Annotated in this window: 45 protein-coding genes (2 of these 45 cut by a window edge); 15 read left to right on the forward strand and 30 right to left on the reverse strand. The window is 45.8% G+C overall.

The genetic code is table 11. The annotated features are described in order from the left end of the window. From DWX33_RS02085 to DWX33_RS02095, 3 genes are all read left to right on the forward strand, one after another. Positions 1 to 209 carry the final stretch of a TonB-dependent receptor gene (locus DWX33_RS02085; protein WP_122379753.1) on the forward strand. The gene continues 2,611 nt to the left of window position 1, outside the view, so 209 of the gene's 2,820 nt are visible here — the last part of the coding sequence; the start codon falls outside the window, past its left edge; it ends in the stop codon at positions 207 to 209. A gap of 264 nt (positions 210 to 473) precedes the next feature. Beyond that, positions 474 to 2,033, forward strand: coding sequence for a sensor histidine kinase KdpD (locus DWX33_RS02090; RefSeq protein ID WP_005861390.1), 1,560 nt, complete (start codon positions 474 to 476; stop codon positions 2,031 to 2,033). Positions 2,034 to 2,035: 2 nt separating this feature from the next. Beyond that, a complete protein-coding gene (locus DWX33_RS02095) occupies positions 2,036 to 2,767 on the forward strand; it encodes a response regulator transcription factor (RefSeq protein WP_005861388.1) in 732 nt (243 codons plus the stop codon). A gap of 53 nt (positions 2,768 to 2,820) precedes the next feature. On the opposite strand, the gene DWX33_RS02100 is transcribed toward DWX33_RS02095, so the two are convergent. From DWX33_RS02100 to rsmH, 14 genes are all read right to left on the reverse strand, one after another. After that, positions 2,821 to 4,230 (reverse strand): carbon starvation protein A, encoded by a 1,410-nt coding sequence (locus DWX33_RS02100; RefSeq protein ID WP_122379754.1) that lies wholly within the window; start codon positions 4,228 to 4,230, stop codon positions 2,821 to 2,823. 115 nt (positions 4,231 to 4,345) lie between these two features. Then, positions 4,346 to 4,795 (reverse strand): GatB/YqeY domain-containing protein, encoded by a 450-nt coding sequence (locus DWX33_RS02105; RefSeq protein ID WP_005866975.1) that lies wholly within the window; start codon positions 4,793 to 4,795, stop codon positions 4,346 to 4,348. Between the two features lie 19 nt (positions 4,796 to 4,814). Continuing rightward, positions 4,815 to 6,179: a cell division protein FtsZ gene (gene ftsZ, locus DWX33_RS02110; protein WP_005866974.1), complete on the reverse strand. Its 1,365-nt coding sequence runs from the start codon at positions 6,177 to 6,179 to the stop codon at positions 4,815 to 4,817. Between the two features lie 33 nt (positions 6,180 to 6,212). Continuing rightward, positions 6,213 to 7,571, reverse strand: coding sequence for a cell division protein FtsA (gene ftsA, locus DWX33_RS02115; protein WP_005866973.1), 1,359 nt, complete (start codon positions 7,569 to 7,571; stop codon positions 6,213 to 6,215). 5 nt (positions 7,572 to 7,576) lie between these two features. Further along, positions 7,577 to 8,305 (reverse strand): cell division protein FtsQ/DivIB, encoded by a 729-nt coding sequence (locus DWX33_RS02120; RefSeq protein WP_005866972.1) that lies wholly within the window; start codon positions 8,303 to 8,305, stop codon positions 7,577 to 7,579. Next, entirely contained in the window at positions 8,302 to 9,690 is a 1,389-nt protein-coding gene (gene murC, locus DWX33_RS02125; RefSeq protein WP_005861375.1) for a UDP-N-acetylmuramate--L-alanine ligase, read from the reverse strand. The genes DWX33_RS02120 and murC overlap by 4 nt, the downstream gene beginning before the upstream one ends. 5 nt (positions 9,691 to 9,695) lie before the next feature. Continuing rightward, positions 9,696 to 10,802 (reverse strand): undecaprenyldiphospho-muramoylpentapeptide beta-N-acetylglucosaminyltransferase, encoded by a 1,107-nt coding sequence (gene murG / locus DWX33_RS02130; RefSeq protein ID WP_005866971.1) that lies wholly within the window; start codon positions 10,800 to 10,802, stop codon positions 9,696 to 9,698. After that, positions 10,799 to 12,106, reverse strand: a complete 1,308-nt coding sequence (locus DWX33_RS02135) for an FtsW/RodA/SpoVE family cell cycle protein (RefSeq protein WP_005866970.1) — start codon at positions 12,104 to 12,106, stop codon at positions 10,799 to 10,801. Before DWX33_RS02135 ends, murG begins: the two co-directional genes overlap by 4 nt. An 11-nt stretch (positions 12,107 to 12,117) precedes the next feature. Beyond that, a complete protein-coding gene (gene murD / locus DWX33_RS02140; RefSeq protein ID WP_122379755.1) occupies positions 12,118 to 13,455 on the reverse strand; it encodes a UDP-N-acetylmuramoyl-L-alanine--D-glutamate ligase in 1,338 nt (445 codons plus the stop codon). 3 nt (positions 13,456 to 13,458) lie between these two features. Continuing rightward, positions 13,459 to 14,718 (reverse strand): phospho-N-acetylmuramoyl-pentapeptide-transferase, encoded by a 1,260-nt coding sequence (mraY, locus tag DWX33_RS02145; protein ID WP_005861367.1) that lies wholly within the window; start codon positions 14,716 to 14,718, stop codon positions 13,459 to 13,461. Positions 14,719 to 14,731: 13 nt separating this feature from the next. Further along, positions 14,732 to 16,192, reverse strand: a complete 1,461-nt coding sequence (locus DWX33_RS02150; RefSeq protein ID WP_122379756.1) for a UDP-N-acetylmuramoyl-L-alanyl-D-glutamate--2,6-diaminopimelate ligase — start codon at positions 16,190 to 16,192, stop codon at positions 14,732 to 14,734. Between the two features lie 2 nt (positions 16,193 to 16,194). Beyond that, positions 16,195 to 18,390 (reverse strand): penicillin-binding protein, encoded by a 2,196-nt coding sequence (locus DWX33_RS02155; protein WP_122379834.1) that lies wholly within the window; start codon positions 18,388 to 18,390, stop codon positions 16,195 to 16,197. A gap of 18 nt (positions 18,391 to 18,408) precedes the next feature. Further along, entirely contained in the window at positions 18,409 to 18,762 is a 354-nt protein-coding gene (locus DWX33_RS02160) for an FtsL-like putative cell division protein (protein WP_005861360.1), read from the reverse strand. 12 nt (positions 18,763 to 18,774) lie between these two features. Continuing rightward, positions 18,775 to 19,692 carry a 16S rRNA (cytosine(1402)-N(4))-methyltransferase RsmH gene (gene rsmH / locus DWX33_RS02165; protein WP_009276481.1) on the reverse strand — a complete coding sequence of 306 codons (918 nt, stop codon included), beginning with the start codon at positions 19,690 to 19,692 and terminating at the stop codon, positions 18,775 to 18,777. Between the two features lie 476 nt (positions 19,693 to 20,168). Here rsmH and DWX33_RS02170 point away from each other — a divergent pair, with 476 nt between their 5' ends. Beyond that, on the forward strand, positions 20,169 to 20,993 hold the full coding sequence (locus DWX33_RS02170; protein WP_122378443.1) for a 1-acyl-sn-glycerol-3-phosphate acyltransferase: 825 nt from the start codon (positions 20,169 to 20,171) through the stop codon (positions 20,991 to 20,993). A 12-nt stretch (positions 20,994 to 21,005) separates the two neighbouring features. Continuing rightward, positions 21,006 to 21,980 carry a GNAT family N-acetyltransferase gene (locus DWX33_RS02175; RefSeq protein WP_005866962.1) on the forward strand — a complete coding sequence of 325 codons (975 nt, stop codon included), beginning with the start codon at positions 21,006 to 21,008 and terminating at the stop codon, positions 21,978 to 21,980. Between the two features lie 104 nt (positions 21,981 to 22,084). Here the strand turns inward: DWX33_RS02175 and DWX33_RS02180 are convergent, their stop codons facing one another. The 3 genes from DWX33_RS02180 to DWX33_RS02190 form a co-directional block, all read right to left on the reverse strand. After that, positions 22,085 to 22,816, reverse strand: a complete 732-nt coding sequence (locus DWX33_RS02180; RefSeq protein ID WP_121773466.1) for a YjbH domain-containing protein — start codon at positions 22,814 to 22,816, stop codon at positions 22,085 to 22,087. Positions 22,817 to 22,882: 66 nt separating this feature from the next. After that, positions 22,883 to 25,138, reverse strand: a complete 2,256-nt coding sequence (locus DWX33_RS02185) for a carboxypeptidase-like regulatory domain-containing protein (protein ID WP_122379757.1) — start codon at positions 25,136 to 25,138, stop codon at positions 22,883 to 22,885. An 11-nt stretch (positions 25,139 to 25,149) separates the two neighbouring features. Beyond that, positions 25,150 to 26,400, reverse strand: a complete 1,251-nt coding sequence (locus DWX33_RS02190) for a hypothetical protein (protein ID WP_036613552.1) — start codon at positions 26,398 to 26,400, stop codon at positions 25,150 to 25,152. A gap of 597 nt (positions 26,401 to 26,997) precedes the next feature. On the opposite strand from DWX33_RS02190, the gene cls reads away from it, so the two are divergent. Beyond that, on the forward strand, positions 26,998 to 28,434 hold the full coding sequence (gene cls, locus DWX33_RS02195; protein ID WP_005866953.1) for a cardiolipin synthase: 1,437 nt from the start codon (positions 26,998 to 27,000) through the stop codon (positions 28,432 to 28,434). Here cls and DWX33_RS02200 read toward each other — a convergent pair. From DWX33_RS02200 to DWX33_RS02210, 3 genes are read right to left on the reverse strand one after another with little or no spacing between them, the layout of a single operon-like run. Next, positions 28,406 to 28,963, reverse strand: a complete 558-nt coding sequence (locus tag DWX33_RS02200) for an RsmD family RNA methyltransferase (RefSeq protein WP_005861342.1) — start codon at positions 28,961 to 28,963, stop codon at positions 28,406 to 28,408. The two genes, cls and DWX33_RS02200, sit on opposite strands and share 29 nt — an antisense overlap. Further along, positions 28,954 to 29,778: a DUF3822 family protein gene (locus DWX33_RS02205; protein WP_009018318.1), complete on the reverse strand. Its 825-nt coding sequence runs from the start codon at positions 29,776 to 29,778 to the stop codon at positions 28,954 to 28,956. The genes DWX33_RS02200 and DWX33_RS02205 overlap by 10 nt, the downstream gene beginning before the upstream one ends. A 12-nt stretch (positions 29,779 to 29,790) precedes the next feature. Then, positions 29,791 to 30,426, reverse strand: a complete 636-nt coding sequence (locus DWX33_RS02210) for a hypothetical protein (RefSeq protein WP_057325992.1) — start codon at positions 30,424 to 30,426, stop codon at positions 29,791 to 29,793. Between the two features lie 93 nt (positions 30,427 to 30,519). On the opposite strand from DWX33_RS02210, the gene DWX33_RS02215 reads away from it, so the two are divergent. The 5 genes from DWX33_RS02215 to DWX33_RS02235 all read left to right on the forward strand — a co-directional run bounded on the left by DWX33_RS02215 (position 30,520) and on the right by DWX33_RS02235 (position 35,038). Beyond that, positions 30,520 to 31,935: an ATP-dependent RecD-like DNA helicase gene (locus DWX33_RS02215; protein WP_005861336.1), complete on the forward strand. Its 1,416-nt coding sequence runs from the start codon at positions 30,520 to 30,522 to the stop codon at positions 31,933 to 31,935. A 109-nt stretch (positions 31,936 to 32,044) separates the two neighbouring features. Next, positions 32,045 to 32,740 (forward strand): hypothetical protein, encoded by a 696-nt coding sequence (locus DWX33_RS02220; protein ID WP_057325993.1) that lies wholly within the window; start codon positions 32,045 to 32,047, stop codon positions 32,738 to 32,740. 9 nt (positions 32,741 to 32,749) lie between these two features. Then, positions 32,750 to 33,454, forward strand: coding sequence for a 16S rRNA (cytidine(1402)-2'-O)-methyltransferase (rsmI, locus tag DWX33_RS02225; RefSeq protein ID WP_005861332.1), 705 nt, complete (start codon positions 32,750 to 32,752; stop codon positions 33,452 to 33,454). 19 nt (positions 33,455 to 33,473) lie between these two features. After that, complete coding sequence (locus DWX33_RS02230; protein ID WP_005861330.1) at positions 33,474 to 34,346, forward strand: hypothetical protein; 873 nt, start codon at positions 33,474 to 33,476, stop codon at positions 34,344 to 34,346. After that, positions 34,346 to 35,038, forward strand: a complete 693-nt coding sequence (locus DWX33_RS02235) for a YjjG family noncanonical pyrimidine nucleotidase (RefSeq protein WP_005866942.1) — start codon at positions 34,346 to 34,348, stop codon at positions 35,036 to 35,038. The genes DWX33_RS02230 and DWX33_RS02235 overlap by 1 nt, the downstream gene beginning before the upstream one ends. Positions 35,039 to 35,169: 131 nt before the next feature. Here the strand turns inward: DWX33_RS02235 and DWX33_RS02240 are convergent, their stop codons facing one another. The 10 genes from DWX33_RS02240 to DWX33_RS02285 form a co-directional block, all read right to left on the reverse strand. Beyond that, positions 35,170 to 36,177, reverse strand: a complete 1,008-nt coding sequence (locus tag DWX33_RS02240; protein WP_057325994.1) for an FAD:protein FMN transferase — start codon at positions 36,175 to 36,177, stop codon at positions 35,170 to 35,172. A 1-nt stretch (position 36,178) separates the two neighbouring features. Beyond that, positions 36,179 to 37,759, reverse strand: a complete 1,581-nt coding sequence (locus DWX33_RS02245) for a peptide chain release factor 3 (protein ID WP_005866938.1) — start codon at positions 37,757 to 37,759, stop codon at positions 36,179 to 36,181. Between the two features lie 29 nt (positions 37,760 to 37,788). Beyond that, entirely contained in the window at positions 37,789 to 38,652 is an 864-nt protein-coding gene (rfbD, locus tag DWX33_RS02250; protein ID WP_009018324.1) for a dTDP-4-dehydrorhamnose reductase, read from the reverse strand. 14 nt (positions 38,653 to 38,666) lie between these two features. Next, positions 38,667 to 39,215, reverse strand: coding sequence for a DUF4924 family protein (locus DWX33_RS02255; RefSeq protein ID WP_057325995.1), 549 nt, complete (start codon positions 39,213 to 39,215; stop codon positions 38,667 to 38,669). Next, positions 39,212 to 40,138, reverse strand: coding sequence for a Mur ligase family protein (locus tag DWX33_RS02260; RefSeq protein WP_005861318.1), 927 nt, complete (start codon positions 40,136 to 40,138; stop codon positions 39,212 to 39,214). The genes DWX33_RS02255 and DWX33_RS02260 overlap by 4 nt, the downstream gene beginning before the upstream one ends. 63 nt (positions 40,139 to 40,201) lie before the next feature. Beyond that, on the reverse strand, positions 40,202 to 41,671 hold the full coding sequence (locus DWX33_RS02265; RefSeq protein WP_122379758.1) for a PD40 domain-containing protein: 1,470 nt from the start codon (positions 41,669 to 41,671) through the stop codon (positions 40,202 to 40,204). After that, complete coding sequence (locus tag DWX33_RS02270) at positions 41,668 to 43,443, reverse strand: DUF6057 family protein (RefSeq protein ID WP_122379759.1); 1,776 nt, start codon at positions 43,441 to 43,443, stop codon at positions 41,668 to 41,670. The genes DWX33_RS02265 and DWX33_RS02270 overlap by 4 nt, the downstream gene beginning before the upstream one ends. Positions 43,444 to 43,458: 15 nt before the next feature. Beyond that, positions 43,459 to 45,027, reverse strand: coding sequence for an ATP-binding protein (locus DWX33_RS02275; RefSeq protein WP_008780705.1), 1,569 nt, complete (start codon positions 45,025 to 45,027; stop codon positions 43,459 to 43,461). A gap of 351 nt (positions 45,028 to 45,378) precedes the next feature. Then, positions 45,379 to 47,085 (reverse strand): RagB/SusD family nutrient uptake outer membrane protein, encoded by a 1,707-nt coding sequence (locus tag DWX33_RS02280; RefSeq protein ID WP_005866928.1) that lies wholly within the window; start codon positions 47,083 to 47,085, stop codon positions 45,379 to 45,381. Positions 47,086 to 47,101: 16 nt separating this feature from the next. Continuing rightward, on the reverse strand, positions 47,102 to 50,164 hold the full coding sequence (locus tag DWX33_RS02285) for a SusC/RagA family TonB-linked outer membrane protein (RefSeq protein WP_005866926.1): 3,063 nt from the start codon (positions 50,162 to 50,164) through the stop codon (positions 47,102 to 47,104). 373 nt (positions 50,165 to 50,537) lie between these two features. Between DWX33_RS02285 and DWX33_RS02290 the strand changes: the two genes are divergently transcribed. The 4 genes from DWX33_RS02290 to DWX33_RS02305 all read left to right on the forward strand — a co-directional run. Then, complete coding sequence (locus tag DWX33_RS02290; RefSeq protein ID WP_122379760.1) at positions 50,538 to 51,389, forward strand: MBL fold metallo-hydrolase; 852 nt, start codon at positions 50,538 to 50,540, stop codon at positions 51,387 to 51,389. A gap of 295 nt (positions 51,390 to 51,684) precedes the next feature. Then, positions 51,685 to 54,009: a glycoside hydrolase family 20 protein gene (locus DWX33_RS02295; protein WP_122379761.1), complete on the forward strand. Its 2,325-nt coding sequence runs from the start codon at positions 51,685 to 51,687 to the stop codon at positions 54,007 to 54,009. A 12-nt stretch (positions 54,010 to 54,021) separates the two neighbouring features. Beyond that, positions 54,022 to 56,505 carry a S9 family peptidase gene (locus DWX33_RS02300; protein ID WP_122379762.1) on the forward strand — a complete coding sequence of 828 codons (2,484 nt, stop codon included), beginning with the start codon at positions 54,022 to 54,024 and terminating at the stop codon, positions 56,503 to 56,505. A gap of 545 nt (positions 56,506 to 57,050) precedes the next feature. Next, positions 57,051 to 57,671, forward strand: partial view of a TonB-dependent receptor gene (locus DWX33_RS02305; protein ID WP_122379763.1) — the 5' portion only. The gene runs 2,496 nt beyond the window's last position; the window shows 621 of its 3,117 coding nt (coding positions 1–621); its start codon is at positions 57,051 to 57,053; the stop codon falls past the right edge of the window.

Raw genomic sequence — 57,671 nt, forward strand, 5'->3', positions numbered from 1 at the left:
TGCAACAACGAAGCAATATCTCCCGTTCCGTTACCGCTAGCTATATACAAGACTCAGAATATAACACGCTAGGCAGTTATTTCATGGTACACTTCATCTATCGGTTCAGCATCTTCAAAGGCGGAGCCAGTGCCAGCGACGTGAAAACGCCGGGTAGAAGCGGACGGGGAAGAGGTCCGATGGGTCCTCCTCCGGGACATCGATTTTAATCCCCTAAGTGGAGACTTTATAAAGTCCGGGCGAAACAAAGAACGCATCGGACTTGTTTTTACTTAGGATAATATATAAAAAACTTAGGATAAAATAACGCTAACTAGCGCATTAACAGCGGAGTTTCAATGCTTAGCTAGCATACATCCTCTATGTTCACAAAGCATTATTAACATTTTAAACGGATTATTTTTACCTTTTTTGTGTAAATATTAAACTAAAACATACGTTATTTGTTGCAATATTAAGAGAAAGATATTGATATGAGGAAGTCGACAATTTGGTTGCTTGCGGTAGTTATGGCTTTTGCCTTCGCCGGGTTATTATACCTACAGGTAAACTATGTGAGCATTATACTTAAGACACGCAGCGAACAGTTCAATGAGACTGTCAAAAGAAGCCTGCGCCAAGTATCTAAGAATCTGGAATTGGATGAGACCCGTAAATACCTCGAGGATGATATCAACCGGGATGAGACAAATTTCATGTATCAAAATGCCCCGGATGCCCAAAGCCTAGGACAAGTGATCAACCATGAGAAATACCAATTACAGATCAAGGATTCTAATGGAACCGTTCAACAAATAGAGATGCAAAGTTTTAGCGCCCATAAGTTCGAGCCGCTCTCTTCCTTGTCAAAACGGCAGTCTGCCAACAGCATCGTAAACACATCTAAAGATTTACAGAAGACACTAAAAAGACGTTACCAGTACCAAGGTGGACTGATAGAGGAGGTGATTTACAACATCTTATACACCGCGAATCTAAAGCCGATCGAGGAACGTATAGATTTTAAAAAGCTGAACAATTACTTAAAAACAGAATTTATTAACAACGGTTTGAACTTGCCGTTTGTGTTTTCTGTTATTAACAAAGATGGAAATGTAGTATACCAGAGCGGAGAATTCCAAAAGCAACCGATCGCCTCTGACGTGATCACCCAAGTGCTTTTCCCGAACGATCCCCCATCGAAACTAAACTACCTGAGAGTTTATTTTCCGACGAAAGGGGATTATATCTCAAGCTCTATTACTTTCATCGTTCCATCGGTTATATTCTCATTGATCCTGTTGATAACCTTCGTCTTCACGATTTACATCGTATTCCGTCAGAAGAAGTTATCCGAGATGAAAAACGACTTTATCAACAACATGACGCACGAGTTGAAGACACCGGTATCCACGATCTCGCTCGCCGCTCAGATGTTGAAGGATTCGGATATAACGAAGAGTCCGGACGTATTCAAGCATATATCCGGCGTAATCAACGACGAGACGAAGCGATTGAGCTTCTTGGTCGAGAAAGTGCTACAGATGTCTTTGTTCGAACGACAGAAAGCAGCGCTTAAATTGAAAGAAATTGACGCGAATGATTTGGTAGCGAACGTGGCTAACACCTTCGTTTTAAAGGTCGAGAAGTACGGCGGTACAATGGATATAGACCTGCAAGCTACAGAATCGGATATATATGTGGATGAAATGCATATCACCAATGTATTGTTCAACTTGATGGACAATGCGGTTAAATACCGCCGCCCGGAAGTTCCGCTTACATTGATGGCACGCACTTGGAACGAGAACGGAAAGCTGTTGATCTCCGTGGAAGATAATGGTATCGGTATCAAGAAAGAATATCTGAAAAAGGTATTCGACCGTTTCTTCCGCGTACCGACAGGCAACGTACATGACGTGAAAGGGTTCGGCCTCGGACTCGCTTACGTACGCAAAATTATTGAGGACCACAAAGGTACGATCCGTGCTGAAAGTGGTGCCGGAAACATTGGAACAAAATTTATTATTACTTTACCTCTTATAAAAAGTTAGTTATGGAAGAAAAACTAAAGATCTTCTTTTGTGAAGACGATGAGAATTTAGGAATGCTTTTAAGAGAATACTTACAAGCTAAAGGGTATGTAACGGACCTATTCTCTGACGGAGAAGCCGGATACAAAGGTTTTACCAAAGGTAAATACGATCTTTGTGTGTTGGATGTCATGATGCCAAAGAAAGATGGTTTCACCTTGGCACAAGAAATTCGCTCTATCAATCCTGATATCCCTATTATCTTCCTTACAGCCAAGACTATGAAGGAAGACATCTTGGAAGGATTCAAGATCGGTGCGGATGACTACTTGACAAAACCGTTTAGCATGGAAGAGCTATTGCTTCGTATCGAGGCTATCCTTCGCCGTGTGAAAGGTAAGAAGATGAAAGATATTCCTTTCTACAAGTTAGGAAACTTCTTGTTCGATACCCAAAAACAAACGTTGGCTATCGGCGACAAGGTTACGAAACTTACTACGAAGGAATGCGAATTATTAAGCTTGTTGTGCGCCCACGCAAATGAGATCCTTGAGCGTAACTACGCCTTGAAGACAATCTGGGTAGACGATAACTATTTCAACGCTCGTAGCATGGACGTTTATATCACGAAATTACGTAAATTGTTGAAAGACGATCCGGGTATCGAGATCATCAACATCCACGGCAAGGGTTATAAATTAATCACTCCTTCCGGGGAGGAACAAGCCCGTGAGGAAGGCATACAAGTGCTTTAATTCACTTGAACAATAACGACAGAAAAGGCTGGCTTACATTTAGCCAGCCTTTTTTATACTTTCTTTCTTTTCCAGACTAAGAAGATCCCGAAAACGATCAATGTAACTAGTAGCCCCAAAAGTTGAGAAAAACCGGAGGAAAGACCAAACCCTTCCGGAGCTACAAAAATATAGGTAGAACATACCGCCGTCATGAATAAGGCGGGAATCAAGGTTATCACATATAATTTCATTGCTTGTACCAAATATACGGTTAAGGCCCATAGGGTAAATACTGCCAACGTCTGGTTACTCCATGCGAAATAACGCCAGATCATATCGAAGCCATCCTTATCTTTTTGACTATATAATAAGATTCCTATCGCAACGATAAACATGGGAATACAGATCATCAGACGTTTGACCACCGTTTTTTGCTCCATATGCAGGAAGTCTGCGACAATCAGACGAGCCGAGCGGAAAGCCGTATCGCCAGAAGTAATCGGAGCTGCTATCACACCCAGTATCGCTAATACACCTCCGACAGCGCCCAGCCACTCTTTTGTGATACTGTCTACTACGACAGCGGCATTGTTCTCCTCCATTCCGTTATTATGGAAGAAATACGTAGCGGCGGCGGCCCAGATCAAGGCTACGATACCTTCGGTAATCATCGCTCCGTAAAATACGGGACGGGCGTATTTCTCACTTTTCATGCAACGGGCCATCAATGGACTTTGGGTAGCATGAAAGCCAGAGATAGCGCCACAAGCGATACTAACAAACATGATCGGAAAAATAGGCAAGCCTCCCGGATGCATATTACTAAGTCCATCCGTAATCTCAGGTAACGGCGGCTGGTTAATAAATAACATAACCAAGATACCTACGGCCATAAATAGCAAAGCGATGGCGAATAATGGATAGATCTTTCCGATAATCTTATCAACAGGTAATAGAGTAGCCAGTATATAATAAATGAATACGACGATAATCCAGAACGTAGCATCTAGATATTCCGGAGTCAGTTTAGCCAGCAACCCTGCAGGCCCAGCTACGAAAACAGCACCCACCAAGATCATCAAGATAACCGTAAAGCCCCGCATAAATTGCTTAAAGTTGTTCCCCAGATACCGTCCGATCAATTCAGGAAGACTTTCTCCATCATGCCGCAACGAAAGCATTCCCGATAGGAAATCATGGGTAGCGCCCGCAAATATACTTCCCAATACGATCCAAAGGAAAGAAGCTACCCCAAATTTAGCCCCCATGATAGCGCCGAAAATAGGTCCCAGACCCGCTATATTCAAAAATTGGATCATGAAAATCTTCCAAGTAGGCAAGGGTATATAATCGACACCATCTTGTTTCGTGAAAGCGGGAGTAACCCGGGAGGGATCTACGCCAAACACCCGCTCGACAAATTTACCATACGTAAAATATCCAACGATAAGGGCTATCAGACAACATGTAAAAGTAATCATGGTTTTCTAAAGAATTAAATTGTCAAAGGAAAAGGTATATACGAGAAAACCGTACCAAGGGCATTCTAACGAGTAATTGTCAGAATGCCCTTAGTGCGGTCTTCGTATGAATCAATTAATTAAGTAAACGCTTAACCGTCTCGGAAATCATCCGTCCTTCGGCTCTTCCTGCCAATGCTTTTGAGGCTACACCCATTACCTTACCCATATCTTTCGGGCCAGCGGCACCGACTTGAGCGATAATAGCTTTCAATTCTTTCTCCAATTCCTCGGCAGACATTTGTTGAGGTAAATATTTCTCAATCACTTTTACTTGCTCCAACTCAACATCCGCTAGGTCTTGACGGCCCTGTTGCACATAAATCGTAGCGGAATCTTTCCCTTGTTTCACCAACTTCTGCATGATCTTCAAGGCATCCGCATCCATCAGCGTATCATTGGCTCCCGGAGCGGTTTTCGCTTCCAAGAAAAATTTCTTTACATTTCTCAATGTCTCCAAGGCGACTTTATCTTTCGCCTTCATAGCGTTTTTAATGTCTTCACTGACTTGTTCAAATAAATCCATATCCTTATTATATTATTAACTATCGGAAACTGATCACTTGTTTACCCCCCCGCTGAGAATCTTGGCGAGGTTGGTTAGCCGGTTGCTTCGCCGTTGTCGGAGCCGATACTTGAATATCCTCTCCCGCTACTTTGGAACGGGCACGGGCTACGATCTTCGGATCCCGGTTATAAGTCGGATTATCCTCTATCAAAGCGATCAAGGCATCATCATCCAACTCTTCCTGAGTCAAAACTACCGCTTTCGCACGAGAGGTAAAACGACCCGCCTTTTGTGCGGAAGCACCATAATATTTACCAATCAAATCACGCTCCTTACGCTCTTTCTCGATTCGCTCTTCTTCTAAGCGCAATTCTTCTTCCGTCATCTGAGCGGCTTCATTCCTGCGTTTATCAGCGATCAATGGAATATCATCCATCGTAAATCCAGTAGCGAGGATCGTCATTTTCACTTTATTACCTAATGTATTATCCACGGCAGTACCCCAGATAACCTCTATATCACGGTTGAACTCGGACATAAAGTTATGCACGTCGTTCATCTCCTCCATGCGCAACTCGGCTTCCTCGCTGAAATATACGTTGAACAGGATTTTCTTGGCGTTCTTTACGTCGTTGTTGCTTAATAGCGGAGAATTCAGAGCGTCTTCCACCGCTTGGCGAACACGTCCTTCTCCTTCACCAAAACCATTACTCATCAAAGCGACACCACCATCTTTCATCGTGGTGTTAACATCGGCGAAGTCGAGGTTGATAATACCCGGAAGCGTAATGATCTCCGCGATACTCTTGGCGGCGATCGTCAAGGTATCATCGGCCTTGCCGAAAGCGTTCATCACGGAAAGGTCCGAATAAATCTCACGCAAACGCTCGTTATTGATCACCAATAAGGCATCCACGTTCTTCGCGATCTCCTCCACACCATTCAAGGCCTGTATAATCTTACGCTCACCCTCGAACAAGAAAGGAATGGTTACGATACCTACCGTCAATATTCCCATATCCTTCGCGATACGAGCGATAACCGGAGCGGCACCCGTACCGGTACCACCACCCATACCGGCGGTAATAAATACCATCTTCGTACCGTCGTTCAACATACCTCGAAGATCGTCCAGACTCTCCTCGGCCGCCATCATCGCACGTTCCGGCTTATTTCCCGCGCCCAATCCCTGCGTGATCTCACGTCCCAGCAACAACTTGATAGGAACATCCGAACGGTTCAAGGCTTGATTATCCGTATTACATAACACGAATGTAACATCGTGTATGCCCTCCTTATACATATGAGTAACAGCGTTTCCGCCACCGCCTCCAACACCAATCACCTTAATGATTTTGGGAGTATCCGTAGGATAATTAAAATTTAATATTGTATCGTCCATTGTCTTCCGGTTTTATTACATTCGTAGATCACGTTATTTACTCTCGTTATCATCGTCATCGAAGAGGGTTTTACCAAAGGTATCGATTCCTTTTGTCAACCGCCCGAACAAGCCGGGACCTTTTTTCTTCTCTTTCTTCGGCTTCTCCTTGACGGGTTCCGGTTCCGGAGTCGGTTCCACTGTCGGTTCAGGCTCAACCACCGGCTCAATCTTAGGCTCCGGTTTAGGAGGAATATATAACGCGCAATTCTTAGTTCCTTTCGCCAAGAGGCCGACGGCTACCGCATATTCGGGATTGCTGGCGACCACTAAATCACCACTAGCGACAACCCCCTTGCGAACCGCTGAATAGCGAACCTCCATCTTCAAGCGTTCGCTCATAACAGCCGGTAAATTCTTCAAAGCGGCGCCTCCACCCGTAATCACGATGCCGGCACCGAGAACGCTCATCAAGCCTGTAGCCTCCAGACGAGCATATACATTCTCTAAGATCTCATCCATACGGGCCTCGATCACGCCGTTCAACTCGGCCAGCTTAATCTCACGCAAGCCCATTCCATCCGCTAAACTCACTTGGATGGTCATATCATTATCCCGGTCCGCTTTCGCGCTACCATAAGTGATCTTCAAGCGTTCCGCCTCAGACTCTACGACCCTGAGATTGGTTATATCTTTTGTTATCAAATTACCTCCAAAAGGAACAACGGAAAGGCTGGCCAACTTACCACCCTTATAGACAGATATCGTCGTCACGCCGGCACCGAAACCGATCAAGGCGCAACCCAAGTCCTTCTCATTGTCGCTCAAAACAACATCTCCCAACGCAAGAGGTGACACCAGAATACCGGCGATCTCGATTTTCGCTTGTTCCGAGATGCTATTGACAATATTTAATTTCAAGGAAGGACGTCCAACAATCAACTTATAACGAGCCTCGATACGGCTACAAGGCACGCCCACCGGGTTGGACTCTGGTTTATCATCTAAAAAATAGGAAGGAGAAACCACGTCAAGAACGGTCAACATATCCGGACGATAATCCTTACACTCTTGATAAAGAGAGTCTATGATCTCCTCCGTGACCACTCCTTCCGTTCCCAATACCTTGCAAACCGTATGCTCGATAGAACGGAGTGACTGGCCACCCAGTCCCACATATACCTGCCCGATCTTGGTCCCCCCCAGTTTATTCTCCAACTTGAGGATCAAGCGTTTTATCTTACTCGCCGTCTCCTTCACGTTATATACACATCCTCTTCGTATGCAGGTGCCGGAGTTCTCAACTTCGTAGGCGATGATTGAAAGAGCGCCCGTCGCATTCTTAGTCCCCACCATTCCTACCATATGGGAGGTACCTAGGTCAATAGCTGCTATAAAGTCTGTGTATGCCATATCATCTATTTTTTAGTACAAACAATCTGATTCTTATATTTTAAATTAATCATACTGTACTTTTCCCAACCCACTTTAGGGATCGCTTGTTCATAGAAAAGCTTTAAATTCGCAAGCTTTTCTTCGAATTCATCCAAAGTACCCAACATGATCCGGTGGTTACCCACTCTTGGAATAAGTTCTATATCATTATCCGGATAGACATAGATTTGTTCTATCTGGTCATTCCAGAACTCATTCTCTTGCAAAAATAATGCAAATTTGTATAAGTCGGTCACCGCAAGCTCTTTTTCCACATATCCACTCACAATTGGCACATGTGCGGCATACCGACGACTGATCGGCATGGTGGTTCCCAGATTATCCACGTAATAACTACCTCTTACGCCCATAATCCGGAGGATAGGCATCTTTTGCATGACCTCTAGCTTGATAATACCCGAAGGAGTCTTATACGCCTCCACTTGGGCGATCATCTCATTTTTAAGCAATTCCGTCTCTATCCGATCCGTATTCACGTCGGCCATTGACCGCTTGATCGGATCTAGCCCAGCTTTCTTCAGTATAGACACAAGGTCACTCTCGCTCACGAAGTGTTTATCCAGACTGTCTTTCACCACGACTTGCAGATCTTGGCAAATAGAGTCCTGACGTATTTCCCGAAAGAAAAACGACACAAACACGATGTAACAGAACAACAACGTGGCTACTACTATGGAAATTATTCGGATCACGGTTTCCTTATTTGTTTACATAAAATCTCTTTTACAGGCTCCACCAAACGGTCGATATTACCGGCGCCTACCATTAATACTACCTCATATTTCCCGGCGGCAACCACGTCCAAAAGCTCTTCCTTCTTACACAGCGTCTTGGAAGGGATCGTCACCTTATCAAAAATGATCCGAGAGCTCACCCCCGGAATCGGTTCCTCACGAGCCGGATAGATATCCAGCAAGATCAACTCATCCAATAAAGAGAGACTCGCGGCGAAATCACCAGCGAAATCCCGGGTACGGGTATATAGATGCGGCTGGAAAATACCTGTCACCTTACGACCCGCATATAATTCCTTCACCGACAAGATACTCTGTCGCAATTCGGCCGGATGATGGGCATAATCATCGATCAATACCACTTGATCAGTCTTCAAATGGAAATCGAAACGGCGGCGAGGTCCGGCAAATGTAGCCATACCCTTTTTCAAATCCTCCGGTTTCACTCCGTTCAACCAAGCGATCGCCATAGCCGCTACCCCGTTCTCTATATTAACCTTTACGGGAACACCTAATTCCACATCAGGAATACGGATTTCCGGACCAACGAAGTCAAAGGTAATATTTCCGTCGCAAATACGAATATTTTCAGCGTAAAAGTCCGCTATTTCCGTAACGGAATAGGTATATTTCTTGACACCCTCCTGTAAACGGGGCGTTACGTTGATTCCTTTCTTGATCAGTAGACAACCATCGGGACGAATTAAGGAGGTAAATTTCTCGAAACTCTCCCGGTAAGCCTCCGCCGTACCGTAAATATCCAGATGATCTGGATCTGCGGAAGTAATCACTGCCATATAAGGAGTAAGCCAATGAAAAGAACGATCGAACTCATCCGCCTCGATCACGGTAAAGTCGCTCGTATCAGACAACATCAAATTACTCTCGTAGTTCTTTAGGATTCCTCCGAGGAAAGCATTGCAATCCACTGGCGATTGTTTCAGCAAATGAGCCAGCATAGAAGAGGTCGTTGTCTTGCCGTGCGTTCCCGCCACGCATAAACCCCGGCTGCTTTTCGTAATCTCTCCCAAGACACGTGCCCGCTTCATCACCTCAAAACCGTGCGCCCGGAAATAGGTCAATTCCGTATGCGACTCCGGGACCGCCGGCGTATAAACCACCAGCGTATCATCGGGCGACTTGAACGCCTCCCCGATCAAAGCTACATTATCCTCATAGTGAATATCGGCTCCCTCCTTTTTCAACTCCTCGGTTAAATCGGAAGGGGTCTTATCGTATCCGCCCACTCGTTTTCCCTTAGCGAGGAAATAACGGATCAAGGCACTCATTCCAATGCCCCCGGCACCTACGAAATACACCGCTGTCACTTTATTTATATCCATATTCCTTATTTCTTATCTATAATCTTAACAATCTCATCCACGATACGGTCCGCACTATGGCGTTGCGCCAAGGTCTCGATATTACGGCTCAACGTATGCAAACGTTCATCGTCATGAACTATCTTCAAGGCAGTAGGCACCAAATCCTTTTCCGCGTCTTTATCGGCGATCATAACGGCGGCATCCTTATGGACCAAGGCCAAGGCATTCTTGGTCTGATGATCTTCCGCCACATTCGGCGAAGGCACCAAGACCACCGGTTTTCCTAATAAGCAAAGCTCCGAGATAGAACTAGCCCCCGCACGGGATATCACCAAATCGGCCGCTGAATAAGCATAATCCATACGGGTAATAAAGTCTGAGCACCAAACCGGCATTCCCCGGTACGCCTTCAAATGCTTGGAAGCGTCGCTGTAATAATACCTACCGGTTTGCCAAATAACCTGTACATCCGAGGCGAAGAACTTATCCAGATCCCCTTGAATACTCCGGTTAATCGTCCGTGCGCCAAGGCTACCACCTACCACAAGGATCGTTTTTTTCTCCGGAGAAAGCCCGAAGAACGCCAACGCCTCCTCTTTCTTACTCAGCGCCTCTTCCAAATCCTGTCGCACCGGATTTCCCGTAATCACGATCTTATCCGCCGGAAAGAACTTCTCCATGCCCTCGTAAGCGACACAAATCTTGCTCGCTTTCTTCGCCAACAACTTATTGGTCACACCGGCATATGAGTTTTGCTCCTGTATCAACGCAGGAACACCTTGCGAAGCCGCCATCCATAAAGTCGGTCCACTGGCATAACCGCCCACGCCGACCGCTATATCTGGCTTGAACTCACGAATCGTCTTCCTCGCCAAGCGCAAGCTTTTCGCTAAACGAGCCATGACCTTCACGTTGTTCATCAAGTGGGCACGATCAAACCCACTCACTGGTAAACCTACAATTTTATAACCAGCTGCCGGAACCTTATCCATTTCCATGCGGTCTTCCGCCCCCACAAATAAGATTTCCGCATCCGGAAAACGTTTCTTGAAAGTATTAGCGATAGATATGGCCGGGAAGATATGGCCTCCCGTACCACCACCACTTATTATGATCCGGTACTTTCTCATACTTTTGACTCTACAGTTATCGTTTCGACAGCCGACAGCGGATTATCTTCTTTCTCTCCCTCGACCGCCTGATTTATTGTCTCTCCGGATGGCTCGTCGGAAGGATTCTCTGGATTCTCCGTATCCTCCTCTTCCTCATCCTCATTTCCGATATTGGCTCCAAAACGACTTACGCTCAATATGATCCCGAAATAGATACAAGATATAAGCGTAGACGTACCACCCCGGCTCACCAACGGCATCGGTTGCCCGGTAACGGGCACTAAATTCACGGCTACCGCCATATTCGCCAAGGCTTGGACTACCACCAGCAACCCACATCCCAACACTAGGAATTTCGGGAATGATTTATCACATTTCCGGGCGATCATCCCGACCCGCACTAGCAGCATTATATAAAGCAACAGTACAAAGATCCCCCCAACGATACCCAGTTCCTCTATGATAATCGCATAGATAAAATCTGAATACGCCTGTGGCAGGAAGTCACGCTGTTGGCCATGTCCGGGCATCTGTCCTAATACGCCTCCCCTGGCAATAGCTATCTTCGCATGGGTTACCTGATAATTATCATCGGTTATCTTATACGTACCACTCTCATCCAAATTATCCTTATGCCCGTCGAAGAAACGCTCCAAACGCCCCTGCCAAGTAACGAATCGATCCGGCAAATACTGAGTAATAGCGGCTGGCGTAAACTTAAGCAACACCAAGAACAACACCAACGCCAACATCAAGATGCCCGCCAGCTTCGCCAACTTACCAAATGGCAACTGACCGATAAACATCATCAGGAAACAAACCCCGAATAGCATAAACGCCGTAGAGAAGTTCTCTGGCAGAATCAAGACACAGGTGAGTCCTACTCCAATCAGTATATACTTAAAGATCTGGTTCTCCGTTAATTTCCCCCGCTTGCTGAGCAAGAAAGCGACAAACACGACACAAGCCAGCTTCCCGAACTCCGAAGGCTGGAACTGTATTCCCATGATTTCCAGCCATCGATGCGCATCATTAGCGTCCACGCCGATAAAGGGCGTCACGATCAACATCAACATCGAGACCGGCAATAATATAATAAACGCAGAGAAGAAACGACACGGTATATTATGTAACAGCAATACCATGACGAAACCCCCCAATAAAAAGGTGGCGTGCCGTACGATAGGCGCCCAGTGATTCGCGTTCTTATAAGCGATCGTACTGGTCGCGCTGAACACCTCCACCACCGATATAAGACACAGGAACATGAAGATGATCCATATCACCCGGTCGCCCTTAAACAGTTTACTCGCCAGATCCATTTTATCCTTTATTACAAATTACGTACGCAAGCCTTGAACTGATCGCCCCGATCCTCATAGCTCTTGAACAGGTCGAAGCTGGCGCAACAAGGAGAGAGCAATACCGTATCTCCCTTATGAGCCATCTTATAAGCTTTCGCCACAGCCTCCTCCATCGAGCGGGCGTCTTCAATATTCGCCACTTTCCCGTCGAAGAACGCATGCAGTTTCGTATTATCCACACCCATGAAAATCAATGAATGTACCTTCTTATTCACTAATTCCTCGATCTCCGAGTAATCATTCCCTTTATCCGTGCCCCCTAAGATCAAAACGACCGGGGTCGTCATGCTCTGCAAGGCATACCAACAAGAGTTTACGTTCGTAGCTTTCGAGTCATTGATATAATCAACACCACGCACGCGAAGCACCTTTTCCAAACGGTGCTCAACACCCGTGAAATCACTGAGTGAGGCACGTATTTTCTCATCATGAATGTCCACGATCTTGGACGCTATCCCCGAAGCCAAAGAGTTATACAGGTTATGCGTACCAGTCAATGCCAATAGGTCTTGTTCCATCGTAAATGTTCCGTTTACCGTTTCAATAACTACTTGATTATTTTCCGTATATCCCTTCACGCCGTTCTCATGTGTCTCGGCGAATGGGTAAAGAGTAGCCTCAGGATGCCGTTTGGCGATCTCACGGGCTATGATCGGGTCATCGTTCCAGAAAATGAAGGCGTCGTCCTTCGTCTGATTTTGCAAGATGCGGAACTTAGCGTCTACATAATTCTGCATCTCATAGTTATAACGGTCCAGATGATCCGGTGTTATATTCAATATAATAGCGATATCCGCTCTAAAGTCGTACATATTATCCAGTTGGAAACTGCTCAACTCGATCACGTAGACCGCATGTGGATCTTCCGCAACCTGAAGCGCCAAGCTGTTTCCGACATTTCCGGCCAAGCCCACGTCCACGCCCGCTTCTTTCAGTATATGATACGTAAGCATCGTCGTTGTCGTCTTGCCGTTGCTACCCGTGATGCAAATCATCTTCGAGTCCGTATACCTTCCGGCAAACTCGATCTCGGAAATGATCGGCGTACCTTGCTTCTTCAATAACTGTATGATAGGAGCCTTGTCGGGAATACCCGGGCTCTTGACAATTTCGTCGGCACTCAAGATGTCGGCTTCGGTATGCTGTCCCTCTTCCCAACGAATCCCGTGGTTGTCCAGCATCTCCTTATACTTAGGTTTGATAGACGATTTATCGGACACGAACACGTCGAATCCTTTCGCCTTCGCCAAGACAGCGGCTCCCGCGCCACTCTCCCCGGCCCCTAATATAACCATTCTCTTACTCATCTTTTATCTCATCTTTAACGTAACTATCGTCATAACAGCCAAAATAATACCGATCAACCAGAAACGGACCACGATCTTCGATTCAGGCACGACATTGAACGGCTTTTGGATCAACGCCTGTATACCCGCGTTTCCCGGCTTCTGGAAATGATGGTGTAAAGGAGCCATCTTGAAGATACGGCGACCTTCCCCATACTTCTTCTTCGTATATTTAAAGTAGGCCACTTGCAACATGACCGATATATTCTCCACCAAGAAAATACCGCAAAGGATCGGAATCAACAACTCCTTACGGATGATGATCGCGAAAACAGCGATAATACCTCCCAAGGTCAAGCTACCCGTGTCTCCCATAAATACTTGGGCCGGATATGAGTTGTACCATAGGAAACCGACCGTGGCACCGATAAAGGCAGCGGCATAAACCACCAACTCCTCTGCGCCGGGTATAAACATGATATTCAAGAACGAGGCGAACTCAAAGTGGGATGACATATAAGCCAAAATACCGAGCGCCACCCCGATGATCGCCGATGTCCCGGCAGCCAAGCCGTCCAATCCATCCGTCATATTGGCTCCGTTCGACACGGCAGTCACCACAAAGATCACCATCAGCACGAACACCAGCCACGCGGCCTCCTCCTTATAATCGCCCGCCCAGTTCACCAAGTTGGCGTAATCGAAATTATTGTTTTTCAAGAACGGGATGGTCGTCTTTGTCGACTTGGTCTCCACCGTATGATAACGCACCTCCTCGATCACGTTATCATGGCGCACCTCCATATTCTCCTTGATCACCACATCCGGGCTCATGAACAATACCAAGCCAACGATCAGGCCCAGTCCTACCTGCCCGACGATCTTGAAACGTCCGTGCATGCCCTCCTTATTCTTCTTGAACACCTTGATATAATCATCCGCGAATCCCAAGGCTCCCAGCCAAACCGTAGTCACCAACATCAATATCACATAGATATTATTCAGCTTGGCACACAGTAAAGTCGGGATCAATATAGCGATAATAATGATAATACCTCCCATCGTCGGCGTTCCCTTCTTGCTCATCTGGCCCTCCAGCCCAAGATTTCTCACCGTCTCGCCGATCTGCAACATTTGCAACTTATCGATGATACGCCGACCGATCGCCGTAGAGATGAACAAGGACAAGATCAAGGCCAATCCCGAGCGGAAAGATACGTACTTAAACATACCCGCTCCCGGGAAATCCAACTGATCCAAATAATTAAAAAGATAATAAAGCATGTCGTCTTAAATATTATGATTGTTGTGTCGAAAAAATCTCGCGTAACTTCTCACGGTCGTCAAAGTGATGTTTCACCCCCTTGATCTCCTGATAGTCTTCGTGGCCTTTTCCGGCAACAAGGATCACATCCCCTTTCTTCGCCAACATCGTAGCGGTCTTGATCGCTTGCGTACGGTCCGTGATACATAAGGTACGTTCCATATCCATTTTCGTCAATCCGGCTACCATATCGTTAATAATATCATCCGGTTCCTCAAAGCGCGGGTTATCGGAAGTCAGAATTACCTGATCGCTCAGCTTGGCAGCCTCTTTCGCCATCAGCGGGCGTTTCCCCTTGTCCCGGTTTCCCCCGGCACCTACCACGGTAATGATACGTCCTTTCCCATCCAATACCTCATGAATGCCATTCAGTACATTCGTCAAGGCATCCGGTGTGTGAGCGTAATCCACGATCGCCGTATAACCGAGCGGAGACTGGATCGTCTCGAAGCGACCGGATACGGAGCGAAGCGTGCTCAGCACGATCAACACCTCCTCGGGATCTTTCCCTAAAGAAACCGCGGCACCATACACGGCCAGCAAGTTATAAGCGTTGAAACGTCCCACGAAATGCACCATAACCTCTCGACCGTTAATGATCAAGTCGGTACCCTCGAAATGAGATTCCAATATCTTTCCCTTGAAATCGGCCAAGGTACGCAAGGAATAGGTCAGCTTCTTCGCCTTCGTATTCTGCAACATCACCAAGCCGGATTTATCATCGGCATTCGTCAAGGCGAAAGTCCCGGCAGGCAGGTCATCGAAGAATTTCTTCTTCGCTTTCAAGTAATTCTCCACGGTCTTATGGTAATCCAAATGATCGCGGGTCAGGTTCGTGAAAATCCCCCCGTCGAAAGACAAACCGCTGATGCGCCGCTGATCGATCGAATGAGAGCTAACCTCCATAAAAGCATACTCACATCCGGCCTCTACCATCCGGGCCATCAAGGAATGAAGCGTAAGCGGGTCCGGTGTCGTATGATCCGTCGGTACCGCCTCGCCATCTATATAATTACATACCGTGGAAAGCAATCCCACCTTATGTCCCATCTTCCGGAACATCTCATATAATAAAGTAGCGATCGTAGTCTTCCCGTTCGTACCCGTCACGCCTACCAACACCAATTTCCGGGAAGGATCACCATACCAGCGGGAAACCAAAAGACCCAACGCCTCCGCCGAATCCTTCACCACGATAAACGAGCATCTCCCCTCCAAATAGGACGGAGCCTCCTCGCATACGATAGCGACAGCCCCCTTCTCTATGGCGCTGTCCATATAGGCATGGCCATCCACGGCCGTACCTCTCACAGCGACAAACAAAGACCCTTTCGTCACCCGACGAGAGTCTGATTGAATATTCGTGATATCCACATTATCCGCCCCCATCAACATAGGAGCTTCCAACGCACCGATTAAATCCCTTAGTTCCATACCTATTTCAATGTTAATAATACGGTCTGCCCCTTAGACACTCGCTGTCCGGGTTGAATACTCTGCGAAACGACCCGTCCGACACCCGACAAAGAGACACGCAGACCGGCTTGCTCCAACAAGAAAACCGCATCTTTAGCACCCATGCCGACTACCCGGGGAACCAATCCCTCACGAATCGTCAGATCGCTTAATTTCACCTTATTCTCTTCTTGCTCGGCGGAGGCTACGACCCACTTTGTCTCCAAACTGTCCGTATCCGCGTTAATATCCAATTCATCTAATACGTCCTCTACCGCCCTCAGATCGCCGCCTTTCACACGAGGTACCATCACGGCCATCGAATCCCGTTCCATATCCCGGACATCGAACGACATATGGCTAGCGTATATCTTCTCGGCGATCGCACGCACCACGCCTCCCGACATCGTACCGCCCGAAGGATAACCAATACGGGGACGGCGGATCACCACGATACAAGAATACTTCGGATGATCGGCCGGGAAATAGCCACAGAAAGAGACTTGGTGCCCGCTCGTACGGTAGACACCGCCCGTAGCGATCTGCGCCGTACCGGTCTTTCCGGCGATCCGGACAATATCCGAATGAACCGCCTTACCGGTCCCTTTCTCCACGACTCCCAGCAACATATCTTTTATCAACGCCAGCGTATGATCCGAGCAGATCGAAGAGTTGATCACCTCCGTGGAAAAACTCTGCACGGTCTTGCCGTTATGTAAGATCTCTTTCGTAAACATCGGGCGAACCATTTCCCCGTTGTTCGCGATCGCGTTAAAGAACGCCAACGTATTGATCGGCGGTACCTGCGTCTCGTAACCGAACGACATCCAAGGCAAAGTGGTCTTGGACCAATAACGGGTCGTATCATCCGGACGACGTATCTTGGCACGTCCCGCCCCCGGTATCTCCAAACGAAGATCCGCGTTCATACCGATACGGTACAGTCCCTCTACGAACTTTGTCGGGTTATCCGAATAACCTTTCAAAATCGTCTTGGCTACACCGATATTAGAGGAATACCAAATCGCCTGCTCCACCGAGATCCGACCGTATCCGCCTTTATTCATATTATGGTCCGTCATGCGGGCCCCCTTATACATATATATACCATTGCCTACATCGACCGTATCTCCCGGATTGCATAAACCATCCTCCAAGGCCACCATGATAGAGGCCACCTTGAAAGTAGAGCCCGGCTCGATCTCGTCCGCCACGGCATGATTCTTCGTCTCGCCATATACGCCCTCACGGATACGCCCCATATTCGTGATCGCCTTGATCTCTCCGGTCTCGACCTCCATCACGACAGCCGTACCAGACTCGGCATCGATCGCCTTTAATTTATCGACCAGCGATTTCTCGGTTATATCCTGTATATTGATATCGATCGTGGTGCGAATATCCATGCCATCCACCGGGTCCACCTCAATCACGTTCGTCCAGCCTCCACCGACACGGCGAACGGAACTCAACCCGGCCTGCCCCCGCAGGAGCGAATCGTATTGCAACTCCAATCCATTCTTCCCCTTCGTAGTTCCACCCTCCTCGATCTCTCCGTAGATATCACCGATCGTACGAGACGCCAAGGTCCCGAAAGGTTTCTGGCGCTGCACCATCTCCTTCGTATAAAAACCGCTCTTATAACGTCCCAGACGAAGGAACGGGAACTTACGGATCTCCTTCAAGTCCGAATACGAGACCTTCCCCGCGTAAATCGGGAACTGGCGACTCTTACCGCTCAGCCCTTTCAACAGATAAGCCTTATAGCCCGCCGGCGTACGATCCTTCAATTTACGGGAAAGATAAAACGCCAACGAGTCCACCCCATCCTTCTTGGACGTCTTGAACGTATCCAGCCAATTATACTTGGCATCCTTAGCCGGAGTATACGCATCCGCCTTAAAGTCGATATACATATAATAACGAGGCACGCTGGTAGCCATCAACTTACCGTCCGACGAATAGATATTGCCACGTCCGGGCAACACCAAACGGTTCGGTCGTTTCTGGCTCTCGGCCACCTTCATCCATTTATCCCTCTCCACGAAGGCCGTATCAAAGGCACGGAACAGGATTCCTACGGCCACAAGCCCCAGCAACAGCACGACTACGAAGTAACAGAATAAAATCCGGCTACCTTTAGGCTCTATTTCTTTCGGTTCGTTTTCTTCAGACATACCCATTTACACCTTATCTCACTTATATAACTCATAAGGAGGGGTTTTCGCACCCTCCAGATCAATACCTTGCTCCTCGATCAGCAACTCGATTTGCGATTGGCGGCTATTGCCGGTCAACTCGGATGAGATCGACAACGCCTCGAAACGCACATCCCTCAATTGCTGTTGCAACCGGTCGATCTCACGCAACTTTTGCATACAAGTATACCGGTTACCGATAAAGAAAAACGCCAACACGACAAGTAACACGATCATGCGCGTATGCCTCAAGATAAAATCCTCTTTTAGCACACCGCCGCCGAGTATATACCAGAACGAAAGACGTTTCTCCTTCTTCCTCGTTTTCTTATGTTGTCCGTTTTCTTCCATATCTATTTCTCCTTATACCTTCTCAGCGATTCTCAACTTGGCGCTCCGGGAACGGGGATTCCGCTCCACCTCCTCGTCGGTCGGGACGATCACCTTATTATTGACCAAGCGGAAAGGCGATCGTACGTTCCCGAAGAAATCCTGCTCGCACTTCCCCTCGAAGTTTCCGGTCTTCAAAAAGTTCTTTACCAGACGATCTTCCAAGGAGTGATACGTGATAACCACCAAGCGTCCTCCCGGCCTCAACACCCGCAAGGTACTCCGCAGCATCTCTTTCAGCGCCCTCATCTCATCGTTCACCTCGATACGAAGCGCTTGAAAGACTTGCGCCAAGAATTTCTTCTCCTTGTCCTTTCCCGTAAACGGCTTGATCACCTCCAAGAAGTCCCCGATCGTCTCTATCTTCTTTGTCTCACGGGCTTTCACCAGCACAGAGGCTAATTTCCGTGACACCTTCAGCTCGCCATATAGATAAAACACATCGGCCAACGCCTCCGCCGTATAATTATTCACGATATCGGCGGCGGTCTGCCCCGCACGCGTATTCATCCGCATATCCAACGCCCCGTCGAAACGGAAAGAGAAACCGCGATCCTTATCGTCGAAATGATGGGAAGAGACACCTAAATCCGCCAACAGACCGTCTACCTCCCCGCTTTCTCCATAGTAACGCATAAAATTATACAAATAACGGAAATTACTGCGCACGAAAGTGAATCGTGGATCTGCCGGGATATTATGCTCCGCGTCCGCATCTTGGTCAAAGCCGTAAAGTTCGCCCTCGCTACCCAACCGTTTCAAGATCTCGCGGGAATGTCCTCCACCGCCAAACGTAACATCCACGTAAATCCCGTCGGGACGGATATCCAATCCCTCCAGACTTTCCCGCAGCATTACCGGTACATGATAGCAACTATCTTTTTCTTCCATTCGTCGTTCTTACGTTAAACTTCCTCTTAAAATCAAGCGCCGTACTCCTTTGATACGCACGCACATGCCTTATCGGTGGGTAAAAGTACACATTTCCAAAATTACCCGCCAACATTTATATAAGAAAAGTAGGAAAAAGTTATCAACAGGTCGTTAACCCTTCGTCTTTTCGTCCTTATCTCTTACGCTTTTCACCGGTATCCGTTAACCAATTCTTCCTTTCACCTTCATCTTCTAACGGCCGTTGGACGATCATGCAACAGTTGGTAGATGATCTTCTAACAGTTGGTGCATGATCGTCCAACAGCCGTTAGATAACCGATAGTCAAGCTCCCGGGGACTAACCTCCCTAATGGTAGCGGCTAAAAGATCAAGGGGAAAAGGCCAAGATAGCTGGCGAAAAAGCAAAAACTTCACTCAAACCTCTCTCGTTTTAATTATTAACTTTATCTTTGCCCCTTGACAAGCTTATATAGATGGCAAAACAAGGTGTGACAAAGATAGATATCAAGCAAGTATTGGCACAAAAGGCGCCCAAGGCGTCACGCAAGATCCCAGGGTTTATCGTGGACTACTTGATTCGCACGGTTCATCAAGAGGAACTGAATGATATATTAACCCGTTACCACGATAAGGAAGGGGTAGATTTCATGCGTGAGCTTATCGGCTATTTTGACCTTACCCTCGATCTGGTACATGCGGAAAACATCCCGACCGAAGGGCGCTATATCTTCGCCTCCAACCATCCGCTCGGAGGGTTGGACGGCATCTGTCTCTCCGCCGTTATCGGTTCCCGGTTCGAAGGCCGCATCAAGTATCCGGTCAATGATTTATTACTTTATCTCTCCAATCTAAAATCTATCTTTGTACCGATCAACAAACACGGCGCGCAAGGAAAGGACAACGCACGGATGCTGGAGGAGGCTTTTGCCTCGGACGACCAGATCATCACTTTCCCCGCCGGATTATGCTCTCGCAAGATTGGTGGCAAGATACAAGACTTGGAGTGGAAGAAATCGTTCATCCAGAAGGCGGTGCAATACAAACGGGATATCGTACCGGTCTATTTCGACGGAAAGAATTCCAATTTCTTCTACAACCTTGCCCGGATACGCAAGGCGTTGGGTATAAAGATGAATTATGAGATGATTTATTTACCGGACGAGATGTTCCGGAGCAAACATAAGACCTTCCGGATTTATTTCGGGAAGCCTATCCCTTGGCAGACATTCGACAATAGCAAGAAACCCGCCGAATGGGCTGAGTGGATAAAAAACAAGGTTTACAAACTCAAGGATTAACAGACGAAACATATGCAAGACATTATCAATCCCATAGACAGGGCACTACTGAAGGCTGAATTGACCAAAGAGAAGAGGTTGAGAAGTACCAATAAATCGAAGAATGAGATTTATATCGTCACGGCGCACGACTCACCCAATGTCATGCAAGAGATAGGGCGTCTGCGGGAGGTCGCTTTCCGTTATTACGGGGGTGGCACGGGATTCCCGGTGGATATCGATGAGTATGACACGATGGAAGACGCTTACCGCCAGCTGATTGTCTGGAGCCCGGAAGATGAGCAGATCTTGGGGGGATACCGTTTCCTTTGCGGTTCGGACGTTAAGTTCGACGAGAATGGTAAACCGATCTTGGCGACCTCGCACTTGTTTAATTTCTCAGAGAAATTTATCAAGGAGATCCTTCCTTATACGGTAGAGTTGGGACGCTCGTTCGTGGCTCTGGAGTATCAATCCACCCGTTCCGGGGCGAAAGGCTTATTCGTGTTGGATAACCTGTGGGATGGATTGGGGGCTTTATCCGTGGTTGATCCGAGCTTGAGGTATTATTTCGGGAAGGTGACTATGTACAATACGTACAACCAAGAGGCCCGTAATATGATCTTATACTTCCTCGGATTGCATTTCCCGGACGCAGACCAACTGATCACTCCGGTATATCCTTTGGAGACTAATATGGATGTAGAGAAGATGAGATCTCTTTTCCCTCACGATAATTTCAAGGATAACTACAAGGTACTGAACCAAGAGGTTCGTAAATTCGGCATCAACGTGCCTCCTTTGGTAAATGCTTACATGAGCTTGTCGCCTAAGATGCGTGTATTCGGCACAGCGATCAACCATGAGTTTGGAGAGGTGGAAGAAACGGGTATCCTAATCGCTATTAACGAGATATTAGAGGATAAGAAGAAACGGCATATTGAGACGTATCTGGAAGAGGAGTACAAGTCCGCCGAGTTGATACGAAAGAATTTCATCGGGGAATAAAGCCGTAGATATGGCTAGCGCGACAGCGTAACAAGATATAAAAAGGTTCAGCCTAACCGTTCGCCTCCAAGCGGATTAAAAACGGACAAAGGCTGAACCTCTTTTTATCTCAAATAAATCTTATAGCATAGTCCACCGGAGAAATACTTCATTCGCTGCAATTCGAATTGAAAATGTATATGATTGAATAGCAGGTAAGTGGCTCCCATAGCGAAGTCTTTCGAATCGTATTCGGCTATGACGTTCAAATGCGGGGCGAATGAAGGATTGTAGGTGATACCTCCCGCCACACCGTTCAAGGGATAATCCTCACGGCGGTTATACAGATAGGATAAATGAACGCCTAAGGTTTCCCTTCCCAGCTGAAAATGTTTGGTAGCGGCCAGATAATAACGGCAGAAATAGCCGTTTCCCGTAGCCGAAGCGAATTTATGCCCGGATGACGTAAAAGGATCCGAAGTCCCCAGCACGACAGCGGGGATGTATTTGCTTTCTTTCAACACACGTAAGCGGGCGGAGAAATAACGATCTTGGTTCGTGAATCCGGAATAGCCATGCTTATCCAATCCAAGGCTCTCGGCCGTAAACAGCGTACAAGTATACGCTACTTCCAGAAACGGGAAGATCGTCACGTTCAAATAATAATTCCACGTATTAAAATTAAACTTGGGAGGCGTAAGCTCTTGATGCAAGAAGTTTCCGCCAAGCATCACGGTCTTGTCCTTTTGCATATCGGCGGACGGGGCATGCAATAGCCCTGTCGTGCCATAAGATAATTGAGCCGGAAGTATCGTCCAGCAACTTAAGAATATGATCAATAAGAGTAATTTCTTCATTTTTCTTTGTTTACTTATAAACTTCCGGCTCAACATTATTTATAGGGAGGTCAGTCTTCTTGTTGATTATTTACCAAAAATACCGCCTCCGGCATTGTTTCCATTGCCATGGCCATGTCCGTGGCTTTGCTCATAAAGAGGAGCAGGATTAGCCTCTTTCACGCTCAACACCGTAACAGATACCGATTCCAAAGAACCACCTTTATTCAGATAGTAGACAACATATTCTTTAGCCGCATACTTAACAGTAATGTTTACACCCTTAAGAGTCATGCCTTCGTCGACCTTCACGTCATATGATTTTTTGAAAGAGATCAGACCACCATCAGCGTTGATTTTCTTGCCTAAGCAGTTCTTCAAATAATCCTTAGCCGCATTTCCATACGGAACTGAAAGGACAGCTTTATCCAAATCTTTATTATTTAAGAAAGTCGCATTATAAGTAAACTCTACCGAAACCATCTTGTTGTATTCTCCAAACTCCGATTTCTCGATAAAGAACGTACTATCAGAAGGAGCGGTTGTAGTCTTAACCGCCATCAATAAACCTGCGCTGAATTGAGAATAGTGAGCTACAGGGATATTCAATTGGCCATTCTTAAGCTCTACTTTAGCATCTTTATCAACTACCCAATTATCTCCATTCTTATACAGAAGGTTTAAAGGCATATCGGATACGTTCTTGAAGTCCGCAGGAGCGGAAGCTTTAATCACCATAGCCGGAATAATAACCGTACCGTCAGGCTTTCCTGTATAAATACGGGTAACAGCTGCGGCTGGAGAACCGCTTTCTGCTACTGTGCTAGCATCCGTTCCAGTCTCAATCTCTGCTGCTTTCCCACTATTAATCGTTAATTCCACCGTAGCATCACGTTTAATAGAGAAATCCTCCGTAGTGTTATTAGGAGTCACGATAACAACACCTGTATTAGAACCTTCGGTAGAGAATGAAATTTCATCAACCTCAGATTTGTCCTCTACTACAGATTCAATCTTGCCCAAACTTGCAGCGAATGTTTCAGGGTTGGCAACAGCCACAGTTGCGCCAGATTCATATTTATCCGCAACAGCCTCCGGTATCTTTACAGCAACCTCTACTGTCTTTCCTGTCTCATCTTTTACCTCGACCTTTTTCTCTTGATTAGCTTCAATCTTTTTCTCGACCTTACCTACTTGCTCAACGCCGATTTCCGGATTCACCTCTGTAATCGGTTTAGAAACCTCTCCGCCCTTAGTTACAGGATCGGGATCTGGGGTTGGGTCTGGGGTTGGAGTCGGATCTGGAGTCGGTGTAGCAGGTGTCAAATGGAAATCAGCGATCACATTCGCAGTCTCACCCGGTTTCAGCTCATCCAAAGTAAAGTTGTAAGAATATGCGGCATATCCCTCTGCGACAACACGAATTGTAAATCTCATTTGAGCCGTAACAGCATCTTGAGGAATTACAAAACGATAATGAGAGCCTGTCACGGTCTGAGTCTCAAACCCAGAACGGTAAATCATCTTTGTTAAAGCGCCCGACAAAGTAATTGTCGCATTAACAGCTTTACCATTCACATCCTTAACATCACCTTCCACAATATAAGAAGGACCTGTCGGAGTAGGCGTAGAAGCCTTCAATACCAAATTAGCCGGATACTTCACGTCAAATGTATCACCGTCACCCTCAGCCTTCTCTTGGTCCTCAACCGGAGAAACAACAACTTTAGCGACTGTCTTCTCATAACCGGAAGCCGTAGCGGTAATATCATACGTACCCGTTGCCACGTCAGACAACTCAAAGCTAGCCTTGTTCTCCTTAGCGATTTCCTTGTCACCTAATTTAACGAGCACTGAAAGATCGGAAGCGGTAATATCTTTTCCAGCCTCGTCTTTCACGCTAACGGTCAAGAAATACTTCGCCTTCTTGTATTCCGGCGTAGGCTCGGGAGTTGTTCCCTTTTCCATCACGGCATTCTGGATATTCTCACCCAAGCCGGATTCTACCTTCTTAACGGTTATATCATAGCTTCTCTCGATATAACCTTCTTTAGAGAAAGTCACCTTATAGGCTCCGGCAGCATTCTTTCCCAAGTCGAAAGTATACTGTCCGTCAGCAGCAGTCTTAGCGGACATTGATTTAGCTCCAGATAATGCGACATTCACATCCGCCATAGCAGCACCGTCCACGTCTGTCACTTTACCACTGATCGCATAAGTAGCCTCATTGCCCGGAGTAGGCCCAGGCACATCCCCATCGTCATCCTTACAGCCAGCGAAACCAATCATGGCTGTTGTCAAAAACAAGACCAATAAGGTCTGTAACTTTGTAATTGTTCTCATAATAAAACTATTTAAAAATTGAGTAATTCCGACTTTATAAAGTACGGGTTGAATTGATTTTGCTTCATCATGTTATCTTCCGGCAACGCATAATAGTTCTTATAGTAATACCGTTCGTTTCCGGCATTATAAGACATACCCCAATTGTCGGAAGTTGTCACCCTTGCATATTTACGTTTGTATTTATAGGGAGGAAGAGCCACTTGGAAGCGAAAACCTCCATTCTTCAAAGCACCTTGCGCCTTCATCGCATAGAAACCAATCGAGCAATATCGGAAATGACGAATCAAGTCGATTCGTCCTCCAACCTCATGCAATAAATATTGTTCCGCCTTCAACGATATCTGCGTATTGTATTTTGGCCAGTAGAAACTCCCCCCCAACGACCAAGTGATTCGTTGATGCTTACCATAATGAAATTCGAACCCATTCCAATACCCCGTCCCGGTACAACCAATCCGCCCTTCCGCAGAAAAACGTTCATCCTTGAAATAATGTACCGCCTTCAAATCTATACCATAGCGATCCGAATCAAACAACCCTACGCTTACTCTCGCAAACGTACGCATCGGTAAGCGGAATGATTGAGAAAGAGCGATTGTTCCCGGGTGAATCTTATCCATCCGCTTTCCATATCCATCATTATATATAGGAAACACCATCTGCGCCGTCAGCTTCATCCCATTCCAGAAAGAGACCTCGATCGCAGGCGAGAGGTTGAATAATACTTGGTATATTTGCGTGATAATGAGGTTCTTCAGATACAACTCCGGATAAACCACCACGTCTACTTTAAATAAGGAGCTATTCATACGGTACTCTTTTTTCACCTTATCCCAGCTATCGCCCAGATCGTAAGTAGCATCCCAGGCGGAACGGGCCGCATAGGAGCCGGGAGCCGCCTTCAAGCTGTCCGGATTTGCCGTATAGATCAATGAGATCTGCGGTATATTATTATCCAATACGACGATACGGCAGGATTTGCCCTTCTCCGGCAAGCCTGTTTTCTGGATGCGGTCTATGGCATGGGCCAGTCCCACACCCTGCAAACGCCAAGGGGTATTCTCCAAGACATACACTCTCTCCTTCTCGTCTTCCGACCAGACAACATTCTCAAAACCCATATCGACCAGCATATTCGCGGTGATATCCGCATATACCTTATTATATTGGGCCTTTGTAAACATAGGCAATAGTAGCAAAAAGAATAAAAGGCATTCCTTACGGAGTAAAATGGCTCGTATAGAAGACTTTCTATTCATATCTCTAGAGTTTGATTCCAAGTTATCATTGGTTTACTGTTTTTCTTATTCTTACCCTTCCACATAAAAAACGACTAGTGAAAACGATCGTTTAGATCTTGCATTTTTTTAGAAAGCAAAAAGATGATGCTCTTTTGTCATATTCGTGACACTTTGATTAATCTATCCTGTTGAGAAGAAGATATATAGCAGGACAAAATTTAATCGGAAAAGGTTGCCAGTCTCGGAGAAATGCCTACCTTTGCAAACGACTAATTGAAACGATCGTTTTTTACAGTCGTTTTCAATCTAAATATTTTTATTGTTATCATAGATACTTCTCATAATAGCCTGCGCCAAAATCAACAAATGACACTTTATATTTAGAGAACGACCTCATTATTTTAAGATGTACATAACCCCGCATCCAAAGTCAGCTAGCTTCGTTGGCAAAGTAAGTTAACTTACTCGGGCATTTAAGTTAGCTTACTTTGCCATTTAAGTTAACTTACTTTTTGGCCCTTCTATACAGTCCAAAAAGAATACGGAAATTTGCTATTCTCGGAAAGCATTCTTATCTTAGCAAATTATAGCAGATTATAGCAAAGAGAGAGTTTCATGTTAGCAGCCATTCATATACAGTTAATCGTTGGTACGATATTTATCATATTGTATAGCGTCACTATATTAGGACTGGTATTAGTTATCATTACAGAGAATAGGAATCCGTTAAAGACAATTCCTTGGGTAATCGTCTTATTATTAGCACCCGGTATCGGACTGCTTTTCTATTTCTTCTTTGGACAAGATAACCGGAAACAACGGATCATATCGAGGCGTACCTATAAACGCATCATGAAAAGGCCGCAAGAGGGTAAATTACCTCAAGACGCCTGCGTAGTTCCGGACCCCTATAAACCTTTATCGACCTTGTTGACTAACACCAACCAATCCTCCCTCCTATACGGAACACAAATCACGATTTATACGAATGGTACCGATAAGTTCAAAGACTTGCTGGAAGAGATCCAGAAAGCGACCCACCATATCCATATACAATATTATATATTCTGTGATGACGAGATAGGAAAACAGGTGCAACAACTCCTTATCAAGAAAGTAAAAGAAGGTGTGAAGGTACGTGTACTTTATGATGATGTGGGTTGCTGGAATGTAAAAGACGGCTTCTTTAAGGAAATGAAGGAAGCGGGTATCGAGGTATATGCGTTCTTGAGGGTAGCGTTCCCCGTTTTCACCAGTAAGGTGAATTACCGGAACCACCGCAAGATTATCGTGATAGACGGTAAAGTCGGGTTTATGGGAGGCATGAATATAGCCGACCGATACGATAAGGGAACCTCTTGGGGCACATGGAGGGATACGCATTTCAAATTTGTAGGGAAAGGAGTGCACGGGCTTCAATCCGTATTCCTCATCGATTGGTACGTGGTTAGTAAAAAACTCTTGAACGATCGGATTTACTATCCGGCCGCCCAAATCTATAGCGATAATATTATGCAAATCGCCACTAGCGGTCCGGTAGGTCAATGGAGAACTTTGTTGCAAGCGACCATTTTCATGATCGCCAACGCCAAGAAGTATATCTTTATACAAACCCCTTATTTCCTGCCTACCGAAGGATTGAACCAAGCGTTGCAAACCGCCGCCTTAGGGGGAGTGGATGTTCGTTTGATGCTGCCTAAGCGTTCCGATACACGCTCAGCGAATATGGCCAGTCATTCCTTTATCGACGAGATGGTAAAGGCCGGCGTAAAAGTATACCTCTACAAACCGGGCTTCTTGCATTCCAAGCTAGTCGTGTCCGACGACGCATTGACAAGCATCGGGTCCGCCAATATGGACTTCCGTAGCTTTGAGCATAACTTCGAGATTAACGCTTTCGTATATCAAAAGGAATTCGCCCTGCAAATGAAACGGATCTTTACACACGACATGCATCACTGTGAGCGCTTGATCCCTTCCCGCTGGTTAAAGCGCCCCCTCAAGCAACGCATGGCGGAATCATTTATGCGTCTGTTTTCTCCCCTTCTTTAAGGAAGATGCTAAAGTTCACGGAGCCATACACCCGGTGCTGATAAAAATAAGGCAAAGATGAGAAGTCATTGGTCTTAGGATGTTCCATGATGAATATCCCTCCATCCCTTAGTAAATCACGCTCGAAAACCAAGGCGGGTATTTCCGGCAACTCCGGCAAGGCATACGGGGGATCGGCAAAGATGAAATCGAAACTTTGCTTAGGGGCTGAATTCAAATAACGGAAAACATCCCCACGAATCAGAGCCAATGCATCCGTCTTCAGCTCTTTCGCTACCTTGGCTATAAAAGAGGCATGAGCGTTATTTTTCTCTATGGCGGTTACATTCCGGCATCCTCGTGAGATCAACTCAAAAGAGATACTTCCGGTTCCGGCAAAAAGATCCAACGCATCCATGCCTTCCAGATCCACCAAATTATTTACTACGTTAAAAATATTCTCTTTCGCAAAATCCGTCGTAGGACGTGCGCTAAACGAAGAGGGCACGTCAAAACGCCGACGACCGTATATACCGCTTATTATTCGCATATTAATAAAGATATTAAATCCATAGGGGCTTTCGTTACATCCGTTCCCAACAAATAGGCTTCCGAAGGGATCTCCACCGGCTTAACATGGCGTAAATAGGCTCGCAATCGCTCCAGAACCCGCATTCGCGAGGAAGATTCCCCCGCTAAAAGCAACTGGTCCTTTTCTTGGTTCAATCCCGCCTGTTTCCATACATATAATATATAGTATACTATATCGTCCGATTGGTCGATCGGGTAAGAGTTCACAAATAAGAGTTTCCCTTGAGCATAGCAGGCCACATCCATCCGCTTTCGTTCTATCACGACATACATTTGCCGGGGTAAGCTAGCACTACTTTCTTTTGTCCATAGCGTTAGCGGAGAAGTCATGTAGTGGGAGAAAAAAGGATGCAAAAGAGAACGGGAGCAAAATTCGTAAACCTCCTCGTCTACACCAAACACCAACTTAGCCTGTTGTTCCTTTAAAGTATCGGTTAAGCAATGCAATTCCAGTGTAGAAAAGCTGAAATCCAATAAACGCCCTTCCTTACCGTCCCCCCAATAATTATCAGGGACCAAGCTATATTCCGGAGATACACAGATCACGTTAATCCGTTTATAAGTCCACGTAAGAAACTCATGAGCGAAGAAAAACTCCTTAAGGGAAGAAATGAAAGAGACCGCCCGATCGAATTCCGTTTCCCGATAAAAGAAACTTCCTCCAGCCGAGGGATCATACCCGGAAAAAGAAAGTCCACCCGACCGAAGCCGGATGGACACTATATACTTTTCCGAATTATCAGTAGTTAACGTATCAGGAATGCTGATAGTCATATGAGCCGCTGATTATTCCCAGTTACCTGCGTTGTTATTAATTTCTTCCAAAGAACCTACGCGCAATCCCGGGAACTTACCTTGTTTCTCTGCCTTGTCGATCAAGTTATAAGTCAACTGAGCATCCATGTCACGCAAATATTCTTTGTAAGGAACCTCACAAGCGAATACTTTGATCTCATAACCCGAACCAGATTTCAACGTAGCCGTATCCATCTTGAAAATAATCTTTTCACCCGGAACGGCCGGAACATAACGCATAGCCGCTACATCATAGTTCTTACCCAGCAAAGTATCTTTCGCCAATACCCACATGGTATCACGTCTGATTAAACCTTTCTTAACAGCCTCTGCTTCTGTCATACCTTTCTCCAACTGCTCATCCGTCAATACACCTTCCTTGATCAAGAACGGCAACTTATCCGTATTCAAGAATTTCTCCAAATCGTCGAAACTTCCGGCATGAGTCTTATACATGTTCTTGTATTCGATCTGAGCCTTACGGATTTCAATCAAACGGGCGATGATCGCATTGTCACGAATAGTCTTCTGATCATCATACTCAATCGGACCAGTGACGCTCTTGTAGCACATGTAAACTAGCAGTACAACTGCGGCAGCTAATAAAATCTTTAATGTAACTTTCATGGTTTGTATTGTTTTTTGAATTTATTTCGTTCGGCAAATTTAAAAAAGAATATTTAATACACTACCTTTATCGCGAAAATTATTGCGATCAAAATGATAAATAGTTACATAAGCCAGCAAATCGAACGAAATTTCCCCTATAAACCGACGGATGATCAGTTTTTAGCGCTTCATACGCTTACCGAATTTCTCTTGTCAGAGGAACCGGACAGCCTTCTACTGATGAAAGGCTACGCAGGAACCGGAAAAACCTCTCTGGTCGGGGCTTTGGTGAAAACGCTTAACGAACTAAAGCAAAAAACGTTTTTGTTGGCTCCAACCGGACGAGCAGCCAAAGTTTTCTCGGGCTACGCTGGCCAAAAAGCGTATACAATTCATAAAAAAATATATCGTCAACGGGCGTTTTCCAATGAGCCGACGGGCTTCATGCCGGCAGATAATTTACATAAAGATACACTTTTTATCGTCGACGAGGCTTCTATGATCGCCAACGAGGGATTGGATTCATTTGTTTTTGGTTCCGGACGCCTGTTGGACGATTTAATCCAGTATGTCTATTCCGGGGAAAACTGCCGTCTTATCCTAATGGGAGATGTCGCACAGCTTCCTCCGGTAATGCAAACGGAGAGTCCCGCCTTGAATCCTGAGATATTACGGGGTTACAACCTACAGGTTTGGGAGATAGCGTTAACTCAAGTCGTACGCCAAAGCGAGGACTCGGGAATCCTGTTCAACGCGACCCGGCTACGAGACGCACTACGAAACCACACGGTCGAGATCTTTCCGAAATTACAATTAAAAGGCTTCTCCGATTTCACGAAAGTCAATGGAGATGAGCTAATTGAGGAAATATCTTCCGCCTATAGCCGCGACGGTATGGAAGAGACAATGATTATCTCCCGCTCGAATAAACGAGCAACGATTTATAATAACGGCATACGTAACCGTATCCTATACAGGGAAGAAGAGCTATCGTCCGGCGATCGTTTAATGGTAGCGAAGAACAATTATTATTGGACAGCGAATTGTAAGGAGATGGACTTTATAGCGAACGGAGAGATCATTCAAGTCATGCGGGTACGCCGTGTCACGGAGATGTATGGCTTCCGCTTTGCCGACATCACGGCTCGTTTTCAAGATTATGATCTGGAAATCGATTTGAAAATCCTATTGGATACTTTACAGACCGACTCCCCCGCCCTCCCTAAGGAGCTAAACGACAAGCTCTTTTACACCATATTGGAAGATTACGAGGACATTCCTACCAAGGCGGGAAAAATGAAAAAGATGAAGGTAGATCCTCATTACAACGTCGTCCAAGTAAAATACGCTTATGCGGTAACCTGCCATAAAGCCCAAGGCGGCCAATGGATGAACGTCTTTCTCGATATCGGTTACATCACGGAGGAAATGCTTGGTGAGGATTTCTATAGGTGGCTCTACACGGCTTTTACCCGGGCGACCCATCACCTATATCTGGTGAATTTACCGGACGAGTTCGTCGAATGATTTACAATATTTTAAGATCGAAACTGGCAACATTGACAAGAAATACTTATTTTTGTTGCAAAACATACGTATGTCCGGATGATTTATAGCATCTGAAAAACATATAGAAATGGCAAACAAGGAAAAAATAGATTATCTATTGATCGATATCAGGGAGCTGGAGAAGTTGGTAGCCGGAATGAGGGACGCGGAAATTTATCCCGCCTCTTTCTTCAACCAGACCTTCCAGTTGACCCACAAGGTATTGAAGGAGCTTCATACGCTGGAGGAGTTTCAGTTAGAGGCTTTGCGTAAACAAATGGAAGAACATCAACGACTTATCGATTCTATTCCCGTAAGTAAACCTTTACAGATGCCGGAGGTGCAACCGGCTCCGGAAGTATCCCCTACGATCGAGGTCGTACAGGTACAAGAACCGGTCGTTGAGGAACCTATCGTAGTAGAACCAATTGTCGAAAAAGTGATCCCAGAAGAAAAGATCGTACAAGAGACAATCCCCTTGAAAGAGATAGAGATTCCACATAAAACTATATTAGCGGATAAATCCAGTATTTCACTGAATGATATATTGGAGAAAAAGAATCTTTCTGATTTCCGTAAGGCATTCAGTTTAAATGATCGTTTCCGCTTCAGAAGGGAATTATTCGGAGGAAATGAGGAGAAAATGAATAAGGCGATCGCAGACCTGAACGATCTTAGCTCGTACGAGGAATCGGTCACTTATCTGAACAAGGTGTTGAACTGGAATATAGAAGACGCTTCCGTAGCCGATTTCATCAAGCTATTGGAAAAACGCTTCTCATAAATATATGATATGGCAAAATTGACTGTAGTCCCAACCCCTGTTGGTAACTTGGAAGATATGACATTCCGGGCGATCCGTGTGCTAAAAGAAGCTGATCTTATTTTAGCGGAGGATACCCGTACGACCGGCATCTTGCTGAAACATTTCGAGATACAGAACAAGATGCAGTCCCACCACAAGTTCAATGAACATAAGACGGTGGAGCAAATCGCGGCCCGCATCAAGGGAGGCGAAAATATCGCCCTTGTTTCCGATGCTGGTACGCCAGCCATCTCCGATCCGGGATTCATGTTGGTGAGGGAATGTGTTCGCCAAGGGGTAGACGTAGAGTGCCTGCCCGGAGCTACGGCTTTCGTGCCCGCCTTGGTAGCATCCGGATTACCCAATGAGAAGTTCTGTTTCGAGGGGTTTCTCCCTCAAAAGAAAGGAAGGCAAACCCGGCTAAAAGAATTGGCTTTGGAATACCGGACTATTATTTTTTATGAATCACCTTTCCGTCTGCTCAAGACCTTGACGCAATTCGCCGAGTTTTTCGGTACGGACCGCCAAGTATCAGTATCCCGGGAAATCTCCAAATTACACGAGGAAACCGTACGAGGCTCCTTAGAAGAAGTAATTCAGCATTTTACCGTGAACGAACCAAGGGGTGAGATTGTTATTGTATTAGCAGGCTTAAAAGATAAAAAGGACAAAGAGACAGAAAAAGATGTTTAACTTAACAAGCAAAAAGAACATGAAGAAAGTATTATTAGTATGTGTCTGCACAGCCATGCTGGCCTCTTGTGGCCAAAATTCAGCGGATTACAAGAAACTAAAGGCTGAGAACGATTCTCTACGTATCGAGAATACGAAGAACACGGATGAGCTTAATGATATGCTCTCCACCCTAAATGATATTGAATCTGATTTTCAATCTATACGTGATGCCGAGAATTATTTGACAATCCAACAACAAACCGGCGGTGAGCTAAATCAGTCACGCAGAGATCAAATCAAGCAGAACATGCAATTGATCAGCGAGACCTTGAAGAAGAACAAGGAGCAAATCAGCCAGTTGGAGGAGAAATTGAAGAAAAGCGGTATTCAATCTTCCGCATTACGAAAGACGATCGATCGTCTTTCCTCCGAGCTGGATCAAAAGGCAACGATGATTGTCGCTTTGCAAGAGGATTTGGCAAAGAAGAACGTACGTATCCAAGAATTGGACGAGATGGTAAGTTCCTTGAATGAGGATGTGGAAAGTCTGGCTACTACCGCAGCCGCTCAATCCGAGAAATTGAACGCTCAAGATAAAGCCCTTCACACGGCTTACTACTGTTTCGGTACTTCCAAGGAATTGAAGGAACAGAAGATCTTATCCGGTGGTGGCCTGTTCTCTAAATCTAAAGTATTGCAGAGTGGTTTCAACAAGGATTATTTCATCTCTATCGATATCCGTGAGGTAAAAGAAATTCCTTTGTTCGCAAGCAAGGCTAAACTAAAATCCAATCATCCGGAAGGATCTTATGAGTTCGTAGAGGATGAAGACGGAAACTTGACCTTGAAAATAAATGACGAGAAGGCTTTCTGGAGCCTAGGCAAGTATTTAGTGATCGAAGTTGGATAATGATTTATAAAAGTATATTTATCGATTTGGACGATACCCTTTGGGATACGTACCATAACAATAAAGAATGCCTTGAAGAGCTATATACCGATTACCACTTTAATCGGTATTATGCCTCCTTCGAGGCTTTCTTTGATATTTATATGCCTCATAATCTAGACTTATGGGCCAAATACCGTTCGGGGGAAATAGACCGGCAAACCTTAATCTTGGATCGATTTCTCTACGTACTTCGTCCGTTAGGAATAGAGGATAAGAAAACCGTCTTATCGGTAAATAATGATTTCTTGCAACGCACGACCACCAAAACCCGATTAGTGCCCGGAGCCATTGAATTACTGGAATATCTCCGCCCTTCCTATCGGTTATTTATTTTATCCAATGGATTCCGTGAGGTACAATTCAAGAAACTTAGCAACGCAGGCTTGGCCCCTTATTTCGAACGGATGATCCTGTCCGAGGACGCTAATATACAAAAACCCCATAAAGGTATTTTCGACTTCGCCTTAAAGAACACGAACTCACGCCGGTCCGAGAGCTTAATGATCGGGGATAGCTGGGAAGCTGATATCATTGGGGCTTACCAATCCAAGATCGACCAGATATGGTTGAATCCGGAAGGATTACCTGCCGATGGATTCACCCCGACCCATACAGTCCGCTCTCTGGAAGAGATCAAATCCATCCTATAAACAGACCTTTCTTACAATGCCCATTATAGCATGCTTACGATGGGCATTATAAGCTCCTTAGAATGGGCATCATAAAGATCTTACAATGCCTATTCTAAGAACAACATCTTAACAGCTTATAAATAAATCGATTATTTATCGGCAGTCACCAGATATCGGCGAAAGCCCTCAGAGTATTCCGGATGATACCCGTCTCCTATCGAATCGGAACAAATAATAAAATATTCAAGACCCGGCACTTTAGCGCATAAGGACTTAGCCTCCTCCGAGCCTAAGACCATAAACGCGGTAGCATACGCATCAGCGGTCATGGCATCCGGAGCGACGATCGTAGCGCTAAGGATATCCCGCTGTACAGGGCAACCTTCACGAGGGTCGATCGTATGGGCGTATTTACGTCCATCCTTTATATAAAAATTACGGTAATTACCTGATGTAGCCATTCCTAACGGTTTAGGGAAGCTAACGATCTGCTCGAGTTCTTGATTCATGCCGGCAGCGTCATCCGTAGGCTTCGTGATCCCTAAGCGCCAATCCATGCCCGAGGGATTCACGCCTTTCACACGCATCTCGCCACCAAACTCCACCAAATAATTACGGACCCCTTTCTTCTCCAGCATTTGGGCTATCATATCGCAAACCGTTCCATCCGCCAAAGAAGAAAAGTTCATCATCAAGCGAGGATCGTCCTTCACGATGCGATCCCCTTCTAAACGAACTTTCTGAAAACCGATAAACTGACGGACACTGTCGATATGGGCAGGCGTTACGCTATCCTTCCGACTGAAGCCAAACCCCCAAAGGTTGATCAACGGGGCGCAAGTCACATCGTAGGCCCCATTTGTCTCAGTAGACACTTCAAGCGCCTTCTTAAAGACTTTTTGGAAGAGCGTATCTACCCGTATGTCACGGTTCTGGTTTACCTGACTGATTACCGAAGTAGAATCAAAAGCATTAAACAGGTGGTAGAAATATTTCAACTGCTCGTCAATCTCCTTATCCAATGGTTTAGTATGCTCAAACTTAATATGATAAGGTGTATGAAGCCTTCCGGATACCTCATAGTATTGGGGAGCCTGTTCACAACTTATCAACAAGATATTAACAAGTAAACAAAGAATGGAGAATTGACTTTTCATATTAGAACTCTGATGTAAAATGGAACTTAATATCCGGAAAATCCTGTTGGGCCATCATCAATACATAGCTGGAATCCGCTAAATAAACATCACGGCCTTCCTTATCCAACGCCATATATTGCGCCTTACGTTTCTTGAAATTCTCCAATGCCTCTTGGTTATCACTCTCGATCCAGCAAGCCTTATATAGGCTGATCGGCTCCCATTTACATTGAGCGGCATACTCATGCAACAGGCGGTATTGAATAACCTCAAACTGCAATTGTCCCACGGTACCGATAATCTTCCGGCCATTGAATTGATTGGTAAACAACTGGGCGACACCCTCGTCCATCAATTGCTCGATACCTTTGTTCAATTGCTTTGCCTTCATCGGATCGGCGTTCTCTATATATTTGAACATCTCGGGCGAGAAGCTCGGCAATCCCTTGAAATGCAATTCCTCTCCGGAAGTCAACGTATCCCCGATCTTAAAGTTCCCGGTATCCGGCAAACCGATAATATCACCCGCGAACGCCTCATCCACCACTTCTTTCTTCTGAGCCATGAAAGCCGTCGGGCTACTGAAACGCATCATCTTACCGAAGCGTACATGCTTATAGTTCGCGTTACGCTCAAAACGACCGGAACAAATCTTCACAAAAGCGATACAACTGCGATGGTTCGGGTCCATATTCGCATGGATCTTGAAAATGAAGCCGGTGAAATTATCCTCATTCGGGTCTACCACACGCTCTACCGCATGGATCGGACGTGGCGAGGGAGCGATACGAATAAAGCAATCCAATAGCTCTTTCACACCGAAGTTATTCAGAGCGGAGCCAAAGAATACCGGAGCGATATCCCCATCCAAATACGTATTCACATCAAATTCGGGATAAACCCCCTCTATCAACTCTATATCCTCACGAAGCTTCGCAGCTTGCGTAGGATCAATATAAGTCTCGAGATCCGGACTAGTGATATCCTTGAATTCCACATTCTCCGTCACATATTGCTTACTCGGGGTATATAGGTTCAGTTTCTGCTCAAAAATATTGTATACGCCCCGGAAACGTTGTCCCATATCGATCGGCCAGCTCAATGGGCGTACCTTTATCTGTAATTCTTCTTCTATCTCATCCAGCAAATCAAAAGGATCTTTACCATCACGGTCCATCTTGTTGACAAAAACGATCACCGGAGTCTTACGCATACGGCAAACCTCCATCAACTTACGAGTCTGCGCCTCTACTCCCTTGGCGATATCGATTACGATAATAACGCTATCCACCGCCGTCAAGGTACGGAACGTATCCTCGGCGAAATCTTGGTGGCCCGGTGTATCCAAGATATTAATCTTATGATCGGAATAATCAAAAGCCATTACGGAGGTAGCTACGGAGATACCGCGTTGCTTCTCAATCTCCATCCAGTCGGACGTGGCAGTCTTCTTGATTTTATTAGACTTCACCGCTCCCGCTACATGGATAGCGCCACCAAATAACAATAATTTCTCGGTAAGTGTAGTCTTACCGGCATCCGGGTGGCTGATTATGGCAAACGTTCTTCTTCTTTCAATCTCTTCTGAATACTGGCTCATTCTATTTTATATGTATATATTGTTATCAGTTACACTTTGTTATTCATGCAGTAGGCCAAGCTAGTCTCCCAATGGGGAATCGTCAGTCCGTACGAGCTTTTTATCTTACCTTTATTCAATACGCTATAATGCGGCCGGCTGGCCGGTGTCGGATAATCCTTGGTCTCTATGGGTATCACCCGGTTATTCATACCTGCTATTTGCAAGATCTTTACCGTAAAATCATACCAGCTACACACCCCCTCGTCCGAGAAATGATAGATACCCGGTATAAATTTACCCGCCTCGGCACGTTCCAGCACGGTAAGCATAGCGACCGCTAAATCTCCGGCATAAGTAGGCGTACCCACTTGGTCGAATATGAAACGCAACTCATCCCGCTCCTTTCCCAAACGCAATACCGTCTTCATAAAATTGTTTCCATACTCGGAATACAACCAAGCCGTACGGATAATCACGGAATCCGGACACACCTCCATCAAGGCCTGCTCTCCCGCCAGTTTCGTATGTCCATATACGGAAACAGGACAAGTCGCATCGCTTTCCAGATAAGGACGGCAACTCGTTCCATCGAACACATAATCGGTAGATACATGAATCACCTTCGCACCTACGGCATGAGCGGCCTCACCTAAGTTCCGTACCGCATCCCGGTTGATGCGCATACACAAATCCTCATGCTCCTCCGCTTTATCCACCGCCGTATAAGCGGCGCAATTCATGACATATTGAACATCATTTTCCAAGACATATTTCCGGACGGCCTCCTTGTCGCAAATATCCAACGTATCTATATCCGTAAAAAGAAAATTATAGCCGGGATACTGGCTGATACGAGCGTGGATAGAACTTCCCAATTGACCGTTCGCTCCGGTTACCAAAACTGTCTTCATGTCTATATCTATTATTAATCCTCTAGTTTAAGTTCCCCTTTCATATCTTCCCGATATTTCTCGGCGAGCAACGCCAAGAAGGAGCTGATTTGTTTAATACCCTCTAACGTCTCCGCACTCACCTCTTTCCCTTGCATACGCAAAAGCAGATAGCCATATACGGCGGCGAAACAAGTTTCCAACTCCGGCAGATCCTCTCCACCCGATTTAGCCCGGAGCTGTACGATATAAGGAAGCGTCTTATAATAAGCCGCGCTATAAACCATCTCTTTCGGAGATTTCAAAAGACAGAGATGCAAATCGGTCAAAGTAATAATCACATTCTTGTTCAATTGGATATGACCTTTCTCCATCACCCCTTCGCTACGCATCATCTCGATCAATTCCTCGTACCATTGAGCGATTTCCTTCTTCACCTCCTCGGGCTGGTCGTAATGGGCGATCACCGTGCGGTTGATCGAATCCATATCGAACTTATTCGCCCGGATCAAGTCCTCAACCTGCCACATATAAAGCAGATATTCAGCGATATTCTCTTTTCTTTTTTGTCTAGCTATTATCATATCGGCAAAGATAAACTATATTCCGATAACGCTTGATAAAAATCCGCGTCTTTAACGCCTAACTGCCGGCAAGCCAAACGTGCAGCATTCAGATTGATCAAGAAATAGCGATTGGGAATCCGTACCGGATAGTCTCCGTAGCGAGTATGCAAAAAAGTCTGCCCGTCTTTCTCCACGACCGGATGTTCCTCAAAAGGGATAGCGGTGATATCGCTCCGGACGTCCCCTGCCAACTGACTGACAGTATCATCACCTCCAAAATAAATCAATTTCCCTTCCCGCTCAATAGAAACGGAGAAAGACTGATAAGTGGATAAATAGGCCTCCGGAGTCGCATGATCCGTCTCGGTAGACCAAGATAAATTCGTCAGGATGGCGATATGCGGACGATAGAATTCCAATTGGAAACGCTTGTCCAAGGCAGAGGTGATATGCTCATCTCCTTCGATCAAAGCGATACGTGCCTCATAACTCAAATGTACCCGATTCGGAAGCGAGTCCACCTTGCTAGTCAACGCATAGTCGAACGCCAACTTTTGCCGACGCAACGCACAGACCATCATGGAAATAATTGTCTTCTTTCCACGACTACCCGCCACAACAACCCGAGTTTTCGACCGAGTCCGTTGAAATATAAATTCCGGAATGGATTGGATTAACATCCCCAATTCCTTCGCACGCAATAATTCCGGGTTATCTTGCTTTACTTTAGCACCCAAAACCACCGAGTGAATATCTTTTATTAATTTCTCCGGAAACCACCCATCCCCATAACAGGTACAGCCCGCGTTATGAAGTCTTCCTATCATCTCTTCAGTCAGACCACAACCGGAAGCGCTTACCTCATATCCTTTTTCTCGAAGTGCTAGGGCTAGATCTAAAACCAAAGGTTCGGTTACGGAGATCAAATGAACTTTTCGCATCGTTTTGATTTTAGCGCAAAAGTACGACTTTTATAAATACCTTCGGCACAAAGAAGTGAAAAATTAGATGCCCTCGATATGTTTAATGGTCGTAGTGTCTTCTTTTCGTGAAGCCTCGACCAGCCTTTCCTTCGAGATTATAACCGGAGTATGTATAAATTCCGGAACATTAAACGAGAACAGGGAGCATTCATAATAATCCGGAGACGCTTGCGGTAACAAGAAAGGTTTACCGCACTGCCCCCGCTCATTCACATGTACCAAATACGGGCGTGTGAAAAGCCCATCGTCCCGGCGGCTGGAAAAGACAAACCAACGACTATTGCCGCTCCAAGAATGATAGCTCTCTACATCCGGGCTATTCACTTCCGGCAAAGAATCGATTGCCCCGGTAGACAGATCCAGCATATACAAATCCGCATCCTTATGCCAAATAGAGAAATTGCCATAATCGGACACCGTATAAAGTAGCCGCTTCCCATCCGGGGAGACTCTCGGGAACTTAACACTCCGGCCCGCTTCCCTCGCATTATATAAGGTATCCACTTGGGTTCCAATCGAACCGTCTTCCGGATCAAAAGCGACTCGTAGCAGGTTATACCGGACATCCCGATAATTTTCCGGCATACAGACAGAATCCGCCGAACAGAACAGCAGATAGTTACCATCCGGAGTAAAAGTAGGAAAAGTCTCATAACACGCCATGGAAGCCAATAATGGCGAACTGAATACCCTCTCCTTCTCCGTGTCATAGATCAGCACGTCCGATTCCACGTCATATACCTCAATCCGATTCTCATCGGAAAGATGGAAGTCTTGGTGGGTCTCATTGGTAGAAAAAGCGACATACCGGCCGGATGGATGCCAATACGGATAAACGAACGAAGCCGGCTTACCGTCCCGTTCCAATGCGATCGTCTTTACCTGCCGATGATCAATCAAGTAAGTCCCATTATGAGAACCCCGCTGATGAAAAAGCATTTGTTCCCCTTGTCGCTCACAAAAGGCATGGCAGTTCATACAACTATTATTTGTCGATTGGTTATCAAGAATAGACTTTTCAACATAGTTTTCAACACATCGTTGATAAATCCCCATCTCGTTCCACATCCGATATCCGGGAAAAATACGGCGATACACCAAATAAGCGTCAACGGAATCTCTTGACACATAGATAGGGAAACTCATTTGTTTCCAATCACTTTGAGGTTCTCGAAAATAAACCGTCACATCTATTTGTTTTCCTTGTGCGTCCTGCGATAAGACCTTCCAATCCGTTTCCGGCAGGTTGAAAACACCATGATCGGCTGCGATTATCAACTCCCTATTCATAGTTTTCAACCGAATTATCCCCTGTAGCTGTTGATCAACCAACTTGAAATTGGGAGGGGCCATATTGACCGGTACAGTAATTTCCCTGTAATCCGGAAACACGTCAGTTTCTCCTTGTTCCGCTTGCGCAGGAACTTCCGGTTTACAAGCCACAAGTCCCAAAAGACAACCTATAATCCAACAGATAGATAATCGCTTCATTGTTCTTCTCCTTTAAAGATCTTGAAATAGTAATAATACCAATAGGTATCTCCAAATTGTCGATACATCGAGGACACATCCACTTGGTTGGCAGATCGTCCCAAAACCTGCTTGAATTCCCGGTATCGATCTACGATCTCCGGCTGTATGGAATAGGAGGAAAGCGATATACTGTCTTTGTCCGCCAACAACAATCCGGCTTCTTGGAAATGCCGGGGTATCGGTTCCCCCTTCATGAAAGGTGTCTCTTCCAAGAACCGGCCAAATGCATCCAGCTTCTTACCCAACAAATAATAACATCCCCGGTATTCCCAACCGATCCGATGATCCGGAAGATTGTATCCACTCCATAAGGAATCGACAGGTACGGACAAACTCAGTCGATCCCTTTTCTCAACAGGCATATATTTGTCACTCAACTCCGGATCTTTATCCATTAATTCCGGATGTACCAGATAGGTAGCATAACGGCAAGCCCAATCTTTATAGAATGGCATAGCGGCAAGCAAGTCCAAATATTTCTTGGCCAGCGCCACCTCACCCCTAATCAGACAAACTTGCACGAAACGTTGCATCATGCGGGCACTCCCTTTACGTTTGGCTTGCGTAAATCCGTCCATCGCAAAGCTTTCAGACAAAGAGACATCGCCAACAAGAAAATGAACATCGCTCAATAAACGATCCATGTAAAAGGTCTGATTCCAATCGGCACATAAGCTTTTCGTTCCTTTCTGATCGAAAGTAAACATCCGGTCGGCCAATTCTCCCTTATGGGCCAACGACATATTCAAATAGTTTAAGCTAACATAATTATAGATCTGCTTTCCCCGGTACTTATCAATAATGGCGTCCCATTGCCTCTCCCGGGCTAAGAAAGAGAGCTCGTCAAGCATCATGCGTTGCGCATGCCAAGGTTCCGGCAGGCAAAACCGGATGGATACCAGCGCCGTGATCAGACAAACAACAAGGGCTACCCGATCCATCCATTTACTCTTCTCGCCAATCACCGGAACAAAGCGAGCAAATAAAGCAACACCGACAATCGAAAGGGTAAAGAAAGTCCATACACGATACATATAATAATGAGGTAATCGCTGTATCTCCAGATAGGCTTCCGGCATCCATCCATCAGACAAAGGTACAGGAATCCCTAACCATCCGCTAAACAAATAGATAAAAAGCGCTGGGATCAAGCAGGCAGCGGCGGCCAATCTTTGCCGCGACGTTTTGTAGCGGAGTAAGGCTAACAGCGTATATAAGAAAGCGTAACAGACCGAAAGAAGCCCGGTCAGCCCACATAAAAAAAGTGTAGAGGCAATTCCGTATTCGGCAATAGAACCCGCCCGCCGCACCTTTAGCGAGACCGACAATGCTAAAAGCATCAAAACCACGCCAACCGTCCCGTCCACCAAATACTCCCCATGAATACTCATCTTAACCAGATACAGGACCGGCAATAAAGAAAGGAACAGCAGGTAGGTCTTGTCAGAAAAACAACGCAAGATCCTATAGACCATAAACCCGCAACCAACGAGTAAAACCGTATGGAGAACCACCGCCGACATAGGCTGCCGGTAGTATTGAATGATCCATTGCCCGGCGACAGCGCAAAATCCTCCCGGCTGAAAAAGGAACTCCCGGATATACCACCACTCAGGTATAAACAATTGCATCTCCTCCTGACCGACAAACACAAACACGCCAAAAAGCAGGAAATAATAAAAAATAGCAGCTGTCGAAAAAGACCAGAAAAGCGTTTGTTTCCAGTTCATATACTTAATAGATTATTATTCCACCAACCATCGCTCGATGTTACGGGTCACAGAGGAGAAGTTCACGCCGATCTTAAAAACTTGCCGTGGATCACTCGCAAAGGGAAGCGCATACTGTCTCTCCTCTATCTGGCGCAACGCCTCCTCGGCGGTGCCGTTCAGCTTGAATTCCATCACGTAGATATAGCGATCGGTCTTCAGAACGAGATCAATACGCCCTTGTGAGGTATGATATTCCACCTGCGTATAAAGTCCAACCAACTTAAATACGATAAAAAGCACGTTCCGGTAATGCAACTCCGTATCACGCTCCGGCTTCTGGCCGGCGATCACCTCATAGGGTGTATCAGCGAAGAAGCTTTGTAAACGGCGGAAGAACGCATCGTAATCACCGGAGCGTATCTCTCGTACGAATTGCCCGATCTCGAAAGGGGTCTTGGGCGCACTAACACTCGTGTAAAATGGAAGGAGATATTTCACGAAACCTTCTTCCACTTCCCGGTTCGGGAAACCTAGCCGGTAGATACCAAATTCAGGATCGTAATCCTTGATCGTCAAGTAACCACTCTGGTAGATTACGGGAACGGGATTTTTCGAGGCAGCATCGATACTGTTCAACACATCCGCATCAGTCTCCGTGTTCGCCATCTCGTAAAGGTCGTAATGGGTATGCTTGAGTAATTCAACGAGGTAAGAGGGCGTACCGGTCTCGAACCAATAATCTCCGAACTCCATCTTGGCGAAGGTATTCAATAGGCTAAAGGGATTGTATATTCCCGCAGACTTGGCGGTAAAATGGTATCCGTCATAGCGCTCCTTGAGTTTCTGGCTGGTTTCCTCATAATCCAGTTCCTGTGTCTCAGCCAGCTCCTTCAACTCCTCTTCTAGGTAGGCATGTATCTCTTTCTCCGTGATGCCACATATCTCGACGTAGCGATTGTCCATCGAGATATCCATAAGGTTATTCAAATCGCTGAACACGCTTACCTTACCAAACTTCGTCACCCCTGTCAACAAAGCGAAACGAATGGCTCTATCCATCGTCTTTAACACGCCGTAGAAAGGCTTCAACATATTCCGCAATTGCGTTTGCGTCTTTTCATCGTGCAGGTTTTGCAGCAAAGGCTTGTCGTACTCGTCAATCAATATCACCACGCGATGCCCGGTCTGGCGGTAAGCCTGTTCTATCACATAACTGAAACGTTCCTCCAAGGCACGATCCTGTTTCTCCGTTCCATATAAAGCCTCCCATTTCTCCAAGAACTCATTCAAGATACTAGTCAGAGCGGCAGTATCTTTATAATGACGAGCATTCAAGTCCAAATGCAAGATCGGATATACCTCCCAGTCTTTCTCCAACCGTTCCATCGCCAACCCCTCGAACAGCTCCCTCTTCCCTTGGAAATAGGCCTCCAACGTAGATAGCAAGAGACTCTTGCCGAAACGCCGCGGACGACTCAAGAAATAGTAACTTCCGGTCTTAGCCAACTGATAAATCAAAGCTGTCTTATCAATATAGAGATAACCGTCTTTACGGATCTTCTCGAAGTTCTGTATGCCGATAGGATAAATTGTCTGGTTCATAGCGATGATCGTTTAGATATACTTACCATGAACAAAGATAGACATTCCTTTTTATCGGAACAAGATAAGAACATATGATCTCAAAAACTTTCCTTGACAATACGCTTGACTGGCAGGAAAAAACGCTCGATCAAACGCAATTCCTCCCATTTTGAATAAGAACTAATAGCAGATCAAAATTATATGCCAGAAAACGCAGTAGTACTTACTTCGTCTACAAATATATACTTACTTGCCCGATGAAGTATATATTCTCCGGTTAAGTAAGTACTACTGCGTTTTCCACACCATATCAAAAAAAGGAGGTATGCCCAACTGACATACCTCCTTTTTTATATTAAGTTTAACTTATTAATATCCCGGGTTCTGTTCCAACAACGGGTTCGCACCCAATGACAATTGATGCAATGGATAACGATTGTATTTCTCATCGTTCGTAGCCTTATGATCCCACCAATCCTCTGTCACATATGCGTCCCAACGGATTAAGTCCGTGCGACGACGGGCCTCGCGCAAGAACTCTTGCATCCATTCCTTCAGCATACGGTATTTATCCAAATTGGCAGCGGTAACAGGATCCGGGTCGTTTCCACCCTCGAAGTTACGCTTACGGATGGAGTTGATGATATCGGCCGCACCATTCTTATCGCCCAAACGCATCTTACATTCCGCCAAAGTATAATAGATCTCTGTCAGACGAATTACAGGACAATCTGGGTTGAAACGTTCCTTGAACTCATCTTGATTAGGCAGAGGACTAAATTTAAGAACACGCACGCCTGAGTTCTCCTCTGCATCGGCAATCGTAGAAGTCAGATCCTTAAGACTGGCTACCGTATTGCCCACCTGGCTGATATGAGCGATCTGGTCTACGACATTCAAGACCTTGCCGGCATACTCGCGGGCACCCAAGCATTTGTACTCGGGGAAATCCGGGTTTTGCAACTCACCAACGATAAACATACCACGGTATTTGCGACCACCCTCATATACATACTGCTGCTTACGGATATCCTTGTCGTTGAATGTCTCGTATGGATTACCTACGTTAAACTTATACAAGTTACCCTCCGGATCGCGACTAGGGCATAGGCAAAGCCCATTATTACCACTAGCATCCTGCAAGCCCCCTAAGAAATCCTTGAAATTATAGGGAAGAGTGAAGGCAGTCAAACCACCATCCGTCTCACCTTTGGCATTCTCGGAAGGTACTGTCCAGATAATCTCCGGGCAAGTCTCATTACCCCAACCAAAGATCTCGGTGAAATGGTTGGCCAATTTATACTGACCATACTTTCCATCGATAATATCCTGACAAATCTTAGCGGCCTCCTCATACATCGGTTTATTGATATACGATTCAGCGTTGAAATACAAACGAACCTTCAAAGCCGCAGCCACAGCACGATGGATAACGTTCGTCTCGGGTGCTCCCAAGGTCTCCTTCAACGGAAGATTCGGCATAGATACATCCAACAAGGAGTCGATAAAATGGAAAGTCTCCACATCTGTAGCACGAGCCTTCACATCCTCCTTCGTAGATGTGTAAAGAGGCATACCACCAAACATGTCCAAACCATCCAAATAAAAAGAGGCAGCCAATACGTTCAACTGATTAATCATTGATACACGATCCTCCTCAGTCAAGCCCACCGATACGAAATCGATATTCTCCAAATCCTCCAAGGCACTCCACGACTGAGCCACACCCATCGTCGTCAAGTCCCATCCATCCTTCATCGGGCTCATATCATCCATAAAATGATGATGATGCATGTTCTGATAAACGGCGCCATCAAACCAGTCATTACCACGAGTAGGCACACACATAGCATCAGTTCCCACTTCCATCAAGCGCACACGAGCGTCGTTATGAGCTACCCACCAACGCCAATGCGTAAAAGGACGATTAAAACGCGACCAAATCGCGTCTGCATTCGTATAATACGTGTCGGGAACAACCTGCGAATAGAAGGTAGGATCCACATCACATGAGGTACCCAGCAGCAAGCAAGCAGCCCCGGCTACCATCCAATTTGTTATCTTGCTAATTTTCATTTTCTTCTTACCTTTTTTAGAATGTTACTTGAATACCTAAAGTGTATGTGCGGACAATCGGGTCACAGTTCCAAACCTTATCGGTACCACCTGTCCAGCCTGTGATATCTACCTCTGGATTATGTCCGCTATATCCTGTAATAGTCGCTACATTGCCGACAGTTCCATATACGCGCAGACGCTCTGCCCATTTTGTATACTTATTCAACGCCAATGTATAACCTAACGTAATCGCATCTATCTTCAAGAACGAGCCATCCTCCAAGAAGTAATCGCAAAGCTGCTTCACGCCGCGAATGTCCTTAAACTTCGGATCGTCAAGCGCCGGTTTCCAAAGATTCCACTGGCCGGCACCACTCTGTCCCTGGATACCCAAGTACATCGGATAAGTATTCAAGACATCGAAACCTATCCAACTACGCATATTAATACCCAAGTCAAAATTCTTATAAGTAAAGGTATTGTTCCATCCCATCATCACCTTGGGCAGATAATTACCGATATATTGTTTGTCGTCTACACTCTTCTGGGAAGCAGGTATAACCTCACCATCCTTATTGTACAAAAGGAAGTCTCCTTTATCGTCGAATCCAGCGAATTTCCACATATGGAACGCACCGATCTCTGCCCCCTCTTCAATACGAGCGGCATCGCCCGGCCATCCCGGTTCATCCATAGCGTTACCATCCATACGTGAATTGTTGCCATACATCGTAAGGATCTTACCCGAGTTATGGCTCATATTCAAGCTGGAAGTCCAAGTGAAGTCCTTATTCTGGATGATGTCACCACCAACCTCGAACTCCCATCCTTTACTCTCCATCTCGCCAATATTCTGCCATTGCTTGCCATTTGGATACGGTGGCTGTGGAACATTCACCTCGTAGATCATACCATCGATCTTACGACGATAGTAATCGAACTTACCATACATACGGTTGCCAAAGAATGAGTAGTCCACACCGATATTCCACTCCTTCTTCTCCTCCCATCCCAAATAAGGATTCACGTTAGAGCTCGGACCATAGACATAAGCCCAGCTTCCGCTAGGAAGCATCCAGTATTGGTCGCGGCTCAACGTATTAGCCATATAGGAAGCATCGAAGTCGTTATTACCTGTAACACCATAACCAAAACGAACCTTCAAGTCGCTCACCCAGTCAAACTCCTTCATGAACTCCTCGGCAGATACACGCCAACCTCCGGACAACGCCCAGAAGTTACCCCAACGGTTCTCGGCGGCAAACTTTGATGATCCCTCATGACGGATTGTGGCAGAAACCATATATTTGTCATTGTAAGAGTAGTTGGCACGAGCATACAATGCAAACAGGCGCTCTGTGATATTCTTACCTGATCCCATGGCAGCCTTACCATCTGTCAGATATGAACCCGCACCTAAGTCCCAATATTTCAGTCCCTCAACACCGAAGTCATAGTTCTCAGCATTGAAATTCTCTCCATTCTTCTCGAAATAAGAGTAACCAGCAACGGCATTCAAGCTATGGCCACCCTTGAACTCCTTCAGATATGTGAAGTAACCCTCAGATGTAAGGTGCTCAGTCTTTGAGAACTCAAGTTTAGCCCAACCGCCACGGTTGTTTGTCACCTCATCGCGGTGGTAACGAGAGCGGAACTGGTGGAGCTCCCACTGACGGTTCTCGTAACCCAATGTCTGAGAATAGCTCAATCCCTCAATGGGCTTGATGTTCAACTTCATTGTAACCTCAGGCTTGAACCACTTGTCCAATCCCTCATAGTCGGTCAACATACGGTCGGCTACGATATTATAGTCCAATGTCTCGCCAGTCCACACATTATAGCCTGTCGGGCTTTCCGGGTCAAATGGCGAACGAGTCGGGTTATTATACAACGCCTGCTTGAAGTTTGCCTTCTTATCCTCATCCGATCCATCGGAAGTACGAGCAGTCTGACGATAATCCACGATCGGACGGATCTCTAACCAACCATCGAACAGCTTAAAGTTTGCATTCAAGCGTCCACCATAGTCCTTACGGTTATCCTTAATCGTGATGCCTTCGTTGGTCTCATAGAAGAAAGAGGTGTACACTTGTGCGTTCTCGGTACCTAGCTCCAAAGAGAGGTGATGTTTTTGCGAGAAGTTATCCTTCTGCAAAAGAGCGTCCCACCAATCAGCGTTCTGCCCGTAATCAGTGATATTCACGTCCGTACGATTGCGATATTCATCGGCGGTCATCATATCCGGACGGCCATAGTTTTGTTTCTTCGAAAGCTCAGTACTATAATTCAATTTTACTTTACCATTCGTGTTAGAACCACTCTTCGTTGTGATCAAGATCACACCCGAAGCAGCACGTGTACCATAGATCGCACCAGCGGAAGCATCTTTCAGCACATCGATAGATTTGATATCGTCTTGGTTCAAGGCACGAATATCACCTCCCGGGAAACCATCGACAACGATCAATGGAGCCTTACCAGAGTTGATAGAGGTCAAACCACGCAACTGGATCGTGGTCGTACCATTGGCACTACCATTATTTTGCAAGATCAAACCGCTGATCTTACCTTGCAAAGAGCTGGTGATATCGGCACCACCCACACCCTTCATCATATCGCCGGCAGACAATGAGGTAACGGAGCTGGTCACTTGCTTCTTCTCCATCGTACCGTAACCTACGACCACGACCTCTTCAAGAGCCTGGGAATCTTCCGACAACGTAACATTTATAACACTTTGACTGCCAACCGGGACTTCCTTGGTCGTGTAACCGATATAAGAGATTTCCAAAACAGCGTTTGCGGGCACATCTTGCAACGTAACCGAGCCGTTCATGTCGGTTACGTTACCGATAGTAGTTCCCTTGACCAACACGTTCGCGCCGATCAACTCACCCATTGAATCTGAAACCTTAACCGTAATAGTCTTACCATTTTGCATGACCGATTCAACATTCGGTCCGTAGTTGTGCGAGGGTTCCACAGCCGCCAATCCTTGAAAGGAGGCCATACATAGGAATCCCGTGGTAAGCATCATAACACTTGGTTTGAACAAGCTTAAACACAATTGCTTGCTCTTCTTACTACATTTTTCCATCTTTATTATTAAATGGTTATAATTAATTGAGATTAACAATATTCAAACACCAAAAACCTACTTTCTGCTATCTCTGAGCGCAGTCCCTAATAAAAATGACTAGCTAAAACGTTCGTTTAGACTAGTCGTCCGCAAAGTTAACCATTAATTTAAATTAAGCAACATTCATTTAAATCATTTTTCGACTCTATTAGTAATAAGACTTATAATCAACACATTACATCCAATATTAAAATTGTGTCAAATGCACTATCCCATCCATCAAAATGACTAGTCTAAACCAACGTTTAAACCAGTCATTTTCACATTTATTATACTATTGAGTATGATAAAAACCATACCTTTACTCCCCCAAAGAAAGAATGCAGAAACCATGAAACTACAAATCATCGATACCGGCTACTTCTACGCCGACGGAGGCGCCATGTTCGGGGCCATTCCTAAAAGCGCTTGGAGCCGTCGCTATCCGAGCGACGAGACAAATGGTTGCGTGCTCGCCATGCGTAGCCTTGTCATAAAAACAGATGACGGACGCATCGTCCTAGTAGATAACGGAGCGGGAAATAAACACTTAAAACAACTAAGTTATTACCGCTTCTTCAACTTGGTAGACCTCGGCACGGAACTACGAAACCGGGGAATTCAACCGGAGGAAATCACGGATGTTGTCCTCACCCATCTCCATTTCGATCATTGCGGTTATACCACGCAAAAGGATGAATCTACCGGACATTTATTTCTCTCATTCCCAAATGCGAACCACTGGGTTAGCCGCAAGCAATGGGAGAATTTCCTTCATCCGAACGCCTTGGAGAAAGATTCCTATTTTATCGAGAATATGCAAGCCGTCGCGGATGCTAATTCCTTACGGCTGCTAGATGCCGACACTTCGATTTGCCCCACGATAGAGCTACGCTTGTATGATGGGCACACTCCGGGGCAAATTGTTCCCTATATCCATACGGAAGATCGGACTTTTGTCTTTGCCGGAGATGTTATCCCCCTTGTAGCCAGCGTATCCCCGGAATGGATCTCCGCTTACGACACGTATCCGGTCACGTCATACAACGAGAAACTGCGCATGCTTGCCGAAGCCGCCGAAAAAAGGCAAGCGCTCATCTACTGCCATGACGCTTACATCCGCTGCACAACCGTAAAACGTGTGAATTCTTATTATAAGAAAGACAAGGAAATACCTCTCAAGAAGACGTTTCTTTTCCCTTAGTCCCTAGCCCTTTTCCCTTTAGACCTTAGGTGTTTCTTCCATATTCCTTAGACATTTCTTATAGAAGTATTCATCATCCACCAGCCGTTGCATGATCGTCTACCAACTGTTGGATGATCATGCAACAGCTGGTGGACGATCATGCACCAGTTGATAAATAGTCTATATATATAGACAAAATCCCTAAAGTTATCGCATCAAAAGTGTAAAAGCATTAGATAAAACGGCTAATTCTATTTATCTTTGGGCGGTGATACTGAATCAATTATTGTTTTACATTCTAAACTCTAAACACATGAACAGCCTAAGCAAACTAGCGCTCGTCCTGACATTTTGCACGGGAATGATCGCTTGCTCCGGTGGTAAGGCCGTAAAAGGAGATTACGGAGTAGTGCCTTTGCCACAAGAAGTAACATTGACGAACGGAAATCCTTTCGTCCTAAGTCCATCCACGAAGATATTTTATCCGGAGGGCAATGATAAGATGAAGAAGAACGCCGAGTTCCTCGCTTCTTATATCAAGGAAATCACGGGCTATGAATTAGCAACCGCTACCGGCCAGCCCGGTAAGGGGATCAGCCTCGTTATCGACCAAAGTATCCAGAATCCGGAAGGATATCAACTGACCGTTAGCGATAACGGGATACGGATCGCCGGAAGTACGGATGCCGGCGTATTTTATGGTATCCAGACATTACGTAAATCGATCCCGGCCACGGCCCAAGGGATGAACGTAGAATTACCGGCAGCTACCATCAACGACTATCCCCGTTTTGCCTATAGAGGCATGATGCTGGATGTCAGCCGCCATTTCTTCCCCGTGGATTCGGTAAAAACGTATCTCGATATCCTTGCCTTGCACAACCAAAATACGTTCCACTGGCATCTGTCCGATGACCAAGGTTGGCGTATCGAGATCAAGAAATATCCGGAATTGACACAGATCGGATCTAAACGCAAGGAAACCGTGATCGGCCATAACTCCGGAACATATGACGGAAAGGAATACGGGGGCTTCTATACACAAGACCAGATTCGCGATGTCATCAACTATGCCGCCGAACGCCATATCACGATCATCCCGGAAATCGATATGCCGGGACATCAATTGGCAGCCTTGGCTACTTACCCGGAACTGGGATGCACCGGGGGCCCTTATGACGTATGGGGCCAATGGGGAGTAGCCGACGACGTGATCTGCGCCGGAAACGAGAAATCCATGCAATTCCTAGAAGACGTATTGAGCGAGGTCATCGATCTTTTCCCGTCCGAATATATCCATGTAGGTGGTGATGAGTGCCCGAAGGTACGTTGGGAGAAATGCCCGAAATGCCAAGCTCGCATCAAGGCGGAAGGTATCAAGGGGGACAAGAAACATTCCGCCGAGGAATATTTGCAAAGCTACGTGATCTCCCGCATGGAGAAATTCGTGGAGAGCAAAGGACGCCATATCATCGGCTGGGACGAGATCCTAGAAGGAGGCTTGGCCCCGAATGCCACGGTAATGAGCTGGAGAGGCATGGATGGAGGTATCGAAGCCGCCAAGCAAAAGCATAACGTGGTCATGACACCGAATACATATGTATATCTGGATTACTATCAATCAGCGGATACGGATCTTGAGCCCGATGCTATCGGTGGTTACTTGCCGTTAGAGAAAGTATATTCTTTTGAGCCGACAGCCGGTATCTCTCCTGAAGACCAGAAGTACGTGATCGGGGCGCAAGCCAACCTCTGGACGGAATATATCCCGACCTTCTCACAGGTAGAATACATGATCATGCCCCGTATCGACGCCGTAGCCGATATCCAGTGGAGCGATCCGTCCAAGAAAGATTATCAGACGTTCCTGCCCCGTGTAGCCCGCATGACACAACTTTACGATCGTTTGGGATATAATTACGGAAAGCATATCTTCGATATTAACGCCTCCCTGACCACCAATACGGAGAACGGAACACTCGACATTGCCTTGACGAAGTTGGGTGAAGGAGATATCTATTATACGATAGACGGTAGCGATCCTACGATCGCCAGCATCAAGTATGAAGGCCCGGTACAGATCAACCAAGATTGCGAATTCAAGGCGATCGTTGTCCGTCCGAACGGTACGAGCCGCATCTTCTCAGAAGATATCTTCTTCAATAAAGCGACGATGAAGCCCATCACCTTGAAAGAGCAACCCAGCAAAGGATACGTTTTCAACGGGGCACAGGTATTGGTAGACGGCTTACGTGGAGGAAGCAATTACAAGACCGGCCATTGGCTGGGTTTCCAAGGAAAAGACCTTGACGCCACGATCGATCTAAAGGAACCAACCGAAATCCAGAAGGTATCTTTCAATACGAATGTGGTGAAAGGTGACTGGATCATGGGCGCCTCCGCCGTAACCGTAAAGGTATCCGATGATGGCAAGAATTTCAAGGAAGTAGCTTCCAAGAAAATCCCGGAGCTAACCCAAAACGACAAGGACGGTTTATATCCCCAAGAGATATCCTTCGCCCCGGTAAAGGCCCGCTATGTCGAGGTTATCATCAACAGCAGCAAACTACCAAAATGGCACGGTGGCGCCGGAAGTCCCGCATTCTTGTTCGTAGATGAGATAGAAATCTTATACTAAATAACAAATATCATGATAAACAAAAACATCTTAATTCTTTCAGCCCTATGCTCCTGTTGCTCACTATGGGCGGATGAGGTTGTCGTGCGACATTACAATTACGCCGGCCCTTACGAGGTGAAAAAGCCTTTCCTAGCAGATAGCCTGGATGTAAACAGTAAGAGATTCTCTGACAAGGAACTATTGAACACGACCGTTCCTTTCTGCAACCTTTCCCAAAGCGGACAAACCCTTGACGCGGCGTCTTCCGGAGAGCTGACCTTGCCAACCTCGGCCTCTTCCTACGCACTACATTTGGTTTCCTTCTACCTGAATAGTGACCGCTATACAAAAGGCACCTTAAGGATCAATGGCCCTGAGATTTCAGAAGTCTACGTGGATGGACAACCCATAAAACTAACCCAAGGAGAAGCCTCGTTGACCTTGGAGCCGCGACGCTATGAAATCGTAATTAAATATTTATCTGAGAGCCACAAAGAGAATGCCTTAAAAGCCTCATTCAACCCGGAAAAAGACGCGGTGGTAACCGCGACCGTCAATCCGGAGAAACGTTATACATTAAGTGATGTATTTGATGGTAAACGCATCCAATCCGCCAGCCTGTCCCCGAATGGAAAATTCATTATCGTCTCCTATCAAGAAACCTATCCCGGCGGAAAGCAGTCCTCATTTACCCAGATACTAGACAAGGCTACCGGTTCCGTATTGGTTGAGAACGGACAGAGCTTACGCTGGATGCCTAAAAGCAATCTGGCCTATTACACAAGGAAAGGGATGAAAGGCACGGAATTGGTGACCTTAGACCCTACCAGTAAAAAGGAGAACATCCTTGCCTGCCAATTGCCTGAAGGTTCTTTCAGCTTCGGGCCTACCGAGGACTATCTATTATTCTCCATACGGGAGAAAGGACCGCAAGAACGAAAAGAGATCCAAGAGATACTGGTGCCGGATGATCGCCAACCGGGATGGAGAAACCGTATGTTTATCCATAAATATGACCTGCGAACCGGATTGTTCCAACGGCTCACCTATGGACATACTTCTACTTACATCAACGATGTATCTCAAGACGGCCACTATCTGCTATTCAGTCGTAGGGAACCGAATTTAACGGAGCGCCCTTTCTCACGTACATATATATATAAGATGGATCTACGAACCATGCATGTGGATACCCTTATAAAAGGTGAGAAATTCGTAAGCCGTGCCGTTTTCTCCCCGGATGCCACCCAATTACTCGTTGACGCGTCTGGAGAGGCTTTCGATGGTATCGGATTAAAGATCAAAGAAGGACAGACATCGAATACGAGCGACGGGCAATTATTCCTATACAATATAGCAGATAAAAGTATAAAGCCGCTTACGAAAGATTTTGACCCCTCTGTCGATTCCTACGAGTGGAACGCCCTCGATAAACAAATCTATATCACGGCGAAAGATAAGGACCGTGTTCGCATGTATAGTCTAAACCCGTCCAACGGAAAGATTAAGCAACTTCAAGCCAAGGAAGATGTCATCTCCGATTACTCCATCGCCAATCAAGCTTTCGAAATGGTTTATTTCGGATTAAGCGCTTCCAATTCCCAAAGGCTTTATACCTATAACTTGAAAAACGACGCCTCTTCCTGCTTGATCGATCTCTCCAAAGAGATCTTGAGAGACGTCACTTTAGGAGAAGTGCAAGATTGGAATTTCGTTTCCGCCCAAGGGGATACGATTTACGGCCGCTTCTATCTCCCTCCTCATTTTGATGCGACCAAGAAATATCCGATGATCGTGAATTATTACGGAGGAACAACCCCTACGGCCCGGGTGATGGAAAGCCGTTATCCTTCGCATGTATACGCCGGCTTAGGGTACATCGTCTACATCATACAACCCAGTGGAGCGACTGGGTTCGGTCAAGAGTTCTCCGCACGCCATGTCAACGCATGGGGTAAACTTACCGCTGACGAGATCATCGAAGGCACGAAAAAGTTCTGTGAGCAGCATCCTTTTGTCAACACGAAGAAAATCGGTTGCATGGGGGCTTCATACGGAGGTTTCATGACTCAATACCTACAAACAAAAACAGATATATTCGCGGCGGCCATGTCTCATGCGGGAATCAGCGACATCACCAGCTATTGGGGAGAAGGTTACTGGGGATATTCATACAGCTCGTTGGCTAGCGCTAACAGTTATCCATGGAATGCCCGGGATATGTACACTTTACAAAGTCCGCTATTTAACGCAGACAAGATCAATACCCCGATCTTGTTCTTACATGGAACCGCAGACACGAATGTTCCGATTGGAGAGAGCATCCAGATGTTTACCGCATTAAAATTATTGGGTAAGCCTACAGCGTTTGTCCAGGTAGAAGGAGAGAACCACCATATACTGGATTACGACAAACGTATCTTGTGGAATAACACAATTTACGCATGGTTCGCTAAGTGGTTGAAAGATCAACCGGAGTGGTGGGACGCATTATATCCTCCGAAAAGCCTATAAAAATCAAAATAGGTCACTCTATTCATATATATCTAAAGAGTATCTTTAATTAGATACTCTTTTTTATTTAAATACATTAGATAGTATTTATGAAACACCTTAGTCTCCGAAGAACTAAATCACTTTTCCGTTCAATATTTATTAATTATTATAAATATCTTAATAAATTATAGAACATACAACCTATGTAAACATCTGTTATGTCTAATTGTACTATTTACAGCAAGCATTTTATTTTAATAGCTGTACGGCAAATATAAAGATATATTTGCAATAAACAAACATATTGACAATAAAAATAAACTTACACGAAACTTTGTCAATACGGATTATTTTAAGTTATATGTTAATTTAATACATTCTAGTATTAATATATAGTATTAATATGCAAATTATTTTTAACTCAATCCCGCATCAATGCTAGGAAGTAACACCAAAGTACCTTACTCTCATGAAGTTCTTCGGAAACTAAGTCAATCGACTAAGTGGCAACAATTGATTACAACGATCTATTTATTAACAAATTAAACAAAAAGTATGTGTCTATGAAAAGGTTGACTTATCTATTACTATGCTTGTTTGCAAGTATAGCGTTCGCAACGGCTCAGACCACGAAGGTGACCGGTACGGTTATCTCGGCGGAAGACGATGGACCTATCATTGGAGCCTCTATCGTAGTAGCTGGTACTACTACCGGTACTGTAACGGATTACAACGGAGCGTTCACCTTGGATGTTCCTTCTAACGCGAAAAAGCTAATCGTTTCCTACATCGGTATGAAATCTGTGGAAGTGGCAGTAAAACCAATCATTAAAGTCACGATGGAGTCTGACTCTCAGAACTTGGATGAAGTCGTGGTTGTCGGTTACGGAACTCAAAGAAAAAAAGATGTGACAAGTGCCATATCTAAAGTAGGCGGTGAAGACTTAAGCAACTTGGCAACAGCGTCTTTCGACTCTCAATTAGCTGGACGTGCCGCTGGTGTACAGGTTACGACTCCTAGTGGCGTATTGGGAAGCGGCCCTCAATTCAAGATCCGTGGTATGAGTACGATCAGTTCTAACTCTCAGCCGTTATTCATCGTAGATGGCATGCCGATCGCCACCGGTGATAACGCCGATGGAAAAACCGGCTTAGGAATGGCTTACGCTTCTTACAACGCGATG

This window comes from Parabacteroides sp. AF19-14 (assembly GCF_003635485.1).
GTDB lineage: Bacteria > Bacteroidota > Bacteroidia > Bacteroidales > Tannerellaceae > Parabacteroides > Parabacteroides distasonis.

What these genes read in the sequence shown, in the direction of transcription:
- ftsZ (WP_005866974.1), bottom strand. Translation starts at nt 6,179, where the DNA reads ATGGACGATACAATATTAAATTTTAATTATCCTACGGATACTCCCAAA.
- DWX33_RS02220 (WP_057325993.1), top strand. Translation starts at nt 32,045, where the DNA reads ATGGCAAACAAGGAAAAAATAGATTATCTATTGATCGATATCAGGGAG.
- murD (WP_122379755.1), bottom strand. Translation starts at nt 13,455, where the DNA reads ATGAGTAAGAGAATGGTTATATTAGGGGCCGGGGAGAGTGGCGCGGGA.
- DWX33_RS02160 (WP_005861360.1), bottom strand. Translation starts at nt 18,762, where the DNA reads ATGGAAGAAAACGGACAACATAAGAAAACGAGGAAGAAGGAGAAACGT.
- DWX33_RS02240 (WP_057325994.1), bottom strand. Translation starts at nt 36,177, where the DNA reads ATGAAAAGTCAATTCTCCATTCTTTGTTTACTTGTTAATATCTTGTTG.
- DWX33_RS02290 (WP_122379760.1), top strand. Translation starts at nt 50,538, where the DNA reads ATGAAACTACAAATCATCGATACCGGCTACTTCTACGCCGACGGAGGC.
- murC (WP_005861375.1), bottom strand. Translation starts at nt 9,690, where the DNA reads ATGGATATAAATAAAGTGACAGCGGTGTATTTCGTAGGTGCCGGGGGC.
- DWX33_RS02275 (WP_008780705.1), bottom strand. Translation starts at nt 45,027, where the DNA reads ATGAACCAGACAATTTATCCTATCGGCATACAGAACTTCGAGAAGATC.
- DWX33_RS02235 (WP_005866942.1), top strand. Translation starts at nt 34,346, where the DNA reads ATGATTTATAAAAGTATATTTATCGATTTGGACGATACCCTTTGGGAT.
- DWX33_RS02285 (WP_005866926.1), bottom strand. Translation starts at nt 50,164, where the DNA reads ATGGAAAAATGTAGTAAGAAGAGCAAGCAATTGTGTTTAAGCTTGTTC.
- DWX33_RS02215 (WP_005861336.1), top strand. Translation starts at nt 30,520, where the DNA reads ATGATAAATAGTTACATAAGCCAGCAAATCGAACGAAATTTCCCCTAT.
- DWX33_RS02095 (WP_005861388.1), top strand. Translation starts at nt 2,036, where the DNA reads ATGGAAGAAAAACTAAAGATCTTCTTTTGTGAAGACGATGAGAATTTA.
- DWX33_RS02230 (WP_005861330.1), top strand. Translation starts at nt 33,474, where the DNA reads ATGAAGAAAGTATTATTAGTATGTGTCTGCACAGCCATGCTGGCCTCT.
- DWX33_RS02295 (WP_122379761.1), top strand. Translation starts at nt 51,685, where the DNA reads ATGAACAGCCTAAGCAAACTAGCGCTCGTCCTGACATTTTGCACGGGA.
- ftsA (WP_005866973.1), bottom strand. Translation starts at nt 7,571, where the DNA reads ATGGCATACACAGACTTTATAGCAGCTATTGACCTAGGTACCTCCCAT.
- DWX33_RS02185 (WP_122379757.1), bottom strand. Translation starts at nt 25,138, where the DNA reads ATGAGAACAATTACAAAGTTACAGACCTTATTGGTCTTGTTTTTGACA.
- rsmH (WP_009276481.1), bottom strand. Translation starts at nt 19,692, where the DNA reads ATGGAAGAAAAAGATAGTTGCTATCATGTACCGGTAATGCTGCGGGAA.
- murG (WP_005866971.1), bottom strand. Translation starts at nt 10,802, where the DNA reads ATGAGAAAGTACCGGATCATAATAAGTGGTGGTGGTACGGGAGGCCAT.
- DWX33_RS02260 (WP_005861318.1), bottom strand. Translation starts at nt 40,138, where the DNA reads ATGCGAAAAGTTCATTTGATCTCCGTAACCGAACCTTTGGTTTTAGAT.
- DWX33_RS02205 (WP_009018318.1), bottom strand. Translation starts at nt 29,778, where the DNA reads ATGACTATCAGCATTCCTGATACGTTAACTACTGATAATTCGGAAAAG.
- DWX33_RS02300 (WP_122379762.1), top strand. Translation starts at nt 54,022, where the DNA reads ATGATAAACAAAAACATCTTAATTCTTTCAGCCCTATGCTCCTGTTGC.
- DWX33_RS02150 (WP_122379756.1), bottom strand. Translation starts at nt 16,192, where the DNA reads ATGGAACTAAGGGATTTAATCGGTGCGTTGGAAGCTCCTATGTTGATG.
- DWX33_RS02255 (WP_057325995.1), bottom strand. Translation starts at nt 39,215, where the DNA reads ATGATAATAGCTAGACAAAAAAGAAAAGAGAATATCGCTGAATATCTG.
- DWX33_RS02155 (WP_122379834.1), bottom strand. Translation starts at nt 18,390, where the DNA reads ATGTCTGAAGAAAACGAACCGAAAGAAATAGAGCCTAAAGGTAGCCGG.
- DWX33_RS02245 (WP_005866938.1), bottom strand. Translation starts at nt 37,759, where the DNA reads ATGAGCCAGTATTCAGAAGAGATTGAAAGAAGAAGAACGTTTGCCATA.
- DWX33_RS02280 (WP_005866928.1), bottom strand. Translation starts at nt 47,085, where the DNA reads ATGAAAATTAGCAAGATAACAAATTGGATGGTAGCCGGGGCTGCTTGC.
- DWX33_RS02180 (WP_121773466.1), bottom strand. Translation starts at nt 22,816, where the DNA reads ATGAAGAAATTACTCTTATTGATCATATTCTTAAGTTGCTGGACGATA.
- DWX33_RS02210 (WP_057325992.1), bottom strand. Translation starts at nt 30,426, where the DNA reads ATGAAAGTTACATTAAAGATTTTATTAGCTGCCGCAGTTGTACTGCTA.
- DWX33_RS02135 (WP_005866970.1), bottom strand. Translation starts at nt 12,106, where the DNA reads ATGGATCTGGCGAGTAAACTGTTTAAGGGCGACCGGGTGATATGGATC.
- rsmI (WP_005861332.1), top strand. Translation starts at nt 32,750, where the DNA reads ATGGCAAAATTGACTGTAGTCCCAACCCCTGTTGGTAACTTGGAAGAT.
- DWX33_RS02265 (WP_122379758.1), bottom strand. Translation starts at nt 41,671, where the DNA reads ATGAAGCGATTATCTATCTGTTGGATTATAGGTTGTCTTTTGGGACTT.
- DWX33_RS02105 (WP_005866975.1), bottom strand. Translation starts at nt 4,795, where the DNA reads ATGGATTTATTTGAACAAGTCAGTGAAGACATTAAAAACGCTATGAAG.
- cls (WP_005866953.1), top strand. Translation starts at nt 26,998, where the DNA reads ATGTTAGCAGCCATTCATATACAGTTAATCGTTGGTACGATATTTATC.
- DWX33_RS02090 (WP_005861390.1), top strand. Translation starts at nt 474, where the DNA reads ATGAGGAAGTCGACAATTTGGTTGCTTGCGGTAGTTATGGCTTTTGCC.
- DWX33_RS02100 (WP_122379754.1), bottom strand. Translation starts at nt 4,230, where the DNA reads ATGATTACTTTTACATGTTGTCTGATAGCCCTTATCGTTGGATATTTT.
- DWX33_RS02170 (WP_122378443.1), top strand. Translation starts at nt 20,169, where the DNA reads ATGGCAAAACAAGGTGTGACAAAGATAGATATCAAGCAAGTATTGGCA.
- DWX33_RS02190 (WP_036613552.1), bottom strand. Translation starts at nt 26,400, where the DNA reads ATGAATAGAAAGTCTTCTATACGAGCCATTTTACTCCGTAAGGAATGC.
- rfbD (WP_009018324.1), bottom strand. Translation starts at nt 38,652, where the DNA reads ATGAAGACAGTTTTGGTAACCGGAGCGAACGGTCAATTGGGAAGTTCT.
- DWX33_RS02200 (WP_005861342.1), bottom strand. Translation starts at nt 28,963, where the DNA reads ATGCGAATAATAAGCGGTATATACGGTCGTCGGCGTTTTGACGTGCCC.
- DWX33_RS02270 (WP_122379759.1), bottom strand. Translation starts at nt 43,443, where the DNA reads ATGAACTGGAAACAAACGCTTTTCTGGTCTTTTTCGACAGCTGCTATT.
- DWX33_RS02175 (WP_005866962.1), top strand. Translation starts at nt 21,006, where the DNA reads ATGCAAGACATTATCAATCCCATAGACAGGGCACTACTGAAGGCTGAA.
- mraY (WP_005861367.1), bottom strand. Translation starts at nt 14,718, where the DNA reads ATGCTTTATTATCTTTTTAATTATTTGGATCAGTTGGATTTCCCGGGA.